The 45,018-nt window shown below is 49.7% G+C and carries 37 protein-coding genes and 1 tRNA gene; 17 read left to right on the top strand and 21 right to left on the bottom strand.

The genetic code is table 11. The annotated features are described in order from the left end of the window. The first annotated feature begins 81 nt into the window (after nt 1–81). On the top strand, nt 82–360 hold the full coding sequence (locus Q0P86_RS09755) for a type II toxin-antitoxin system YafQ family toxin (RefSeq protein WP_295039095.1): 279 nt from the start codon (nt 82–84) through the stop codon (nt 358–360). 412 nt (nt 361–772) lie between these two features. On the opposite strand, the gene Q0P86_RS09750 is transcribed toward Q0P86_RS09755, so the two are convergent. From Q0P86_RS09750 to Q0P86_RS09710, 9 genes are all read right to left on the bottom strand, one after another. Then, the gene (locus tag Q0P86_RS09750) at nt 773–1,189 is read right to left on the bottom strand and encodes a PIN domain-containing protein (protein ID WP_295039092.1); all 417 of its coding nucleotides are present in this window, start codon (nt 1,187–1,189) and stop codon (nt 773–775) included. Further along, entirely contained in the window at nt 1,179–1,397 is a 219-nt protein-coding gene (locus tag Q0P86_RS09745) for a hypothetical protein (RefSeq protein ID WP_073114908.1), read from the bottom strand. Before Q0P86_RS09745 ends, Q0P86_RS09750 begins: the two co-directional genes overlap by 11 nt. 231 nt (nt 1,398–1,628) lie before the next feature. Beyond that, nucleotides 1,629–4,376 (bottom strand): valine--tRNA ligase, encoded by a 2,748-nt coding sequence (locus tag Q0P86_RS09740; protein ID WP_295039090.1) that lies wholly within the window; start codon nt 4,374–4,376, stop codon nt 1,629–1,631. Between the two features lie 176 nt (nt 4,377–4,552). Beyond that, complete coding sequence (locus Q0P86_RS09735) at nt 4,553–4,876, bottom strand: hypothetical protein (RefSeq protein WP_295039088.1); 324 nt, start codon at nt 4,874–4,876, stop codon at nt 4,553–4,555. 216 nt (nt 4,877–5,092) lie between these two features. After that, entirely contained in the window at nt 5,093–5,587 is a 495-nt protein-coding gene (locus Q0P86_RS09730) for a hypothetical protein (protein WP_294112583.1), read from the bottom strand. Continuing rightward, nucleotides 5,568–6,245 (bottom strand): hypothetical protein, encoded by a 678-nt coding sequence (locus tag Q0P86_RS09725; protein WP_295039086.1) that lies wholly within the window; start codon nt 6,243–6,245, stop codon nt 5,568–5,570. Before Q0P86_RS09725 ends, Q0P86_RS09730 begins: the two co-directional genes overlap by 20 nt. Nucleotides 6,246–6,610: 365 nt before the next feature. Then, nucleotides 6,611–6,757 (bottom strand): hypothetical protein, encoded by a 147-nt coding sequence (locus Q0P86_RS09720; protein ID WP_295039084.1) that lies wholly within the window; start codon nt 6,755–6,757, stop codon nt 6,611–6,613. Nucleotides 6,758–6,763: 6 nt separating this feature from the next. Further along, complete coding sequence (locus tag Q0P86_RS09715; protein ID WP_295039080.1) at nt 6,764–7,822, bottom strand: restriction endonuclease subunit S; 1,059 nt, start codon at nt 7,820–7,822, stop codon at nt 6,764–6,766. Next, a complete protein-coding gene (locus tag Q0P86_RS09710) occupies nt 7,815–9,737 on the bottom strand; it encodes an N-6 DNA methylase (protein ID WP_295039078.1) in 1,923 nt (640 codons plus the stop codon). The genes Q0P86_RS09715 and Q0P86_RS09710 overlap by 8 nt, the downstream gene beginning before the upstream one ends. Nucleotides 9,738–10,199: 462 nt before the next feature. Between Q0P86_RS09710 and Q0P86_RS09705 the strand changes: the two genes are divergently transcribed. Next, entirely contained in the window at nt 10,200–11,357 is a 1,158-nt protein-coding gene (locus Q0P86_RS09705) for a PDDEXK nuclease domain-containing protein (RefSeq protein ID WP_295039077.1), read from the top strand. Between the two features lie 246 nt (nt 11,358–11,603). After that, complete coding sequence (locus Q0P86_RS09700) at nt 11,604–11,849, top strand: hypothetical protein (protein ID WP_295039075.1); 246 nt, start codon at nt 11,604–11,606, stop codon at nt 11,847–11,849. A gap of 178 nt (nt 11,850–12,027) precedes the next feature. On the opposite strand, the gene Q0P86_RS09695 is transcribed toward Q0P86_RS09700, so the two are convergent. After that, nucleotides 12,028–13,266 carry a glycoside hydrolase family 18 protein gene (locus Q0P86_RS09695; RefSeq protein WP_295039073.1) on the bottom strand — a complete coding sequence of 413 codons (1,239 nt, stop codon included), beginning with the start codon at nt 13,264–13,266 and terminating at the stop codon, nt 12,028–12,030. A gap of 442 nt (nt 13,267–13,708) precedes the next feature. Between Q0P86_RS09695 and Q0P86_RS09690 the strand changes: the two genes are divergently transcribed. The 4 genes from Q0P86_RS09690 (at nt 13,709) to Q0P86_RS09675 (ending at nt 19,899) form a co-directional block, all read left to right on the top strand. Then, nucleotides 13,709–16,660 (top strand): CotH kinase family protein, encoded by a 2,952-nt coding sequence (locus Q0P86_RS09690; RefSeq protein WP_295039071.1) that lies wholly within the window; start codon nt 13,709–13,711, stop codon nt 16,658–16,660. 101 nt (nt 16,661–16,761) lie between these two features. Next, nucleotides 16,762–18,204, top strand: coding sequence for a ribosome biogenesis GTPase Der (gene der, locus Q0P86_RS09685; protein WP_291025453.1), 1,443 nt, complete (start codon nt 16,762–16,764; stop codon nt 18,202–18,204). Continuing rightward, complete coding sequence (plsY, locus tag Q0P86_RS09680) at nt 18,137–18,763, top strand: glycerol-3-phosphate 1-O-acyltransferase PlsY (RefSeq protein WP_294112590.1); 627 nt, start codon at nt 18,137–18,139, stop codon at nt 18,761–18,763. The genes der and plsY overlap by 68 nt, the downstream gene beginning before the upstream one ends. 104 nt (nt 18,764–18,867) lie before the next feature. Beyond that, nucleotides 18,868–19,899: an NAD(P)H-dependent glycerol-3-phosphate dehydrogenase gene (locus Q0P86_RS09675; RefSeq protein ID WP_290994926.1), complete on the top strand. Its 1,032-nt coding sequence runs from the start codon at nt 18,868–18,870 to the stop codon at nt 19,897–19,899. A gap of 131 nt (nt 19,900–20,030) precedes the next feature. Here Q0P86_RS09675 and Q0P86_RS09670 read toward each other — a convergent pair whose 3' ends face one another. Continuing rightward, nucleotides 20,031–21,413: a hypothetical protein gene (locus tag Q0P86_RS09670; protein WP_295039067.1), complete on the bottom strand. Its 1,383-nt coding sequence runs from the start codon at nt 21,411–21,413 to the stop codon at nt 20,031–20,033. A gap of 62 nt (nt 21,414–21,475) precedes the next feature. Continuing rightward, complete coding sequence (locus Q0P86_RS09665; RefSeq protein ID WP_295039065.1) at nt 21,476–23,335, bottom strand: hypothetical protein; 1,860 nt, start codon at nt 23,333–23,335, stop codon at nt 21,476–21,478. Between the two features lie 96 nt (nt 23,336–23,431). Between Q0P86_RS09665 and Q0P86_RS09660 the strand changes: the two genes are divergently transcribed. From Q0P86_RS09660 to Q0P86_RS09640, 5 genes are read left to right on the top strand one after another with little or no spacing between them, the layout of a single operon-like run. After that, nucleotides 23,432–24,136, top strand: coding sequence for a tetratricopeptide repeat protein (locus tag Q0P86_RS09660; protein ID WP_295039063.1), 705 nt, complete (start codon nt 23,432–23,434; stop codon nt 24,134–24,136). A 15-nt stretch (nt 24,137–24,151) separates the two neighbouring features. Further along, on the top strand, nt 24,152–25,264 hold the full coding sequence (locus Q0P86_RS09655; protein ID WP_295039061.1) for a serine/threonine protein kinase: 1,113 nt from the start codon (nt 24,152–24,154) through the stop codon (nt 25,262–25,264). Continuing rightward, complete coding sequence (locus Q0P86_RS09650) at nt 25,261–26,715, top strand: sigma-54-dependent Fis family transcriptional regulator (RefSeq protein ID WP_295039059.1); 1,455 nt, start codon at nt 25,261–25,263, stop codon at nt 26,713–26,715. The genes Q0P86_RS09655 and Q0P86_RS09650 overlap by 4 nt, the downstream gene beginning before the upstream one ends. Before the next feature lie 58 nt (nt 26,716–26,773). Then, nucleotides 26,774–27,193: a hypothetical protein gene (locus Q0P86_RS09645; RefSeq protein WP_290995543.1), complete on the top strand. Its 420-nt coding sequence runs from the start codon at nt 26,774–26,776 to the stop codon at nt 27,191–27,193. Continuing rightward, complete coding sequence (locus tag Q0P86_RS09640; RefSeq protein WP_294112594.1) at nt 27,194–28,540, top strand: hypothetical protein; 1,347 nt, start codon at nt 27,194–27,196, stop codon at nt 28,538–28,540. A 67-nt stretch (nt 28,541–28,607) separates the two neighbouring features. On the opposite strand, the gene Q0P86_RS09635 is transcribed toward Q0P86_RS09640, so the two are convergent. From Q0P86_RS09635 to Q0P86_RS09605, 7 genes are all read right to left on the bottom strand, one after another. After that, nucleotides 28,608–28,680 (bottom strand) — tRNA-Ala (locus Q0P86_RS09635). 45 nt (nt 28,681–28,725) lie between these two features. Then, on the bottom strand, nt 28,726–29,730 hold the full coding sequence (locus tag Q0P86_RS09630) for a polyprenyl synthetase family protein (RefSeq protein ID WP_290995165.1): 1,005 nt from the start codon (nt 29,728–29,730) through the stop codon (nt 28,726–28,728). A gap of 5 nt (nt 29,731–29,735) precedes the next feature. After that, nucleotides 29,736–31,673: a DNA topoisomerase (ATP-hydrolyzing) subunit B gene (gene gyrB / locus Q0P86_RS09625; RefSeq protein WP_294112595.1), complete on the bottom strand. Its 1,938-nt coding sequence runs from the start codon at nt 31,671–31,673 to the stop codon at nt 29,736–29,738. A gap of 58 nt (nt 31,674–31,731) precedes the next feature. Then, entirely contained in the window at nt 31,732–32,058 is a 327-nt protein-coding gene (locus Q0P86_RS09620; protein WP_291025464.1) for a DUF721 domain-containing protein, read from the bottom strand. Continuing rightward, entirely contained in the window at nt 32,058–32,831 is a 774-nt protein-coding gene (locus Q0P86_RS09615) for an ABC transporter permease (protein WP_254793797.1), read from the bottom strand. Before Q0P86_RS09615 ends, Q0P86_RS09620 begins: the two co-directional genes overlap by 1 nt. A gap of 21 nt (nt 32,832–32,852) precedes the next feature. Next, nucleotides 32,853–34,652: a S41 family peptidase gene (locus Q0P86_RS09610; RefSeq protein WP_294112597.1), complete on the bottom strand. Its 1,800-nt coding sequence runs from the start codon at nt 34,650–34,652 to the stop codon at nt 32,853–32,855. 116 nt (nt 34,653–34,768) lie between these two features. Further along, nucleotides 34,769–35,623 carry a sigma-70 family RNA polymerase sigma factor gene (locus tag Q0P86_RS09605; protein ID WP_295039055.1) on the bottom strand — a complete coding sequence of 285 codons (855 nt, stop codon included), beginning with the start codon at nt 35,621–35,623 and terminating at the stop codon, nt 34,769–34,771. Between the two features lie 285 nt (nt 35,624–35,908). Between Q0P86_RS09605 and Q0P86_RS09600 the strand changes: the two genes are divergently transcribed. The 4 genes from Q0P86_RS09600 to Q0P86_RS09585 all read left to right on the top strand — a co-directional run bounded on the left by Q0P86_RS09600 (nt 35,909) and on the right by Q0P86_RS09585 (nt 42,214). Then, entirely contained in the window at nt 35,909–37,063 is a 1,155-nt protein-coding gene (locus Q0P86_RS09600; protein WP_295039053.1) for a sensor histidine kinase, read from the top strand. 506 nt (nt 37,064–37,569) lie between these two features. Beyond that, nucleotides 37,570–38,823, top strand: coding sequence for a hypothetical protein (locus Q0P86_RS09595; protein WP_290995189.1), 1,254 nt, complete (start codon nt 37,570–37,572; stop codon nt 38,821–38,823). Then, nucleotides 38,823–41,306 (top strand): hypothetical protein, encoded by a 2,484-nt coding sequence (locus Q0P86_RS09590; RefSeq protein ID WP_295039050.1) that lies wholly within the window; start codon nt 38,823–38,825, stop codon nt 41,304–41,306. The genes Q0P86_RS09595 and Q0P86_RS09590 overlap by 1 nt, the downstream gene beginning before the upstream one ends. Before the next feature lie 68 nt (nt 41,307–41,374). Continuing rightward, nucleotides 41,375–42,214: a hypothetical protein gene (locus Q0P86_RS09585; RefSeq protein WP_295039047.1), complete on the top strand. Its 840-nt coding sequence runs from the start codon at nt 41,375–41,377 to the stop codon at nt 42,212–42,214. A gap of 96 nt (nt 42,215–42,310) precedes the next feature. On the opposite strand, the gene Q0P86_RS09580 is transcribed toward Q0P86_RS09585, so the two are convergent. Continuing rightward, nucleotides 42,311–43,885 (bottom strand): biotin attachment protein, encoded by a 1,575-nt coding sequence (locus Q0P86_RS09580; protein ID WP_072976800.1) that lies wholly within the window; start codon nt 43,883–43,885, stop codon nt 42,311–42,313. 217 nt (nt 43,886–44,102) lie between these two features. On the opposite strand from Q0P86_RS09580, the gene Q0P86_RS09575 reads away from it, so the two are divergent. Beyond that, a complete protein-coding gene (locus Q0P86_RS09575; RefSeq protein WP_291025466.1) occupies nt 44,103–44,240 on the top strand; it encodes a hypothetical protein in 138 nt (45 codons plus the stop codon). Nucleotides 44,241–44,253: 13 nt separating this feature from the next. Here the strand turns inward: Q0P86_RS09575 and Q0P86_RS09570 are convergent, their stop codons facing one another. Beyond that, nucleotides 44,254–44,622: a DUF1232 domain-containing protein gene (locus Q0P86_RS09570; protein WP_290995199.1), complete on the bottom strand. Its 369-nt coding sequence runs from the start codon at nt 44,620–44,622 to the stop codon at nt 44,254–44,256. Between the last annotated feature and the right edge of the window lie 396 nt (nt 44,623–45,018).

The raw sequence follows: 45,018 nt of genomic DNA, 5'->3' as shown, positions 1-45,018 counted from the left end.
TTTTTTCAACTAAGGAACCGCGCTTTTACCGTCTAAAAATTTCCGACCGGCTTAGTTGCCTCTATGCTGGAGGAATAGCCTTTGTTCCAAATTAAGTACACAAGCCGTATGAAGCATGATGTCAAGGTCATGAAAAAGCGTGGCAAAGACTTAAACAAACTAATCGCTGTCTTGGATAAGTTGTCGAAAGGAGAACCGCTTCTGCCTCATAACCGTGATCATCAACTGGGTGGGGCTCTGTCGGATTTTAGGGAATGCCATATAGAACCGGACTGGCTTTTGATGTATCAGATATTCAATGACGAGTTGATTCTTTCGGCGACTGCGACTGGTTCACATTCGGATTTATTCGGAAAATAGATTGATGCAAAAAAAGAGGTGCCATGGGGCACCTCTTTCTAATAACGTCATTGCGAGCCCCGAAGGGGCGCGGCAATCCAGACCTGATTTACTTCAGTTCCTTCAGCGCAGCCTCGTTTTTGGCAATAATGTGTACTTTCGCTTTGCGAAAGTACCAAATGTTGGGCTCGGTCATATCCATGCAAGCATGGCTGCGACTCTCGCCCTACGCATTTGCACTTCGTGCAACACCCTTCGGCTCGGATATACGAAAAAATTTTCGTGCATCGCTCGCCTTGCGGGTGTTTGTCCTGTCGAGAAATTATTGCAAGTCCTTAAGGGCTGCTTCATCCTTGGCAATAATTTCTTTCTGCGTAGCGAGCTTGGTGCGTTCGGCGGAGTGACTGTCGCTAACTAAAATCGAGCGTCGGTCTTACTTAAACGGATTCACGACTTTTACGCCGTTAATCGTTTGCCCGTCGTTCAGATCTTCTGAATAAATCGTTGTGCAACCGCATGCCTTTGCGGATGCCAAAATAAGAGAATCCCAAAAGGATAGCTGAGACGCTTCACTAATGTCTATCGCCGCCAACACATCGTTTACGGTGTTGCTATGGACTGGAATGATGTCGGAGAATTGCTTGACAAATGTTCCGGCATCTTTCTTTGATGCAATCAGTTTCTTTGTTGCTGCGTTGTAAAATTCCTGCAAGGTTTGCGTGGAAATAATTGCGTCATCATTTTGGACCAAGGTGGCAATCAAATCTCTGGCGGTGCATTGCTTGGCTTTGTCCTTTTCGTCAACTGAATATACAAGAATGTTTGTATCCAGAAAACAACTAGCGGTCATAAAGCTCCTCGCGTGTCCAGGACTTTCCGGCAGAGTTTAAGTGGAGCTTGTCAGCCAAGTTGAAAATATTGTCCAAAGAGCCGTTTTTCGTAGTTGCGGTTGCAGGTGCTTTCAACTTTTCCAGAAGAATGGAAATGACGAAAATCGTCTCTTCGTTAGAAAGGGACGCTGCTCGTTTTGTGAATTCTGCAACCATGGCTTCGGACATAGGAAACCTCCGTTTATACTACCAATATATATTTTTTGACAACGATAGTCAATAGACCAATGTGGGGGATGAAAAAAGAGGTGCCCGTGCGGGGCACCTCTTTAAAATGGATTGCCACGGCTCCTTGCGGAGCCTCGCAATGACGTGAGCTAGCGCAGTTCCTTCAGCGCAGGAGCTTGCTCATGCATTGGATAACCGACGCTGTCATGGCTCACAGAGCAATGACGTGAGCTAGCGCAGTTCCTTCAGCGCAGCTTCGTTCTTCACGATAATGTCTTGCTGAGTAGCGAGCTTGGTGCGTTCGGCGTTCACGACGGCTTCGGGGGCACCGCTCACGAACTTTTCGTTCGAGAGTTTGCGTTCAATCGAAGCGGCGAATGCCTTGGCCTTTTCGATTTCCTTTTCCAAACGGGCGATTTCTGCAGCCGGGTCGAGGATGCCTTCCAGCGGGATGTAGAGTTCGCCACCGGGTACCACGGCGCTGGCGCTGAACTTCGGTTTCGCGGCCTTCACGGCGACGCTCAGGTCAGAAAGACCCGAAAGTTCGGTGATGATTGCCATGCAGTCCTTCACGCTTGCTTCCGTCGCGGCATCGTCCACACTCACCACGGCGCTCAGCTTGGTGGCGGGGCTCACGTTGTAGCGGCCACGCACGCCACGCACGCTTTCCACCACGGCAAATGCCTGGTCGAATGCGGCTTCGATCTTTGCGTCAATGAGCGATTCGTCAGCCTTGGGCCATGCGCGGCTAATCACCATTTCGCTGCCCTGGAACAAAATGCTGTTGAGTTCTTCCGTAATGAACGGCATTACCGGGTGGAGCAAGTCAAGCACGTTCTTCAGCACGTAGCTGAGAATAGCCATGGCGTTCTTCTTTTCGGCGGTGAGCGTTTCGTTGTTGATCACGGACTTCTTGATTTCCAAGTAGCTGGAGCAGACGTCGTCCCACACGAAGCGGTACAGGAACCCGGCGAGTTCGGCGAAGTGGTATTCTTCGAGCATGCGGGTGGCGTCCTTGATGGTCGTCTGCAGGCGGGAGAGAATCCACTTGTCTTCCAGGGCGAACAAGTTCTTGTCCATCGGGAGCTCGTTGTCAAGCGCACCGGCCTGTTCGAGCTGCGGGTAAAGGAAGCGGCAGGCGTTCCACAGCTTGTTGCTGAAGTTACGGCCGATTTCGAACTTTTCGCTGGTGTTGATCTCGCGGCCGTCCGGCTGCTTTTCCTTCTTCACCGGCAGGCGCACGTCCTGATTGTCGGTGCAAAGGCTTGCCATCACAAAGCGCAGGGCGTCGGTGCCGTACTTCTCTTCGATATCCATCGGGTCCACGCCGTTGCCCTTGGACTTGCTCATGGTCTGGCCATTGCCGTCTAGAATCTTCGGGTGAATATACACCGTGTGGAACGGGACCGTGCCCATGTTCTCTTGGCTAAAGAGCACCATGCGGGCGACCCACAGCGTAATGATGTCGCGGCTCGTCACGAGCACGCTGGTGGGGTAGTAGCGCTTGAGCGTGTCGGTGTTTTCCGGCCAGCCCATGGTAGAATGCGGCCACAAACCGCTGGAGAACCACGTGTCGAGCACGTCTTCTTCCTGCTTGAGTTCGTGACCCGGTACCGCGTCGGGCTTCAGGTCTTCTTCCTGGCTGCACACCAGGTAGCCGCCGTTTTCGGCCTTGTAGAAGAAGATGTCGTCGCGGCCAGCAAATGCGGCCTTCAGTTCGTCTTCGCTAGCGTCGGTATGCCAGATCGGAATGCGGTGGCCCCACCAAAGCTGACGGCTGATGCACCAGTCGCGCTTTTCAGCAAGCCAGTCCAGATACTTGTTGGCGTAGCGTTCTGGGATAATCTTGATCTCACCGGATTTTACGGCGTTCATCGCGTTTTCGGCGAGCACGTCCATTTTCACGAACCACTGGTCGCTGAGGTACGGCTCGATCACAGTCTTGGAACGGTCGGAGTGTCCCACGTCCATTTCGTGGTCTTCCACCTTGATCAAAAGTCCGAGTTCTTCGAGACCTGCCACCACGGCGTCGCGTGCGGCTTGGCCCTTGAGACCTTGGAACTTGCCGGCGTTCTCGTTTAGGCTGCCGTCGTCGTTCATGATGTTGATCATCGGGAGCTTGTGGCGCAGGCCCGTCGCATAGTCGTTGGGGTCGTGTGCGGGCGTCACCTTCACGGAACCCGTACCGAAGTCCTTGTCCACCAAGATAGCATCGGCAATCACCGGGATTTCGCGGTCAACGAACGGCACCTTCAGCATTTTACCGATGAACTGTGCGTAGCGTTCGTCGCTGGGGTGCACAGCAAGAGCGGTATCGCCCATGATGGTTTCCGGACGGGTGGTAGAAACGGGGATAAATCCCGAACCGTCGGCCAGGGGATACTTGAAGGTCCAGAAGTGTCCCTTCACATGTTCGTAATAGATTTCGTCATCGGCAACGGCGGTCTGGAGCTTGGTATCCCAGTTCACCAGGCGCTTGCCGCGGTAAATGAGGCCCTTCTTGAACAAGTTGAAGAAGGCGTGGCGCACGGCCTTTGCGCAGACCGGGTCCAGCGTGAAGCGCTGACGGCTCCAGTCACAGCTGACGCCTAGGCTCTTGAGCTGCTTGGTGATGCGGGCTTCGTATTCGTCTTTCCACTTCCAGATGCGTTCCACCAGCGCGTCGCGGCCGATGTCGTGGCGGGTCTTGTGTTCGTCTTGGAAAAGGCGCTTTTCGACCACGGCCTGCGTGGCAATACCCGCGTGGTCCGTACCCGGAATCCACAGCGTGTCGCGGCCCGTCTTGCGGCGGTAGCGTACCAAAATGTCCTGGAGCGTATCGTTCAAAGCGTGTCCCAAATGGAGCGCGCCGGTAACGTTCGGGGGCGGAATCACGACCGAGAACGGTTCGCCCTTTCCGCTGGGTGCAAAACTGTTTTTTTCAGCCCAGGCGCTGTGCCAACGGGCTTCCACATCTTTAGCGTTATAACGAGTTTCCATAGTGGGCACAAAGATAGAAAAAAAAGTGGACAGTCATCCCCGTGTAGGTAGGGATCTCCTTTATTTTCTCACGAAAAAAGTCCCTCTAACGTCATCTATAGCACTAGTTTTATTGCTAATTGTTAACAGCCGAGCTATATGTCGTTTTTGCTGTTGCCGATACAAGGCGTCACTTCTTAGACAATTCCGAACAATACGGTCTCTATGGGTTTCTCGTTGCCAGGATTCGGGGCTTTATTGCCAATGACCCTGAACATCGCCTGTACGGTATGGTCGATGGTGTCGGCCTTTCCGCACTCGTCATAGGCGGCTTCTAACTGTTCTCGGGTGGCGTTGAAAATCATGTCCTTCGCCCTCGCAAGGAAACAGTCCTTTAGCTCGTTCTTGCGGCCCTTCACGGCGCATACGCGACCGTTGTGTTCCATTCCCATGACGATGCGGTCCAGGTAGCCCACGACCTCAACGGCGTAATCTACGGCCTGTTCCTTCGTAAATTTCATAATAGGCTCCCTCTGATAAGATTTATGGGTATTAATGATTTGCGACACTTACAAATATATATTTAAACGGATGTCAAAATTTGTCAAAGAGTGTTTGATGCCCAAAATGAGTGAATTAGTATATCACTTTTATTATTAAAGTTTTCAATAGAATTGTTTATGAAATGCCCAGACGTTTATCAGATTTTTTTTGAATATAGGTTGTAAAATGCAGAACTAAAAACAGAAGAACGCAAATAGTGAGCCGAGTAAGCTCAATGCGACGGTTAAGGTCAAGCACAGCGTTTCTTTTTTCACATTTGTTTTTCTTGAAAAAAATGCCAACAATGGAAAAATATGGAGTGCGACGATTAAATTGAAAAACATTGCTTCCAAACTGTAATTTTCGTCTGCCAAGTGAATGTTTAAGGATTGCTCTTGTAGACCAAATTTTACAATGAGAACAGTCGCAATCAGCAAAATGACAAAAAAAGCGGCAAATAGTTTTATGTGGATATTCTTCGCAATAAAATCATACAGGATAAACACATAACGAATCGTCCAACCCAAAAGTGCGCTAACAAAAAGCATCGCACCCAAATACTGGTGTAACGAAAATGGCAAATAGGGGAATGAAATTGAATCGATAAGAATAATTGCAATGGGGAAAATAGTCCCCATTGCAAGGATTAGAAATGGGACAAGCCGTTGGCTATTCTTTAACCATTCCATTATCATCGAGACGGAGAATTTGTTGTCGTTTTCTTTCATACTCGTCATAAGTCATCGGTTTCTTGATGATTTCAAAAAAGCCGTCACCTCTTTTTAACACGCTATAAAATCCATCAGTAAAACCAAACCGCAGGATTTCCAGCGCACGTTCTTTTGTTGAAAGATACTTAAATTCGTTGCCAATGCGACGGCCGATTTTATTATTTAACTGGTCTATAGTCCTATCCGCGTCATCAATAGAGGAAAAAAAGGTGCTTCTCGGATAGGTCGGCTGTTCTCGTTCATGACAATTTCCTACTTGTTGGGCAGTATCGTCACCATATCTTGCTGTCATATCTGATTGCCATAAAATATGACGGAAAGCCCCCTTTGCGGAGCCTCGATCTTCTTCTGGCCATCCAAAGACTGCATCAGAAAATGCGTAGGCCTTGTTTGTTATGCTGGAACTTGGACTTAATTTAGGATAACCTATTCCGAGCAGTAATGTATTGAAACTTACGGGAGTATTCCACATGCAAGATGCTTGCTGCACATAATCAGCTAGCTTATGCGTTTTGCCATAAGCATCTTTTGCAAGTCTTGCCAACGGAGTGTCGCTTGGTGAAGAGTGCTTCTCCGACAGGTATTTCTGGACTTCTTTATCAAGCCAATTTGACATTTTTTTCCTTTGGTCCTTTGGACCGGTTTAAGTAATTGAAAAAATCTTTGCATCCACCATTCCCATTCATTGTGAAATCAACTGTGTTGAATTTGTAGTTGCCATACTCCTTTATTTAGTCACCCCTTATGAATAAAAAAGGCGTGGTGTCGAACATACCTGTTGCAACTGAGGCTCGGCAAAGCCAATCTATCAACAAATACGAACGACCCACGCCCTAAACCATGAGCGTGAGCATTTGTCTTGTCCTGATAGATTTTGAAATTTTGCCGATTTCAGTTGCAGATACAAGAGCAAAAACTCTTATCGTGAGTATCGAAATACCCTATGTCAAAAAATTTGAATTTCTTTTTTTGTTAATCTCCTTATTCTTCCATCTTTACGCAATCCTGTGAAATGTATTTTTGCGGGTCTTTCACGGATTTGGGTAAGCCTGGTGGCGTAATTTCTTTGCCCGCCACTTCGCGGTCGTGGTAATCAAGAATGAAGGGAGCACCCGTTTTGATATCCATAGAAAGTTATCTTGCTTTAAAATCCAAATATTCTTTGGCTTTTGTATAGAAAATATTTTTGATGTATTGTTCCATATAAGAATAGTCTGGGGCTCCATTGCCATCAACCGGAAGCATAATACTTTGATTCTTCATTCTTTTTTCATTGAATTTATACGCATACAAAAATTTAGATTTCTGTTGTAAAATAATTCCCTTCATAAATAAGAGAATAAATTTGCCGTCTTTCCAATTTTTTAGATGGAATCGTTTTACGTCATCGGAAAACAAACAATCGTAAGGATGGTAAAAATTTTCAACAACGCTGCCGTTGTAATTTACACCAAGGACATTTCTGTCAAACGATGCGTTTCGATTTGAAATGAAATTTGTTATACCGTTATTTGAATCTGATGCCCCGATAAAAGGTGTATTGCCCATTTTCATGTCCGAAACAGTTAATCTTTTTCCTGGGTTAATTTTGAAAACATCTGTCAACTTAAAGGCGTCCCATTCCTTTTCATCTAATTTCGGAATTTCAACATAACGAATAGACTTTAATTCCTTTTTTAAAAATTCTCGATATTCGATGGTTTTTGCCTTTTTAAGTTCATAGATTGTAGATTCCATATAATCAAAATCTGGCTCTCCATTTTTGTCCACAGGAAGCATTATTTTTAATCGGGCAAGTCTTCCTAATGTAGCGCCATTCCCACCCCAATTAAATTTCACCATCTGTTTACGAATCGTTTCTACAAGAAATAACGCCAACTCTTGTGATAATTCTTTATTTCGAAGGACTTGTATGTTTTGTCCTGTAAAGAAAGAATGCGGCTGGTAAAAAACCGTTTGTGTATCCAATCCAATTGTTATACAATTCCCGGAATCAATTTTATACTTTTGTTTTTGTTTACTCGAAACAAATGACTTTACTCCATTCATTGAATCCGAACGAGAAATATATGGAATCGTTTGAGATTCTCCAGAAATTAACTTATTTCCGTCAATACCGCTAGCTGTGGCTTTTAAATGAAAAATTCCATCTGTTCCGGAAAGCCAAAATTCCTTCCAACATCTATCACTCATTTTTCTCTCCTTCAAACAGATATTTTCTCCCTTGCATTATCATTGCGAATTCAAAGGACAAATAATCCCCAACAACCTTATCAAAACTTTGTTCAGAGGGAATCTCGTCATTGAAGTAGTAGAAACTATGTAGCCATTCATCTTCTGCGGTAATGGTTGATTTGACGCAGAACTTGTTTTCTGCTTCTATTCTGTCAAACCATACATCTAACAAGTGCTGCCGTTTGTCCTTTGCAGATTCGGTTTCTAAAAGTCCAATATGGGGAGAAACCTTGTAACCGTCATCTTCAAAGTTGATGAATTTGCATATCTTTTCTTTTGGATGGGGTTCACCTGCGGTGAAAATTGCTATACAAGGTATAGTTCCCACCCCATAGAAGGTGTCTTTTTGCAGCATAACAACACCTTCAAGCGTATGCTTGCTCAGAATACTTCGCTTTATATCCAATTCTTCCTTTGATTTTCCTGTCATCGAACTTTGGGGAACAATAACTGCACAACGTCCACCAGGCAATAATGAATCTAAAAGATGTTCCGTAAATGCAATTTCATATTGTTCAGGATTATTCTTGCTTCCTTGACTATAAGGAGGATTCATCATACCCACGGTTGCACGAATACTTGATTGCAGTTCCTTTGGATTCTTTTGCAAGAAATCATCGCATTGTAGATTACTTTTACCATCACCGCGCAAAATCATATTTGTTGTTGCTATGGTGAACATATCCGAGCGTTGTTCGATACCATAAAGCTGATTTTTACGAATAGACTTCTTTTCCGCTTCGACATCCGTCTTAGAGAGCATTGTATGAAGTGCCGCTACAAGGAAACCACCTGTTCCGCAACAACTGTCAAATACTCGATCAGTCTTTTTAAGGTCAAGTAGTTCACAGAAAAGTTCGGTAATATGCTTTGGGGTGAGGACAATCCCTAATGTTTGCCCGCTACCACCCGAATAGTGCATAAATTCGCCGTAGAATCTTCCCAAAAAGTCTTCGGTTGATTTGCTGAACTTAATTGATTTGTAAAGTTTCTCATCTAGGAATTTCGTGAAGAACTTTAATGGAGTTTCACCTAAAGACTGATTTACTTCATTTAGTTTTGTACTGTCTTTGATGATACTGAATTGAGAAAGAATCTTGTCAATTTTGGTGACTGGCGAAAGATCTGTTCTTTTGAAGCTAGATTCTATGGCATTGTAAATCTTTTGACCATCTGTAATGGCATGTATACCCGATTCACCTGTAAGCGAATCAATGCTGAAGTTTCTGTTGTCTCGTTCACGCAGGGCGAGAAGAATTCCTGACACAACAAGTGGCTTTTCCTCATCCTTCATGTTGCCGTAATTTCGCAGATGCTCATGTAATTCTTTTGCATCGGCTAGTATTTCGGCAAGTTCTTTTTCTTTGTCCGTATCCTCTTTGAGAACGTCTCGCAGATAAAATTCATCGATATTATTTTCACTGAATGAAATAAATGATTCAACGTCATCTAAATAAAATACATTGCATCGGTCGTCGATAAATATGGGTGTAATCCGATGTTTTTTTGAAGTTCCTGACACTCCAATTGCAAAAACCTTCTTGTATGTCGTGTTCCTTATTAGATGCCTGCCATAAAAGAAAGCTCCGTTCATGGCGTATTTTTTAACGGACTTGACATCCATCGCCAAAAGACCATCGTCGTCATGTTTTTCGTGGTCTTGGATTGAAGCTTTGTCTTCAATGACAATCAAGAAATCCTTTACTACGCCGACATATTCCGGAAAGCCAACATTGCCTGTTCCACTTTTTGAAGCAGTCTTCAAAGCTTTGTCAATTTCGACAATTTCACTTCCCTGGGCGTCGTGGACTATTCCTGCTTCGTTAAGAAGGTCGTGCACCCATAAATCCGTTTTGACTTCTTTTTTTGCCATCGACAAGGTTCCTAAAATAAGTAGATTAATCGTTCTTATCCTAGTCCTTGACTAAAGCCGTTTTGTAGGTAATAAAAAAGGCGTGGAGTCGTAGGCTTACCTTGTCTGCGGGCTACCACACCCTTTTACCTGATAAGCACAAAACGACCCACGCCCAATGTGGGCGTGAGCGTTCGTCTTATCCTCAGGTAAATTGAAAGTGGTAGTTTCAGACAAGAGAATAAGAGACGAATCTCAAAAATTCCGGTCGCTCCGAACCATTCGGTACGGGGCTATGTCAATCGCAATATAGCTTATTTGAATGGTGAAAGATGACACCCGATTTCGTCCAAGCAAAAAATTCGTTTTTTTCAAAAACCTCTTGACATTCTCCCCTAGAAAGTTTATATTTATAGTGCTCAAAAGAGCATTTTGTGACAAAAAGTCCCGCCTTTTTATGCTTGTAGGCGGAAGGAGTGAAAGATGAATAAGCGTGTGTCGCCTATTGGCAAGGCAGACGGAACAACTTTTGAAAACCTTGCAGAACGGGTAAAAAACGTTCATAACGCGACAAGTTCCGTTGCTAAGGGCGCCGTAAACCAGTTGCTGACAATACGAAATTGGGCTATCGGCTGCTATATAGTCGAATATGAGCAAGAGGGGTGCGACCGAGCTAAGTACGGGGCCCGCCTATTGCAGAATTTGGCGGACAAGTTGTCCATCAAGGGACTTGATCGCTCCATGCTTAGTGTTTGTCGGCTATTCTATATTAGATATCCACAGATTTGTGAGACGGCGTCTCACAAATTGGAAATGATTGACAGATCTAAGTATTCTATCAATACCGTGAGCATAAGGAATGTTGAAAAGAAACGCGGAGACGAGATTTGTGATTCAGTGAATCACAAATTCATAACACCGCCAGATATTCTGCTGACCCATTTGTCGTTCTCCCATATTAGGGAAATACTTTCTATCGACGATCCTATGGAACGCTTCTTTTACGAATTGGAATGTATCAAAGGCACGTGGAGCGTGAAGGAACTTCATCGGCAAATCGACACGAAACTCTATTTCAGGAGCGGGATAAGCAAAAAGCCGGAACTACTGTTGCAACGGGTGGAAAAGGGCGGAGCAGATGCTGTCCTGTCGGTTAAAGATGCATATACTCTAGACTTTTTAGATTTGAATGTCAAGGATGAATTCTCCGAAACCGAATTGGAGCAGGCTATTATGAACCATTTGCAGGAGTTCCTGTTGGAGATGGGCAAAGGGTTCTGCTTCGAGGCCAGACAAAAACGCATTATCATAGACGACGAGTATTATTTTATCGATTTGGTGCTTTATAATCGTTTGCTGCACTGCAATGTAATTGTGGAATTGAAGGTCGGCAAGTTTCGCATTGAGCATGCCGCTCAACTGAACGCCTACATCTCTTATTTCAAGGATTGTGAGATGGTGGACGGGGACAATCCCCCGATCGGGATTTTACTCTGTACGGAAAAAGGACCGAAAATGGTCCAATATGTATTAAACGGCATGGACGAGAAACTGTTTGTCTCGACATACAAGCTTCAACTTCCCGACAGGCAACAGTTAGAAAACTTTTTGATTAAAGAAGTGCAGGAGATGGGTTTGTAGCAAATTGTCGATTTTGACTCAGGTTCACAGAAAAGTACACAGGAAAGTACACAGAAAAGTGCACAGAAAAGTACAGTCGATATACTTTGTCAAATAGGCCCTGAAAAGCGCCTTGATTGATGAAAAAAGACAAATGTCCAAGAAAATGACGGTATAAATGCCGGTGTAAACGAATAGAATGGAATTATCACTTTCTGACATCTGTTTGAATCTATATTTATAGGTGACTCTAGAAAGGAGGCTCCTATGCAGACAGATAATGAAAATAGGGACTTGAAATACTGCCGCTATTATCATGGCGAACAGCGGGATCCGTATAGGGATTCGTTCAAGGGACGCGCCTGGATGGCGGAGCAGTTAGCGAGTGAACGCATTTCGGATTCAGCGAAGTATCCGTGGGCAATGGTTATTCCGTTCGTTGCCTTAAGGACTAGGCCCCGCAACGCCGTGCCCCTGCATCGCAAACAATTCGCCAGCCCACACCCCCCTTAATTTATAATAATTTTCGCCAAAAGTCAGTAAAGGGTTTTGGCGAAAATTACGGTAAGTTTTGGCCAAAACTATATAAAATTGTGAGTTTTGGCGAAAAATGTGCTGAAAATTGCTAAAGCAATGCTTTTTTATGTCGATTTCGCAATTTTTGAACCGAAAACTGCGAAATTGAATGACGCTATTTGCCTGTGTCGAGCAGTATTACCTGACGCTTGTTTCGCCCGCGGCTACTGGATTGGTACTTCCCGAGGGCGTCTACCTGCTTGCCCGAGGTGCCTTGCGCCCGGGGCTGTGAGGCGCGGACCTTGCGGGCGTAAGGGATTGCGTCGGTGGAACCGTCGCGCAAAACTACCGCGATGCTGTCCAAAATCGGGTTGCCAGTGCCTTCGATGTAGTCGTGCGAAACTTCCCAGACCATGATGCCCGCGTAGTCGTTATCCTTGACCCAGCGGCTCTTGACGGCAGAGGAATGCGGGTCTTCGAAGGTCACGTATCCGGTACTTGATACGCCGTAAGGTGACACGGAAACGCTGTCGAAAAAGAATTCCCATTCGGAATTCGTGACGATGTCCTTGTACGGGACCTGCTTTGCCGTGCCCTTGGTGAAATCGGTGCCGGGGCCCGTTGCGCCCTTGAATTCAAACCCGAACGAGGGAATTCCGAAGACCATCTTTTCGGTGGGCACGCCACGCTTTTTCCAGTAGTCGCGGGTCTGTTCCCACGACCAAGTGGTGTAACCGCTGTGCGGGTATAGCGGCGAGTCGAACATGGCTTTTTCGTCCCAGTCGCCGGTGATGTCGTAGGTCATGAAGCCGAGCCAGTCGAGGTTTTTCACGAGGACTTCTGGCGTGAAGTATTTTCCGTAATACTGCGAGCAGGGGAGTGCCGCCGAAAGCGTTTTGCCTTCGGGTAAAGCCGCGCGGAGCTCGGTGAGCAGTTTGTTGTAGGCGATGGTATCGGCGTCGGGCACGGGATTGTATTCCCATTCCCAGTCCATGTCAAGCCCGTCCAGGTTGTGGTCGGCGACGAACTTCACGAGGTTCGCGATAAACTTTTGACGGAGCGCGTCGTCCGATGCGACGGGCACGAAGTTTTCGCTCTGTCCGCCACCGCCGAGCGACACGATGACCTTTGTGCCAGCGGCGTGCGCGAGCGTTACCATTTCGTCAAGTGCGCTCGGGTCTTCGGCGGCATCGCCACGCAGGCTTCCATCGGTATCCGGCGTGATAAAGCTCCACAGCACGTGGGTCAGCTTTTCGTACGGCACCTTGTCTACGGTGTAGGCGGGCTTGTGCCATTTTCCCCAGTCGGGGTAGTAGCCGATGAACAGCGGTTCGGCCCACGCCGAGCAAGCGCTTGCGAAGATTAAAAAAGCCGCGAGGGTTTTTGCGAGGGAAAGTGTGCTCAATCGACTCATTTGAAACTCCTTGCTTCTAAATATAAGCTTTTTGTTGTTTAAAGACTTGTTGTGAACAAATTTGTATAAATTTTGAAGAGAAAAAGCGATTGGTGGCATATATTTTTCTAAAATTAAGCTTTTATATGCCTCTTGGGGTGGAAAATTCATCGAAAAAGCTTCAAAATGATGGTTTGAAGGCCGAAAAATGACGGAAACTTCCAAAATTAGCTGAAAAATGACTATAAAAATCGATTTCAGGCATATAAATTGCTAATAAAACGAATTTTATATGCCCAAGGTGCGTTTGTGGGTGTTTAAAATGGGGGAGGGAGGCACCCATGGTGCATTCAAATTTTTTTTTGATGGAACATCCCCAAAAAAATGAAATTTAAACGGGTTTTACACATTTTGTGGTGCCTTAGGGGTGTCATTTGGGGACGAAGCGATGTAATTTTGAAGTATGCGTACCCCAAAACTCAATTTGTGGGATGTATGGTTTCTCTTAGTCTTGGTGTGTGTGGTGGCATGCTCGGACGATTCTTCCGGAACGAAACCGGATGTTTCCGAACCCGATGGATTTTCGTCGGATTCTCAGGTTATCATTGGCGAAGACGGCTCGCACGAAGGCCCTCTCCCTGGCGAAGACCCGGCTATGGTTGCTGTCGACACGACGGTGCCTTTTGTGGGTAACTTTCCGGTCGTTTTCTCCGAAGTTTCGCCGTCGAATGCAAATTTCAAGGATAACGATGGCAATGACCCCGGCTGGCTTGAACTTTATAATACGAGCGATGCTCCGGTGAGTCTCAAGGGCGTTGCATTGAGTAATGACCCAAGGTTTCCGCGCCGTTGGGTCTTTGGCAATGCGACTATTCCTGCCAAGAGCCACATGATTGTGTTCCTTTCGGGCAAGAACTATGCCGACTATATTCCGCCTTCGGATTCGGTCAATATGATCGGTTCCGATTGCAGTTCGGAATCTTCTGCGGGCGGGTTCGGCGCGTTCCCTGGCATGGGTGACTGGGGCGGCGGCATGGGCGATTTCGGTGGCGGATTCCCCGGTGTTGGTGCAGGTGCTGGTGTCGGTGGCGCCGCTGCTACGGGTAACTCCGGAAATGTCGAAAATCTTCCTGGCAAAATCTCGTTGTGCTTCAACGAAAATGGTGTAAACCAAATTGGTGCCGTCATGAAGGTGTCGCAGGGTGGTACCTATTCTCGTGTGGTTGTGAATTCCGGTGCGGCAAAGCTCGGTAACGCAGACCAGCTCGTGATCCGAGGATTTATTACCAAGACGCACAAAATTCGCGTGAATTTTAAGGAAGGTGACAATATTAGCGCATGGACTGGCAAGAATCTCCGCGGTACAGGCGATTCGTCGTCGGTGTATTATGTAAGGCTTGGCGACAACGCCTCCGATATCAAACGTAGCAATGTCTCGGCAACGACGTTTGCTACCGAAACCCAGGGGTCTGAATCGACGACTATCAAGATTACATCGTACATAGCACGTAAACGTGGTCATGAACTGCATACGACCTTTAAGGCAGAGGATCAGGGCGGAACTCTTTACCTCGTGAGCGAAACGGGTATTCTGGATTCCGTGCGCTATTCTGCGGTGCCTACGGGTGCATCCTGGTCCCGCGATGCCGCGGGTAAGTGGGGCTTTGCTTCTCCTTCGCCTTATGGAAATACGGTGGGTGAGGTTTTTGCGGTACAGGCTCAAACTAACGAAGTGAATGTTCCGGCATCCGGTTTCTATTCATCTCCGGTGTCTGTTACGTTCCCGACGGGCACGCGTTGCGAACAGGGCGGAACGGAACCGACGGCAAATTCACCTACGGTGGAGCAGACTTTGACGATTAATGCGACTGCGGTGCTTCGCTGCCGTACCTATGCCGTGGGGTCCTATCCGAGCGAAGAAATTGTACGGACCTATGTGTTCGAAAGACAGCCTTCGATTGCAACTTTATTTGTAACGACGGATCCTTTGTCGATGTTCAGTCCCGATACGGGCCTTTACATGACGGGTAATGGGGCTGCCATGATGGATCCCAAAAAGGGCGCGAACTTCTGGAGTAATCGCGAACTTCCTGTTTATGTGGAATTCTTTGAGCCGAATAAGCCGCAGACCCCTGCATTCGGCGTGATGGGCGATTACAAAATTTCGGGGCAGTACAGTCGCGCCAAAGAAAAGAAATCTTTCTCGATTACCTTGCGCGAGGAATACGGCGATAAACGCCTCAAGTACCCGTTGTTCCCGGATTATCCGGAACTTAAGAAATTCAAGGCGTTCTCGCTTAGGAATTTCGGGAACAACAGTGGAGACGACTATGTGCGCGACCGCATCGGAACTTCGATGACAGAAGAGCTTGGCGTCGATTACCAGCGCGGGCGTTATGTTGTTGTGTATTACAATGGCAAGTATTACGGTGTACACGATTTACGTGAGCGCAACAACGAGTACTATTACGAAACCAAGTATGGCCTTGATGCATCGGATATCGACTTGATTGATGCCCAGAACGAAGCGGGTGCGGGCTCGGCGACCGATTACAAGGCGATGATTGATTGGCTCCAGAGTAACGAACTGACGAACGATGCCAATTACCAGAAAATTGCCGACCAGATTGATGTCGATAACTACATGAACTATATGCAGGCCGAAATGTTCGTGAACAATGGCGACTGGCCGCACAACAATATGAAAAAGTGGCGTGTTGCCAGTCAGAAAAGTAAATGGAAATGGTTCCTGTACGATGTAGACTTTGGCTTCGGCGCAGGTTACAATACGCAGAATGGCAACGTGTTCAGCTACGTGACCAATCCGAACGGTACAAACGGCATGGGGATGGGAATGATGCCTGGTATGGGTGGCGGCCAGCAGAGTGGTGGCTCTATTTCGGAGCATACGATTCTCATGATCCGTTTGCTCGGTAACGAAGGATTCAAGAAGGCTTTCATTAATCGCTTCTGCGTGCTCTTGTCTATGAACTTCTCTGCCGACAGGCTCGTGAAACGTATCGACGAATTGCAATCGCAGGTGCAGGCCGAGGTGGCACGTGATGCGGAATTTTGGAACTACGACGCCGCGTCGATGTCGAGTAATCTTGAAAAGATCAAGTCCTTTGCGCAGGCCCGCCAGCAGACCATTATGAGCGAAATGCAGCAGTACTTTAGCTTGGGAGAAACTGCCGCGGTAACTCTTTCTGCGCAGGGCTCGGGCAAGGTCCTGGTGCATAACCTGCCGCTCGATCAAAGTTCTATGTCGGTGAACTTCTTTAGAGATGTCCCGGTGACCGTAACCGCAATGCCCAATGCAGGAGCCGTATTCGGTGGCTGGAGCGATGGCATCCAAGAAGCGACTCGAACCTTTAATCCCGGCGAAGTAGCAACAGTCACTGCAACATTTAAGTAAGAAATCATACCAATCGCTTCTGGAGCCCGCCAATGGCGGGCTCTCTTCTAACACCCCACATCCCACTTCCCGCTTCCTACTATTTACTACATTTTATCTCGATGAAATTACCTGTCGTATGTATTGTAGGGCGCCCGAACGTGGGCAAGTCCTCGCTCTTCAACCGCATCTTGGGGCGTCGTGCCGCTGTCGTGTCTGACCGCGATGGTGTGACCCGCGATCGCCATTACCAGAATGCGAATTACAAGGGCCATGAATTTACGGTGGTCGATACCGGCGGATTTTTGCCGGACGATTCCATCGACGTGCTCGCCGATAGCGTGCGCACCCAGATTTTTAACGCCGTCGAAGAGGCCGACTTGGTGCTCTTCATGGTCGATGTCCGCGTGGGCATTACCAAGCTCGACGAACAGTTTGCGCGCATGGTCCGCAAACTCGACAAGAAGGTGATTCTTGTCGCAAACAAGAGCGAAAACGGTGCCGACCGTCAAGAAAGCTACGAATTCCTGAAGCTTGGCTTTGGACTTCCGCGAACCATCAGTGCGCTCACGGGCTATGCCTGTCTTTCGCTCATGGACGAAGTCATTGCGGTGCTTCCGACTCCCGTTCGCGGTGAACGCAAGGAAGTTCGCCCGATTCGCTTTGCCATTCTCGGTCGCCCGAACGCCGGCAAGAGCACGCTCTTGAACCGCTTGCTGAACGAAGACCGCGCCGTGGTGTCCGATATTCCGGGTACCACTCGCGACTCCATTGACTGCGACTTTGCGGTCGACGGAGTCAAGTTCGTGGTGACCGATACGGCGGGACTTCGCAAGAAGGCGAAGGTCGAAGACGAAGTCGAAATTTTCAGCAACATGCGTACGCTCGAAAGTATTCGCCGCTCCGACGTGTCGGTGCTCATGGTAGACTGTACCCGCGGTCTCGAAGTCCAGGACTTCCGCATCATTACCGAAATCCGCAAGGCGGGCAAGGGCCTGGTGCTCGTGCTGAACAAATGGGATATTTACCCCGACAAGACCGAAAAGTCCTTTGACCACATGGTCAAGGAAATGCTCGAACGCGAGCCGATGCTTGAATACGTGCCGATCATTTCGGCGAGCGCCAAGGAAGGCCAGCGCGTCAACCGCATTGTGCAGGCTATCCAGACGGTGTATGCCAACTGCCGCCGAGTGCTTGGTCGCGACCGTGTGGCCGAAGCCTTCGCAAGTTTCTTGGAAAAGAATCCGGTGCCGAGCCAGAACGCCCGCGTGGTGCAGCTCACTCGCGCCTGCCAGATTATGGTGGAACCTCCGGTAATTGCTATCGAAACCCGCACGCCGGAACTGGTGGCCGATTCTTACAAGCGTTACCTGCTCAAACAGTTTTACGAAGAATTCCAGCTGCAGGGCGCACCCCTCCGCTTGAACTTCGACCAGAAATTAACCCTTAGAAAGGATGAAGATCTTGAACAGTTTACTGAGTCTTCCAATAGCGTACTTGCTGGGGTCAATCCCGAGCGCGATCTGGATCGCAAAAATCGCAAAGGGAAAGTCGTTCGACATTAGAGATTACGGCTCCAAGAATGCGGGCCTCACCAACACGTTCCGCGTACTCGGTTGGAAACCCGCGCTTCCCGTTGTTTTCCTGGATTTGCTCAAGGGCTTCTTCGGCCCGTGGATTGCCATTAAGTTGTGCGAAGCCCAGGTGGCTGCAGGTGGTGTGGACTACTCACATTGGGTACCGCTTGTCGCTGGCCTCTTGGTGATTCTGGGACACAGCTTTACTTGCTTTGCCGGTTTCCGCGGCGGTAAGGGCGTGCTCGCCGCTTTGGGTGTGTTCTTGGCCCTTTGCCCGATTACGGCACTTAGCGCTTTTGGCGTGTGGATTATCCTTACGGTGGCGACAAAGTATGTGTCGGTCGGAAGCATCGGGGCATGCATCGCCCTTGCGGCTTTTTCGACGATGGGTTACTTGCAGCTGCCTTTCCCGCCCGAAAAATTTAACGAGGGCTTGTGGATTACATGCCTGCTGGTGGCCATTTTCGTGATTGTGAAGCACAAGTCCAACATTAAGCGCCTGATGAACGGCACTGAAAACGGATTTGGCAGCAAACGCAAGAAATAATTCGGAATTCAGAGTCCGGAATTCGGAGTTAAAATGTTTCTGAATTCTGAAATCCGAATTCTGAATTTCTATAATCTAAATAGAAAGTTAACGGAAATAAGTATATGAAGGTTACAGTTTTAGGTACGGGTGGTTGGGGACTTTCTCTTGGCCAGGTGGTCTACGAGAACAAGAATGAAGTGATGTTCTGGACAAATTCCCAGGCCGAAGTGGACCTGCTTTCGACAGAACACCAGTACAAGGACAAACTTCCGGGCGTGATTTTCCCGGCAGACTTTAAGTACACGACTGACATGAACGCTGCCCTCGAAGGTTGTGAAATGGTCTTGATCGTGGTGCCTTCCCAGTTCATGGGTGGTGTCGCCAAGAACCTTGGCAAGTGGACTCCCGCCAAGGGTAAGGAACCGGTGGTGGTTTGCGCTACGAAGGGTATTCTCGAAGGCACGAACCAGCTCATGAGCGAAGTGCTGCTCGAAAACGTTCCTTGGCTCACCGAAGACAAGATGGTCGCCTTTAGCGGTCCATCGCATGCCGAAGAGGTTAGCCGCCATATCCTTACGGCCATTGTGGCTGCCTGCGTGAACGAAGAATCCGCAAAGCTTGTCCAGAAGGTTATGAGTTGCTCGTACCTGCGTGTCTACAGTTCTACGGATATCGTGGGTATTGAGCTCTGCGGTTCCGTGAAGAACGTGATTGCCATTGCTTCTGGAGTACTCTACGGCCTTGAAGCCAGTGGCAAGTACAAGATTGGCGATAATACTCGAGCCGCCCTCTTGACCCGCGGCCAGGCTGAAATGTGCCGCCTGGGTAAGGCGCTTGGTGCAAAGCCCGAAACATTCGCGGGCCTCGCCGGTATGGGCGACCTTATCGTGACCTGCCTTTCGCAGCATAGCCGTAACCGCTACGTGGGTGAACACATCGGTCGTGGCGAAACTATCGAACAGGTGCTTGCTGGCATGAAGATGGTGGCCGAAGGCGTTCCTACGTGCAAGAGCACCAAGGCGCTTGCCGACAAGCTCGGTGTCGAAATGCCTATCGTGGATGCCGTCCATGCCCTCCTCTTTGAAGGCAAGAAAATCGACGATGTCATTCAGGATATGTGGGGCCGTGAGCTAAAGGAAGAAGTCTGGGAGTAGTGTAGAGCTTAGCGCTCAGAGCTCAGAGCTTAGCGCTTAGAACTTAGAGTTTAGAGTTTAGAGTTTAGAGTTTAGAGTTTAGAGTTTAGAGCGTTCTCTTCTCTCTATGTTCTACTAACAGAGTGTCCTGTTTAGATTTTTAAGAATAATCTTAAGTGGGTCGCAAATCCGTTACGGAATGCGGCCCCTTTTTTTGTTTCGAGGTCGCCGGATTTTTTCTGCGAGGCGATATTTGTAGCATCGGACTCGCCTGGATTGCTGATTGTGCCGGTGTCGGGCAGATCGTTTCCGTTGCCACTTTCGTCGGGAAGAAATTCCTTGTAGCTTGAGTATACCGGGATTAACTGTGTAATACCGTATTCCAGTGCAATGGAAATGTCTCCGTCCCGACGGAGTTCTGTCCCGAGCGAGAGAATCCCTCCTGCACTTATTAGTTCCCGTCGATAGGTTTCGTGGTCTTTATGGTAGGTGAGCAAGATGAGCGTTTCGATCTGTTTGTCGATGTCAAGAGCTCCGCTAGCATAATAGCTCTCGATTCCGGCGCTCGGATTGAAGGAATATTTTTTCCCGAAATGCCATTGGTAAGTTGCTCCTCCGAGGAAAGCGCTTGCATCGAGTTCGGCATCTACCCGGAATAGTTTTTGCAGGAAACTGAACGAAAGCGATTTTAGCACCGAGGCGGGAAGTGCCCGGTTGGGGGCGAGTGTTTCGAAGAACCTGTTTTGATCGGCGCTGATTTTTCCTGCCGCGTGAATGTAATTCAGGTTGGCCGACAATCCTTCGTTGTTCCATTCGGCATAAGCCCAGTGCAGTTGCGCTTCTAAGGGAATGTACAAGAAGCGCTTGCGACTCGTTTCCTGATGGAATATTCCGTACAGGGAGGCGTCGGCATTGGTGTAGGTGTAGCCGAGGCTCAGACGGTTCTCTCCGAGAGTAACTCCGTAATCGCCTCGGGCTATCAACACGTTGATAGAATCCCTGATGTAGTACTGTTTGTCGGGATTTCTGGGAGAGGATTGCAGATAGGTTCCCGATACACCCAGGTGATGTCTGCCGGGGTTTAGTTTTGCGGCCACGGTGTGGGACAGCAGATGTGTCTCCCAGTCCACCGAAATTTCGGGAATGACGTTGTAATCGTAGTGCGGAATCCAGCGAATATTGCCGAGTTCAATGGATCCGCGGGCGATACTGGTGCTTAAGCGGAATAACGAATCGGATCGATGGACGGCGAGTGTAGACCTTACAAAAGGAAGGTTGTTGACATCGACTCCGAGGGTGATGTACCTGAATCTGCTTTCGAAACCGACTGTGGCAATGTCGAGTTTGTTTGTTCCCTTGTCGTCCCACTGGTCGGTATAGCGGCCTTGGTAGGCGATGTGTCGGTAGTCGCCGTAAACCTTGAGTCCCTGAACTTCGAGGGTGTCGGAGACCCCGCATTGCTTTATGGAAAACTGCTTGTCGCTCGTGTGCAACAGAAACAGCCCACTGCAATCAGTGAAACCGATGTTACTCAAAGAATGGGCCGCAATATTTGCGACCCCAAGTACAAGAAGAATTAAGCGAGTTTTTTTCAAGACTATCGTAAATCGTCCATGTTAATCGGAGCGACTGGATCTGCGTAGAAAAAATCCTTGTCTTCTTCTTCGTCATCATCTTCCGTAGCGATGATGTTCCAGAACTTTTCTGCGGTCATGCCGGGCAGGACTCCGCCGAAGGTGATGTCCGGGAAGAATATGTAGTTCCCCAGGTTGCGAGCGTTGTATTCTTTCAGCTCGTCGCCTTCAATGTAGCCGTTTTCAAGAGCTTGAATCGACAATGTCTTGTTGCCCTTTGCATCGGTAAAGTAGAACATGTTCTTGACGGCGTTGCGGTAAGCCCTTGCAAAGAGTGTCTGTCCGTTTTCAACCTTGCAGTATGCGGAACCAATCGTTGCCGGAGCCGGTGCTACCGATACGGTCTGGTTGGTTTCTGTATCGTAGGGATTCACGTATTCTTCGAAGGAAACGGTGCAGTTATTGAAAGCCATGCTGTAGCACTTGCGGTCGCGTTGACCGTTAAACTTGTAACGAATGCATGCCTGCCACTCGACTTTGATTCCATAGTTTTCATCCCAGAAATAGTTTTCGAGAATATAGGGGTCGAGGTTTGTGAGTTGCGGGTTCTTTTCGAAATCCTTCTTGATAGCCAAGGCAATGTCGCGTACTGCGTAAATGTTGTAGGCGTCATCAAAACCTGCCGACCAGTAGAATCCGTCCACCGGAGTGTACCATTCGGATTCCTTATTGATGTGATGGTAGGGGAGGTATTCCTGGAAACCGTCTGTGATTTCGAAGAACTTGGCGATGTTGATTGTAACCTTGGAACCATGCGGAAGTGTGACTTCGACGCCGGTACGCAGGGCCTGACGATAGTATTCCAGGGAGTCGATGGCCTTCTGGAAGTCGGCGACACTGACGTCGGCCATTTCGCCTTCGCCCACGACATACGGGTCGTTCTGCTGAGTGGCTAAGCCCGACTGCGATTCTTCGATGCCGTACTGCAGGCCAAGTTCTACATAGGAAATGGCGCTGTCGAGCAGGTTCGGGATGTTCTTGTAGCTGGGTTTCCAACTTTCGTAAACAGTGGTGAAAGAACTCTTCGTGTCAAGGAGTTTTTCTACCTGCTGCATCGTCAAAGTCGGGGAGCCGAACTCTTCGATAGTATCCAATTCGTTCAGCCAGTCGTACTTGCCGTTGTTGGAAAAGTCGATGTTCAAGCTGGCGCCGAAAGTAAGGGTAGCTTTCGCGACAAAGAGTGCTGCAAGTGCCGGTGCGAATTCGCCGCGATCTAGTTCGTAGGTGCGTTCATCGTAAGTGTACTTGCAGGTGAAGTCCTTGTTGCTCACGATGTTGCGCATATAGATGATGGCGGAATCCATGGAAGGAATTGCCTGTGCCATTGCGGACTGGGCGACACTTGTCATAAGCTTTCCGTCGCCGGTTACAAGGATCTTGTTAAAGTCGTGGATGTCCATGTCGACAAGGTCCTTCTTGTTGGCGACCGTGTCGATGAATGCCTTGATTTCAGCATTGTTGATGATGTCAGTCACGATGCTGAGAGCATAGCCGAGCTGAGCTTCGCAGTTGGCGGGGTACTTGTCAAGGACCGCCTTGAAGGTTGCCTTGGTCTGGGCACTGATAGCCTGTGCATTGCTGAAGTTTCCTTCGCCGAGGTATTCCAGGATGTCTGCGATTTTTGCCTTTGCCTCTTCCATCTGGGTGGCGATGGCTGCGTCAGAAATTTCTTCGCAGCTAGAAACACTGAAGGTAGGGGTACTTGGAATGTCTGCCGACGGTGCCGAAGGGCTCTTGTCGGAACTGCTGCTTTTGCTGCCGCAACCCGCCAGGAGAGAACAGGCTCCGATGGCGCAGATGAAAAGTTTCTTGGGCAAAGTCATGAAAAAGCCTCCTTTTGGCACTAAAGGTAGTAAAAGTAACCGCATTACAGGTAAATTATTTTGAAAACAAGAATCTTTTTTATATATATTTAAAGTATGTTTGGGCGTTTTTGTTACATAGTGGCCCTTTGTGCCACCTTATTGCTGATAGCCTGTGTCGAAGACGATGTCAGGCGCGGTAACGATGCCCTTCGCATTGGCGATTATGACAGGGCTATCCAGAATTTTTCCAAGGCCCTTGATGTGGAACCCGCAAATCGGGATGCCCGTTATGGGTTGGCGCTTTCCTATTATGCGGTTGCCGAAGAAGCTGAACACTTGAAGACGCCGACTTTTGATATGTGGAATCGTACGGCCCGTGAGTTTGATATCTTGTCCAAGGTCGACAGTAGCGGACGCATCGATGCGAACTATTCGACATGCCTGTTTTATCTGGCGCGTGCGACCATGGCGCAGAACTCCGCTGCGAATGTGCTTCCGCTCCTGGACCGTTCTATCCAGCTGGATAGCTTGAATTTCTTCAGTTTTAACCTGAAGGGTTTGATTCTCTCGGAGCGCGGCGACAAAGAAAGCGTCGAAAATGCGAAGAAAATCTTTATCCATGTCGTGACTCGCGAACCGCAGTTTATTTCGGCATACGTAAACCTCGGAAACATCTACTGGGACGAAGGCGACATCGAAAGCGCTTGGGATACCTGGTCGGCCGGATTGGAACGCTCCCCCAAGAATCAGTCGCTGATATACTGGACGCAAGTTGCCGAAGATTCTCTCAAGTCCATGGTGCTTTCGGGTAGACTGTAAGGCGGTGGTGATTCGATGGATTCTGTCCCGCATCAGTCCAGTATTTTAGATAAGGTCCGTGAATGTACGCTATTGCATCACGGCGGCGAAGCCGATGTCTATGGAGTGGTCGCCGACGGGAACGAGTATGTTCTAAAGTGGTATGGCTCTGAGAATCGTTTTGACGAATCCGTCATCGAAACGCTTTCCCACTTGAATATTCCGGGGCTTTATCGAATCCGGGAATCGGGCGTGCGCGAAAACACGACGTATCTTCTTTACGACTTTGTTCAAGGCATGAGTTCTGCCGAGGTCCAGCAGATTCCCGTTGCGGTGGCGCTGCTCCTGCTCCGGGAACTTGTCCGTACGCTTGATGCCCTTGCCGGCAAGGATGTTCATCACGGCGATCTGAATCCGTCGAATGTCATTCTTTGCTCGTCAAAGTTTGGCTTGCAGGCGTTCCTGATCGATTGCGGTATTGTGGGGCCGGGGGCGCTTGCCTATGCCGCTCCGGAACGATTTCAGGGGAAGCCCGCTTCTGTCAAGAGCGACTTGTTCAGTACCGGCTTGATGCTTTTCCGCTGGGTGGTGGGGCACGACTTGCTCGAGGCGAACAATTACGATGGTTATGCCGCTCAGGTTGCTTCTATCGACAATATCGATGTGACAGGCATTCTTTATGGAATGGGTTGCTTTTCGACTCTGGAACTTTCCGCCCTTGATCCGCTGTGGAAATCACTTTTGCGATTCGAAGCGGGGGAACGTCCCGAAGATTTTGATGAACTGGACGAACTTTTGGAAATTGCCCTGTCGACTCTTGGGGTTGGCGAGGTGACCGCCCGGACCTCCCTGCAACATTTTTCCGAAAAGTTCTTCGACGAAAAAACGGGGCGAAAATTCCCGCTGTCTGCACTGGATGGTGAAAAAACGGCCCTTCCGTATCGAAAACGCGATGTGCAACCTCAAAAAAAGATCCGAAAATTTGCCATTTTGGGCTTTTTTGGACTTATATTATTATTGGTTGCCCTGTGGCTTGCGTTCGGAACGAAATCTCCCGACATCGATGCCACGGGAAATCTGCTTTTGGAAAAATCCAGGAATCTGGAATCCGTCGATTCGCAAGAAGATATTTTGAGAGGTGCCCCATGAAGTCGGAAACGATGCTTGCTACAGAAAAGATGCTTGATGTAGTAAAGACCTTGCTTGACGAGGTTCAGCCGGAATCCCTTTTTGTAAAGATTCTGGAAGTGGCACGCAGCGTTCTCCATGCCGATGCGGCCGTGTTGGATATCGCAGGCGAAAAGCCGCTTCACTTGAGCAACCCGGAACAGGTATCCATTTCTATTTCTGCGGTCAAACAGGCCAAGGCTGAAAAGAGGGCGGTGGTGTGGAACCAGCTTGACGATAATTCGGCAGACCTTTCTAAGTCAATAGTGCAGAACCAGCTCACAAGTATCATGGTGTCGCCATTCCGTACGCCCGACAGCGAGGCGGGTTACCTTTATTTGCAACGTGCCGCCCGCAGCGATTCCTTTACCGAAGACGATAGCACCCTGTTCGATTCCTTCGTGTCCGTTTGTGAAAAGTTTGCCTTCGCCGCGTTTGACCGCATTCGTGACAAGGAATCTCTCGAAACCTTCAGGAATGTGATCCGCAAGGACGGAATCGTCTATTCTAGCAAGGTCATGACCGACCTGGTAAAATTGGCCGATAAGTTGGCCGTCCTTCCGATGCCGGTGATTATCCGTGGCGAAACGGGAACGGGCAAGGAAGTCATTGCCAAATATATCCATCGTCATAGCCCGCGTGCAGACAAGCCCTTTATTGCGGTGAACTGCGGCGCCATTCCGGAGCACCTGATGGAATCGCTCCTGTTCGGGCATGCCAAGGGGTCCTTTACGGGAGCCATCGAAACTCGCAAGGGTTTTTTCGAAGAAGCCGACGGCGGAACGATTTTCCTCGATGAAATCGGCGAACTCCCGCTGAACATGCAGGTGAAGCTTTTGCGCGTGTTGCAAGAAAAGCATATTACGCGCGTGGGCGACAACCGGGAAATTCCCGTGAACGTGCGCGTCATCAGTGCAACTCATGTGGACCTCGAAGAAGCGGTCAAGGCGAAACGCTTCAGGGAAGACCTTTATTTCAGAATTCAGGTGATGCCCATGATGGTGCCGCCCCTGCGTGAACGCGAACAGGATGTCGTCTTGCTCGCCGAGGAATTCCTGACCCGCTACGGGGCTGAATACGGTCGTGGCAAATACCACCTGAGCCGCAATGCCGAAAAGGCGCTCCTTGGCTACCATTGGCCGGGCAATGTGCGTGAACTCGAAAACAAGATCCAGAAGGCACTCATCCAGGCAGTCCACGGAGTGGTGCAACCGGGCGATCTCGGACTAGACGATGTTCAGGCTCAGGCGAAGGATTCTCCGCGAACCCTTAAGGAAGCCCGTGAAATCGTGGAACGCGAAGTCATCAGCCGCGCCCTCCGCGACAGCAACGCGAACTTGACCTTGGCGTCGACCATCCTCGGAATCGACCGTAAGGTCCTCCGTGAAATCATGGAGCGGCTTGGAATGAAGAAGGAAGATTTCAAGAAGTAATTTCTATATTGATAAACGCCCGAAAGACAGTTGGCACGGATTTTGCAAGAAGATGTGTATGAAAAAGTTGAATCTCATATCGACGATTTTGATGGCTGCGGCACTTGGCTATGCCGCTCCGTCTTCTGCGCGTCCTGAGTCCTCTGTCCCGACCCCCGCCGAAAACGCCGAAATTTCGCGAGAAATGCCGGATTTAGGTGCGAAGGAAAGCGCTGAATGGCAAAGGCTGCGTGCCGAGCGTCGTGCTGCCCGTGAGCAAATTCTTACGGACTTGCGCAACAGTTCCGCTGCAGAAAAGCAAAATATCCGCCAGGAAGTCTCGAAAAAACGAGACGATAAACCTCGCTTCGAGGGGGATTTCCCGAAAAATCAGTCTCGTGAACGACGCCCTTTTTATGAGCGGCCCGAGTCTGCTCCGATGAACCCGATGCATGGTATGCCCGACCGTACATTCGAGGGTAATCGTGATCGCCGATAGATGCGTTCGATTGCAGTAGTCATTCTATTGCTTTCGTCTGTGCTGTTGGCAGAGACCCAGGAAGCCGCTTATTTCCGCGCCCTCAAGGCGGAAGAAGCGGGCGACATCACCTTGGCTTTGGAATCTTTTGAAGAGGCTGCAGCCCTCCCTGGCCCGTACACCGAAGAGATTCGTGAAATCGTCAAGGAATATTACAAGGCTCTAGGAGTATCGGAAGATTCCGCGGATAATCCGTGGTCTTTTCGTTTTTTAGGAAATTTGGGCTTTTACGGACTACGTTACAGTGAGTTTGGTGGTGTCGACGAGGTGACGGAGCATGGGGGAGACTTGTTCTTGTCGCTGACGCCGTTCCTGGATTATACGACGGGGGACTATTTTCATTCGTTCGGCATCGGTTTCAATAGCGACTGGTTCCTGGCCAACGAAAACATGCCGGCGCTTGACACGAATGACTGGAAATTTTCTCTTGGACTTGAGTATTCGCTAGTCGGAAGCTCCGTTCTGCTGAATATCGGCGTAGACCTGAATTTTGCCCAGGGAGAAGATGTCTCGCCTTCCTTTTTTGGGTGGATAGAAAAGGATTTTGTACGGATAGAAAAGAACCGGCTGGGGATGGCTGCTTGGGGGTATTACGATGCCGACGGTCCGCTCGCCTTTGCTCTTTACGGGGCGTGGCGTAGAACGTCTACTTACGGCTGGAATGCGGCTGTTTATGTGGGGGAACGCTTCGAGGCTGATTCCGCGGTAGACTACGTTGGCTACTTGGCGGCGTATGAGGCTGCCTTGCAAGATGCTTTCAATGAAGCCGCCCCTTACGAAAGGGAACCTTTTGAGGGGGGCGGCGCTGAACGCTGGGATAATCGTGGCGCCATGAATCCGATGGATGCCTGCCTCGAAACGTACGGCGAGGAATGTTTTGAATGGGAAATTTCAAAAATTGATTCCATTTACTGGTCGACGCATAGCCGTCCCGATTCAAGTTCGGCGAATTCGCTGGATTCTGCCACTGATGTGTCGGTCGCTGTTCCCATGTATTACGCAACGTGGCTTGGTCCCACACTGCGGTCGAGGCTCTCTTATAAATTCAGGAATGGTCTTTCGCTTGAAGCGCGTTTGAACCTGTTCTATGGTTTTGTCCTTGACGGTCCCGACAGCGATTATGAAAAAATAAGGAAGTTCAGCGGCTCTTGGGGCGGTACGGTTTTCTGGAAACCGAATTCGCTGACCCTGTATTTGGGGCTGGATCAGTTCTACAAACATTACGGCCTTCCCGCATATTACAAGGGAATTTATCCGCAGAACACCCTGCTTTCCGAACTTAAGGCCGGTCTCAAATGGGAATTGTAATGTCATTCCCGCGTATGCGGGAATCTCTACTTATGAAAAAAGACTAGAACAAAGTTCTAGTCTTTTATGGAGATAGTGGGAGTCGAACCCATGACCTACAGATTGCGAACCTGTCGCTCTACCAACTGAGCTATATCCCCAGGTTTGAGGCGAAATATAGAATTAAGCGCCTACGTTGTCAAGTGTCAGTTACCCCGGTTGTCCATCGAAGAAAACATTTGGACGATTTCTTCGGTAAACAGCGAACTCGGAAGCCCCTGAGCGATTTCGAGAGCTTTTTCCAGATGTCCCTGCGCATTAATCTTAGCCTTCTTGAACGCATCCTTTTCGTTCAGCTTTTCGATGATGCTTTCGGGAACACCAGTTTCTCCTGCCCTTGCGATCTGTGCTTCCATTTCAGTGCGCTCCTGCTCGTTGCAACTTTCGAAGTAGTACAACAGCGGAAGTGTGATGAGGCCGTTGCCGAGGTCGGTGAACTTCGCCTTGTCCAGGTTCTTGCTCCCGAAACCGTAATCCAGAAGGTCGTCGATAATCTGGAAGGCGATGCCGAAGTGGCTACCCATCTGGGCGCACTTGTCGATGATTTCCTTGTCGAAACCGGCGAGGATTGCGCCGATGCGGGCTGCAGCCGCAATCAAAGACGCGGTCTTTCCATCGATAATGCGGTCGTATTCCTCAAAGGAAAGTCGCATATTTCCGGACTGGTCCAGTTCCAGGATTTCGCCTTCGATTAGTTTGTCCGCAGCCTTGGAAAGCACCGTCGGAATGTCGCGAGATTCTTCATCGATCACACACTGCATGGACTGTGACAGCACATAGTCTCCGATGAGTACTGCCACCTGGGTGCCCCATTCCTTATGGGCAGTCTTCTGCCCGCGGCGAATGTCGGTTCCGTCGATGATGTCGTCGTGGACTAGGCTTGCGAGGTGCAGCAACTCGATGCCTGCGCATGCGTGTGCGACTCGCAGGCTGTCGGGCTTCTGAGAACCGCTCTGTGCAATCAGGCAAAGCAGGGTCGAACGGATGCGTTTGCCCTTGCGCTGGAACAGGGATTCCAGTCGCTCGTTAATGCCTGCGGGTGCGTTTTTGGCTACACCGAAAATAACCTTTTCGGTAAGTTCCAACTGTTCCTGCACAAGCTTGCGGGCTTGTGCCAGTACAGTCTGAAAGTCTTCTTTACTTGGCACCATCGAAATTAAATATCCAGGTCGTCCAAGACCTTGTAAGCGTTAGATTCAATGAACTTGCGGCGCGGTTCCACGTCTTCGCCCATCAGCATACTGAAAATCTGGTCGGCCGCCACGGCGTCTTCCACATAGCACTGCTTGAGGAATCGCTTGGTGGGGTCCATGGTCGTTTCGGAAAGCTGTTCCGGAGACATTTCGCCAAGACCTTTGAATCGGCTGATGGTCACGTTCTTCTTGTCTTCGAGCTTCGCCATGGCTTCATCCTTGGCGGTTTCGTCGAACAGGTAAGTGTCCTTGGTGCCGACCTTGAGCTTGAACAGGGGCGGCATGGCGAGGAACACGTGGCCTTCGTCGATGAGCGGGCGCATGTAGCGGAAGAAAAAAGTGAGAAGCAGAGTCTGAATATGGGAGCCGTCCACATCAGCATCGGTCATGATGACGATCTTGTTGTAGCGGAGCTTTTCGAGCTTGCATTCGGTGCCGAGACCGCAACCGATGGCGTTCACCAGGTTCTGGATTTCTTCGGTGTCGAGCACGCGGTGGAGGCTTGCCTTTTCCACGTTCAAGATCTTACCGCGCAAGGGGAGAATGGCCTGGAATTCGCGGTTGCGGCCCATCTTTGCAGAACCACCTGCAGAGTCTCCTTCCACGATGAACAGTTCGCATTCCTTGGGGTCACGGCTGGAGCAGTCGGCGAGCTTGCCCGGAAGTCCGCCGCTTTCGAGAACGTTCTTGCGGCGGGCGAGGGTGCGTGCCTTGTGGGCCGCTTCGCGGGCCACGGCGGCATTGTAAACCTTGTCCAAAATCGTCTTGACGGCTGCCGGATTTTCCTGGAAGTATTCTTCGAGCTTCGCACCGAATGCAGAAGCCACATAGCCTGCGATTTCGGAGTTGCCGAGCTTACGCTTGGTTTGGCCTTCGAACTGCGGCTGCGATACCTTGATGGCGATGACTGCGGTCAGGCCTTCGCGGATATCGTCAGAAGTAATGGTGATGTCCTTCTTGCCCTTGGGCATTTCCTGCGCAAACTTGCTGATAACGCGAGTAAGGGCTGTCTTGAAACCCGTCACGTGCGTACCGCCATCGTAGGTGTTCACGTTGTTCACGAAACTGAAGAAGTTTTCCTGGAAGCCGTCGTTGTACCACATAGCCACTTCCAAAGGATACTGGCCGTCGGGGAGCACCAGGTGAATCGGTTCCTGGAACAGCGGGGTGCGGTGCTCGTCCACGAAACGCACGAATTCCGAAACGCCGCCGGGGTAGCAGAAAGTTTCGCTGTGCTTTTCTTCGGTGCGCTCGTCGGTGAGTGTCAGCCGGAGCCCGCTCATAAGGAAGGCGAGTTCGCGGAAACGCGTGGCGAGCGTGTCGTACACGTAGACGGTTTCGCTGAAAATTGTATCGTCGGGGTAGAATTCGACTGAAGTACCGGTCGTTCCGTCGCTTTCGCCGAGGTCCACCTGCGGGCCGCACGGGACGCCACGGGCGAATTCCTGCTGCACCACGCGCCCGTTGCGGCGCACGGTAACAACCAACTTGTTCGAGAGAGCGTTCACGCAGCTCACGCCCACGCCGTGGAGGCCTGCTGAGACCTTGTAGGAGCTGTTGTTGAACTTGCCGCCGGCATGCAACTTGGTCATCACGACCTGGATTGTGCCCACCTTTTCCTTGGGGTGGATGTCGGTCGGAATGCCACGGCCGTTGTCGGTCACGCGGATGCCGTTGCCCGGCAAAATGGAAATTTCAATATGGGAGCAGAATCCGGCGAGCGCTTCGTCCACGGAGTTGTCGACCACTTCCCAAACCAGGTGGTGGAGACCGCGGATGTCGGTCGAGCCGATGTACATGGCCGGGCGCACGCGCACCGCTTCGAGGCCTTCCAAGACGGTAATGCTTTCACCGCTGTAGGCTTCTTCGGCCTTTTTCATTTCTTCAGTTTCTTCTGCCATTTTTTACCTTGTTTTCTTCTTCTAAATTCTTGATGCCAGAAGCCTTTTCGACATGCTTTTAAATGAAAAGAATGTTCTTTACAGAAGGCTTTCCGAGCAACAAATTACACTTGTCAATAATAGCTTTTTTCTGCAAGAAAAGTTCCTGTTTCCACGCGGAACTGTCGCACTTTAGCGTCAAAATATTGCGCTCGAATTTAACGATTTGAACATGCGGTTTTATGAGCGGCCCCACTATGTTTTCGAGGTTGTTTTCTAGCTTTCCGAACGCCATTTCGTCGGAAAGATGAGTCTTGTCTAAAAGCATTTGCAACAACACACTGATGTCTTCAGGGTCTTTCCCGCAGATGGGCTTGCCGCGCCTTTTCCGGTAAGGTGTATCCATTACAGCAACAGGAGCTTCGAAAGAACGAATCCGCCGATAAGGATGCTTGTCATGCCGGCGACAACGGTGGCCTTGGTGTTCTTGCCCACGCCTTCGGCGCCGCTATGGGTCGTGTACCCGAAGAAACATGCGTAGCTGGCGATAAAGTAGCCGTAGAGGGTTGCCTTAATCAGGCCCACGACCAGGTCCCAGTCGCGGTAGAACATACGGACTCCGTAGAAGAACACGGAGAACGAAACATCCTTGTAGAGGTGCGCCACTTCGTAGCCGCCCACAATACCGATAAAGATACTGATAATTGTCAGCGTCGGGAGCATAATGACTGTCGCAATCAGGCGCGGCGCTAGCAAAAACTTATAGGGGCTTAAACCTAATACTTTGTATGCATCGAGCTGCTCGGTCACGGCCATGGTGCCAAGTTCCGAACACATGGATGCCCCGATGCGGCCCGCAAGCACCATCGCGGTAAGGATTGGGCAAAGTTCCACCATCACCGACTTGCCGACCGCCATGCCCACGAACATCAGCGGAATGATATCTGCGAACTGGTATGCCAGCTGCCATGCCATGATGGCGCCGGTCGCCAAGGATGCCGCCACCACTACGGGAATGCTGGTGAGGCCCACGTGCTGCATCTGCTCGACCGTCGTGTGGAAGTTGCTGAATGCACCGGGAATGCTCTTGAACAACATCCACACGAAGTGCAGGTAACTTGCCACCGTACGCAGAAACTTCCGGATAAACTTACCCAGACTTTCTGCGATCCTGTTCATGATGGTAATCAAGGATCAGCCCTACTTCTTCTTGGATTCCTTGGCGCTTTTCTTGGCTCTCTTGTCCGGGGCGCTAATGGCCTTCTTGTAAAGGTTCATGTCGCTCAGGTACTTGATGGCCTCGTTCAGCTGCTTGTCCTGCTTCAGGGAGAACGCCGTACTGACGGAATCGTTGATGAACGCCGTCAGAAGTTCGCGCTTGATGCCGTCCTTGATGTACTGCTTGTTCTCTTCAAACTGGGCGTTGCGATTGTTTTCGAGAGCGCTACGCATGTCGGCAATCCGCTGTGCGAGCGTGGAATCGCTTACGGTCTTCGCGCTGTCGCCCATGTAATTTTGCTCGCGGATGATGCTCTTTTCGAGCTGGTCCACACCGACCAGGGCGTTGCTCTTGACCTTGGTGAAGTTCGTATCCTTCATGCAGAAATCGCGGAACTGCGTGAACAGGCTGTCGGGGACTTCCCAGTTTGCATCGATTTTTGTACCGGACTTTTCGAGGTCGGGGCGAATCTTGACAGCGAACTTGAAGTACATGGCCATACGTTCCTGAACCTGCACCACCCAGGGCATCGGGGCGAGTTCCACTTCTACGTCGGGCGTGATGCCACCGCTGCCGAACATCATGCGGCCGTTGTGCGTGTAGAAGGTGTCAACCTTGGCGGTATCCTTTTTCGTGGAATCGGCCTTTTCGTCGCCTTCTTCTTCGGCGGCGTATTCTTCTTCCAGGAGCTTGAGTCCCTTGATGCCGTTCTCGGGTTTGTTGATGCAGCGGCCGAAAGGCAGATAGTAGAAGGCCGTGGTGAGCTTCAAGGCGTTCCCCTGGTTGTCCAGCGGGAAGATCGTCTGTACGGAACCCTTACCGAAGGACGTCTTGCCGATAATCAAGGCGCGGTCCCAGTCCTGGAGGGCGCCCGAGACAATTTCGGCGGCACTTGCGGAACCCTGGTTCAAAAGGACGACCATGGGCACGTCGGGCTTGACAATGCCGTTCCTGCGGGCGTGGCTTTCGGTCTTCTGGGTGCGGCCGCGGGTGCTTACGATGACGTTCCCCTGTTTCAGGAACAGTTCGCTGATTTCAATAGCCTGGTTCAGGAGTCCGCCCGGGTTGTAGCGCATGTCGAGGATGATTTTCTTCATGCCCTGTTTCTGGAGTTCCCTGAGGGCGTTTTCCACGTCGCTCGTGGTCTTGTCGCTAAAGGTGGCGAGCTTGATGTAACCGATGTCCTTGCTGACCATGCCGTAGTAGGGCACGGCGTGCACGATGATTTCGGCACGGGTGATGGTGAAGTCCATCAGGTCGGGGACGCCTTCGCGTTCGATAGATACGGTCACGTCGGTGCCGATCTTGCCGCGGAGCTTGTTCACGGCTTCGTCTAGGGTGAGCCCCTTGGTGTCCTTGCCGTCGATTTTACGGATGCGGTCACCGGCGCGGATGCCGAGGCGGAAGGCCGGCGTGCCGGACAAGGGCGAAATCACGGTCAGAATATTGTCGCGGAGGCTGATGGTTATGCCTACGCCGCCGAACTTTCCTTCCATCGAGACTTTCAGGCTTTCGTAGTCCTTCGGGGAGAAAACGGTCGTGTGCGGGTCCAGAATGTTGCGGATGCCGTTCAGGGCTGCATCGCTAAGCTCGGTCGGATCAACATCTTCGACATACTTGCGGTTGACTTCGGAAAGCACCTTGTTCAGGCGCGAGACTTCATTGTAGAAGTCGCCCGGGGCGTCCTTCTTGTCTTTAGCCGCGAAAGGGCTCGTCGTAAGGCAGAGGGCCGAAAGACCCGCTACAAAAAGAGTGCGAAAGTTCAGCATATTGAAATTCATGCTCTAAAAATACAATTTGATTTCTTTGTCGGGGCGACCCAAACGGGGAAAAACGGAAAAAACCGGCTCAAAGGCCGGTTTTTAATATTAGGAGAGAGAGAAAAAAAGGTCAAAAGTTAGGCGGCGTCGTTCAGGACGCGGGTCAGCTGCTCGTTGCGGAGCTTTTCAAGGGCGGAATCCTTGAGCTGGCGGGTGCGTTCCTTGGAGAGGCCTACCATCGGGGCGATTTCCTTCAGGTTCAGGTCGGAATCCATCTTGAAGCCGAAATAGAGCTTGATGATTTCTTTTTCCTGTTCAGAAAGGCTGTTATCCATCGCCTTGTCAAAAAGCTTGTTGCGGTTGTGATGCTCGGCGAGCTCGTCGGTGCGGAATTCAGTCGCTGCAATGGTGTCGCCGAGGGTTATATCGCCGTCTTCACCGACGGGAGCGTCGAGCGATGTGGACTTGTTGCCCATCATCAGAATTTTTTCGATGTCGTTCGCCTTATACTTGCTAACGCCTTCGAGGCTCTTCGGGTCAAGCATAAGTCCACCGCCGACGACCTGGTGCATCTGGCCGCCCTTCTTGGCGAAGCGGCGGAGCACGAGTTCCTTTTCGGCGCTGATGCGCACCAGACGGCCGCGTTCTGCGATGGCACGGGTAATGTTCTGACGAACCCACCAGACGGCGTAGCTGATAAACTTGATTTTCTGGGAGTGGTCAAAGCGGCGAGCGGCTTCGATGAGGCCCATATTGCCTTCGTTGATGAGCTCGTTCACGTCAAGGCCCTGGCCCTTATAAAGGTTGGCGATATTCACCACGAATCGGAGATTGCTTTTGACAAGCAGGTCCATGGCTTCGCGGCTGCCTTCGCGAACTTTCGCGAGTACAACCTTTTCTTGTTCCTTGGTAAGCAGCGGATATTTGGAAATATCGTTCAGATACTGGAAATAAACATCCCTGTCATCACGAACGTGCGTATTCTTTGTCATATCTACCTCGTTACTTGTTGTTTTGTTTGCGTTTGTAAATCTACCTCCTTTTCTATTTTGAAGTGTCATAGATTACGCTTTACTTCGCAAAAGTTTTTTGTGAATTTCGTCAAGGAAAACGGCACTTTTGTCACGTTTTTGTCATAAGGAGCTTTTTTTTGCTCAAATAAGGGCTATTTTTGTACCCAGAGAGACACTTTTATGACAAAAGACAACCAAAATTCCCAAGAAAAATGCTGCGCGTCAATACTCGAGCGAGTGAAACTCTTTTTTAGCAATCTGAGAATGTGGCTGGCCGAATTGGAGGAAGCTCAGTTTGATCGTGGCGAACGCGAGATTGTCGCCCTGATCGAGGACGAAAGCATCAAGCTTTATCCGGTGCCATCTTATGCTGTGTCGATTCTGGTCTGGTTTTTTATCCTGATTTTCCCGCTGATTTTGATTCTTGACCCGACGGCTCCCATGGCAAACGAGTTTGACTTGTGGAACATGGTGAGTTTCTATGTGCCGCTCCTTGCGACCATGATTATCTTTTTTGTGAACCTGCGCATCTTGGTTCCGAAACTTTTTGTCCGAAAAAAATACTTGGCTTATTTCTTGTGCAACGCCTTGCTTTTGGTCATTGGCATCGCCTGTAGGGAATTTGTTGTTTTCCTGATGACTAAAAATCCTGCCGAGACATTGTCGGACTTTTTTGCCATATATTGTTTTAGGGCTGTCCGGGGACATTTTTCGATTTGGACTATAGTCAGTTTCGTCTTGATATTGAATTTTGTATGCGTGATTTGCATTGCCATTGTTTTTGCGAGCCGTTCGATCATGAGGGCGTTTGTGATGCGCGAAAAACGCCGTACCGAGATGGCGTACGAACTTACTTTTTTAAAGCAGCAACTGAGTCCGCACTTTTTATTCAATACGCTGAACAACATCACAAGCCTGATTCGCTTTGATCCGGGCCTTGCTGAAAATAGCATGACGAAGCTTTCGCAGTTGCTTCGCATGATGCTTTACCAGACGTCTGATCAGTACATTTCGGTGAAAGAGGATGTGGAAATTCTTGAGAAATATGCGGACTTGGAAAGGTTGCGGTTAGACGAGTCCTTTGATTTGAAGTTCGAGATGAACCTTGAAAATCCGCAGGCGCAGGTGGTGCCGCTGATGATGATGCCCCTGATGGAAAATGCGATGAAACATTGCCTGAATCCGGACGGGATAAGCTTTGCTCATATTTATATCGAACAAAAGAACGGTGAACTTTATTTCAGGGCCGAAAACAGCAACTTCCCGCGGAAGAGTAAATCCAAGTCAAGTGGACTCGGACTTGCCACATTCATGAAGAGGCTGGAGCTTATGTACAAGGACCGCTATACCTATACAACGAAGGTTGAAAACGGCATATATATAAGTGAACTGAAGGTGAAACTAGAAAATGAAAAATGAGTGTAGTGGATTCCCTCCCTTCGGTCGAGAATGACTTCAGTTAAAAGTCGTCTTGGAAGGGATGCAACGAATTAAAGTCATCCTGGAAGGGATGCCGCGAATTAAAGTCGTCTTGGAAGGGATGCCGCGAATTAGAGTCATCCTGGAAGGGATGCAACGAATTAAAGTCGTCTTGGAAGGAATGCAATGAGTTAAAAGTCGTCCTGGAAGGAGTGTGACGACTGACGGCGGACAGCACTTGGTTACTCGTAACCTTAGTGCGCATGGTCCCCGAATGGGGATGATCCAGTGGTGAATTTTTTTTTGAAAAAAATGAGCCGGACCTCTTTACAATAGTTTGTTCTTTAACTATAATTTTGTACGGAGCAAAAATATTTATTAGATACATCCATACGCCATGGGTGTATCTTTTTTTTGTTTTAGGCTCTATTGGTATATGGCTTGGTAGATTTTGCATGGCGGCGGGTGCCGTCGTGTTCTGATAACATTATAAAGTTGGAGGTCCTATGAAAAATAGGATGTCAAGGTGTGCAGCCTTGATGGGGACCGTATTGTCCCTTTCGAGTTTTGCGCAAGTGTGTCAAGAAATCTCGCTGTATAAGAATGGCGAATCGGGTAAGGTGGAAACCGCGGGGACGACGTTCCCGGAAGCGCCGGAATGGAGCGCCAACTGGGGCGAAATGGAGGCGCTTACCCCGCCTTATATCCGCTGGTCCGGTATGAAGGACAAGGCGGGGGACTGGACGGGCGCATTGACGTTTTCCAAGTTGCCTGCGACCGTCCAGGGAGGGAACCTTTCCCTTAAGGTTCGCGTCTCGCAGAAGGCGAAGTTTGGCGTCTGGCTTGCGGGAAACTTTGGGAATAGCGGCGTTTCCTTCTACAATCTCGAACCGAACCGTACTTATTCCCTGACGGCTCCGGTGGAAAATCTCCTTGGTCGGGGCAGTGCCCGCATCGAGAAGGTGGGGGTCGGACTCTTCGACGTGCCGGCGCATCAGTATACGACGGTATTCGTGGATGATATTGCCCTCAGCTGCGGAATTTCGGACAACGAAAACGTTGGTGCTTCGGATACGGAAGATGCTTATCCTTTCAGCGATATTTCTCCGGAACGGAGCGTACGCTCGCCTAAGTTTATGCAGTCTAAGGTCCCGGTAACGACGGCGGCATATTCTTCCGAGGAACGTTCCGCCTTGACGGCGTCGACAAACGCCATGTTCGTCTTGAGCGAAGATGAACATATTCAAATAGGGGCATTTGTGAATAGGGACAGCTTGACCGCTCAGGAATCGCGTAGCGGATGGTTCCGGAGCATGTTCTTTGTCGAAAGAAATCGCTTGAAGGATAGTGTCATAGCGAATCCCAAGGCGCTCTTTTACGAGGCCGAAATTTATGCGGCGGGAACGGATAATCGCGCCATGCCTCTGTTGCTGGGCAATGTGGATTACGCTTACCGAGTTTGCGCGGATACCGCTTGCGAAACAAGTCTGCTGAAGAATTCTCGTGTTCTGCTTGCGGGCCTGCCTTCGGAAAATGTCGGTGGCTCCAGACTGAAACTATTCTACGATCCTTATTTTGTGAGCACGAACAGGAAAACGCCGCCCAAGGTGGAAATATGGTCGGACAACCAGTGGAAGGTTCTTGAACCGAAGAGTGAAATGGAGCTGGAGTTCGAATCGGCTGGTCTCCAGAAGATTCGCCTTAAGCTGACGGAAGGCGGATTGACCGTTAATCAGAATATCTTTGTGGAGGTAAAGTAATGAAGTTTCTGAGCATCCTTATTATGTGCCTGCTGGCATCTACATCTGTTTTTGCAAGAAATTATACTGTCAATTTTGCTAAATCGGCTGACCAGATCTTGTGCGCGAGGGAAACTTCTACTGCAAGGTTCGTCGATGCCTCTGGTGCGATTTGCAACGTTCAGATGACTCAAAACGTTCGAATCCGCGTCTACGAACCGCAAGGGAGTAGTTCTGCCAAGTACGGTTTTGCTTTGGATAGGCCATTCTTTATTTTGGACGGGATTTATCTTAACTTAAGGGGTTTGCGCACCTTGGACGCGTTCGAAAAGGAAGTCAATGGAATCGGCCTCACCAACATTCTTTCGGAATTGGGGTACACGCCGATTTTAGTGCAGTTCCCCGAAACGGTGAGGCGTTCGCTCGAAGAGAATGCGGCAGATTTCTCGAGGCTTCTCCAATTCTTGAATAATAATAGCCTTATTGATTTTGCTAATAAACAGGAGGGCTTCGTCGTGATGGGAATTAGCCAAGGTGGAGTGCTCGGACGCTATGGAGCGTATCTTTACGATACGAAACGAGCGAAAACGGATGCTCCCATTAAGCTTTATGCCTCGCTGGATTCTCCCCATCAGGGGGCTGTGTTGCCACTGTCTCTTTACTATACGATTAATTTCTGGGCGAAAGAAGGCGGGTCTGCTGAAGCGGAGGCTTTCCGGGACTTGATTGATGGACCTGGTGCGAGCGGCTTGCTGCTGTATGACTATGTTGAAAAGGACGGAAGGAGAGAATATTTTAAGAATATATCTTCGGAAAGGTTCCTTTTTGGGCAATACCGCAAGGCGGCAGAATATAAGGGTTTTCCGTCAGTCCTGGTTGCGCAGGGACAGCTGAAGGGTAATCTTGTCGAAGGAAATCTAAATTACTTTAAATTGAACCGCGCGGCATCTAAGGCTTCGGTCGTAATGGGGCGCGCCATTAGCGAAATGGGGTATTCTCCGGATAATTCTGCAAGAATTGCTTATAACAGGGCCTACAAGAAAATGGATTACGATCGTAAACGCCAAGAAAATCAGGCGTCCCTGTACGATTTTGTTCAGGGAAGTACATATCCTTTTGCGGAAACGATGTATAACAGCTTGCTCTCCGGAATGGAAAGTGCGATTCCGCCTAGTATGCAGGTGAGCGTAGGGTTTTTCTCGGTGGGGTTGTCCACAAACTGGGACGAAAAGCAGCTTAATCAGAAAAACAGCACCTTTATTCCTACGGCAAGTGCGATGGATATGAAATGCGATGGAACTCTCGCCATCGACAAACCATGTGCGTTTCATCAAACTTCGGACGGATTCCCGTTTACGAATCCGGGAAACCGTAGCACGGCCAATGCTGCTTACGCGGTCGATCCGACGCATCCGCGCTATAATGAGCCGATGAGTGGTCGTCATGTAGAGCTGCCCGATGGTTCAAATGCAAATGTTGCAGATGGAATGCGCGTTGATTTGTGGCGCCTGCTTTGCGAACTCGCAAATCAGGACTATGATTCAACGTATAGGGCTTTCCGAAACGAAAAATTGGCGGGACACTTCGTTCCTGGCACGAATTGTATGGACCCGTCTAAAATTCCGCATCTCTTGAGTACGCTAGGAAGTGTCCAAAGAACAGCGCCCGGCTATAGTCGATATATGTATGAGCAAACGGCTTCTGAATTAAATGACTTGGTCTCGTTCAGCGTTCCAGCGGGTTGGCACAAGGTGAGTCTGCATGACAACGGGGCGAGCATTCCGTCTGCTTCAGTCATTGAAGTTGAAATCAAGGTAAATCAATCCAAGGGAAATTGGATGAAGGCGGAACTCCTGCTCTACAAGAGCAGGAACGGGGGTGGTCAGCTTCAGCTGAAAGAAATAGATGTTCCTTTGGATGGCAAGTATCATGTATTGCGCTGGAATATGCCCGCGGCACCGGGAGCGCTTGATCGTTACCATTGGTTCGGGGTGGTCTTGAACTCCGATGGAGCCAATGTGACCATGCATGAACCCGAACTATTTGTCTCTACGGCAGGTCTCAATGTTCCTGCGGAAAAGGTACGCTCGCAGGTTTATCCGTCCAATGAATACAAATTTGTCCCTTGGACAGAATCTCAAAGTTCCAGCACTTACTCGGATGCACTGGGAAATGGTGCTGCGTTGAAGTTCGGTCGAGCGGGGGGCGGAATGCACCTTGACCTTGATGGGGAAAAATTCATGGGAGACTATTCGACTCTTAAAATTACTTATTGGCCGGGGACTTGCAGCGGTACGGGAGTCTATTTCGATTCCTTCAAAAAAGGCCGCAAAATGATAGGTTCTGGCCGAATGGATGGCAATTTTATGGTCTCTGAGATTCCTTTGGCCGAAATTGTAAATACGCTTTATACTCCGGAACAGAAACTGGTTGCCTCTAGGCTTGTCTTTGAAAATGTCGTTACTAACGAAGAATGCCTGATTCATGACATTGTCTTGAAGTAACTTGTTGTGGATATGTTATTTTTACTTGAGAGTGTTTGGAAAGTGAATCCTAATTTTATGGAGATAAAATGAAAAAAATATACATGCAAATGGCGGTGACAGCCTCGTTGTCGTTGTTTGTCTCTGGATGTTTGGAGCCCACTTCCCGTTCTATGGGGGCGACCCTTATGCCGGCCCCGTTGATGCACCGTGCCTCTGCGGATAGTTCCTCGTCGGAAATGTCCGTGACCGCTTCTGGTTTCTGGGGGCACACGGGTGACGACTACAACGTGAAGGACCTGAATGCGGGAGGTGGAAATGTAGGCTTTACCTACCGCATGGGCGGAGCGTTGTCGCCGTTCTTCGTAAACATCGCGGCGGGCGGTTTCGGCGGTTCGCTGAAGTTCGGTTGCGACGAAGGGAGTAAGTGCAATCCGTCGTCGCTTACGAAAACAGAGAATACGGTACCGCTGGATGGTGACGCGAAGTACGCGGCGTGGCTTAGGAGCGATGCTGGCAAGGAAAGCTACAGTTTCTGGAATATCCAGGAACGTATCTTGGCCGGTATCGACTTCAACCTGGGGGCGTACGTCATTCTTGGCTTTGCCGGTGGTGCCCAGTTGTTCCAAGGCGCGTCCGATTATGACGATGCCCGTGAAAAACTGGACGATCTGCGGATTGTCGACGATGTGGACGGAAAATCGGGGGCCGCTTTCGCGACCGCCTACTGGTTGGGTTTGCATCTTGGCCGACACGGACAGTATGGCAACCTGGTCGCGGAGTATGACTTCCTGCATAGGGGGAGTCCCGACAACTGGACATCTTCGCTCAAGTTTACCTATGCGCATCCGACAGGGTTTTTCGCAGGTCTCGCGAACAATAATCTGATGTCTGTGACCGTGTATGCGGGTAAGCAGTTCGTGTTCTAAAAAGATTCCTTGAAAAGAGAAAAGACAAAAAGAGCCCCGGCGATTTGCCGGAGGCTCTTTTTAATTTGTTTATGAAGCGGCGGTTGCCGCAACAAATTACTTGAGGGTCTGAACCTGCACGTCCCAGCTCTGGTTGCCAAGAGCGATGCGGTAGGTGCTTGCGGCGCCGGCCTTCATGTTCTTGGTGTCCACGGCCGGAGCAGCGTTCGGGTCCTTCTTGGGAACGCCAATGTGGCGGTTGCCCTTGAGGAATTCGATACCCTTGTTGCCAGCCTTCGTCTGGAGGCAGCCCGTGATGAAGATGGTTTCGTCGGTAACCGGCAGACCATTTTCTTCGAGGAGAGCCTTGGCCTTCGGAATGCCCGGTTCGAGAATTTCTTCTGCGCACTGGACGCCCGGATAGGCTTCCTTGAACGGCTTCATGTTGAACTGGTCGGCAGCGATCTTCACGAGTTCCGGATCCGGTTCGCACGGGGTCTTGCCCTGGTAGCCGAGGAGCATCTTGCCGTAGCCTTCGGTCATCTTGAACCAAGTACCGCGACCGGCAGCCTGGTTCAGGGTGTTCATGTAAGCCTGCTGGAAGTAGAACTGGGAAACCGGCGTCACGGAAGAAGCAAAGCCACCGCGACGGACGCATTCACTCATGTTCTCGATCACCTTCGGGAACAGGTGGAAGGTCTTGGTTTCACGCATCATGAGGGTGTTGGCGGTAAGAGCGCCACCCGGCATGGGGCTGAAGATCACGTCGGTGGTAATCTGGCGTGCTTCAGGCGGGAAGTTGTAGTCCTTGAGGCATTCAACGGCGACGTTGTTCGCTTCCATGAGTTCCGGAATATGGTCATCGACGATGCTGTCTTCACCGAGGGCGAGCTTGTATTCCGTACCCTTGAGGGCGTGGAACATGGAGAACAGGTCGGGCTGAGCCGTACCGCCGGAAAGCGGCTTGCGACCGAGGTCGACACCATCGGCGCCACCTTCGATAGCGGCCTTGTACTGGGCCACACCGGTACCGCAGGTGTCATGGCTGTGGATGCGGAGTTCCACCTTGTCACCGAGGAGCTTGCGGGCGCGCTTGAAGGTTTCGTAAACCTTGGTCGGGTTCGTGGTACCGGAAGCGTCCTTGAAGCAGACGGAAGCGAACGGAACACCTGCGTCCAAGATGTTGCGGAGGATGCGTTCGTAGAATTCCGGGTTGTGGGCGGCGTTGAGGTCGCATCCCGGAGGAAGTTCCATCATGGTCACGACGACTTCGTGTTCCAGACCGGCATCGGTAATGCACTTGCCGGAGTAGATGAGGTTGTTCACGTCGTTCAAAGCGTCGAAGTTACGAATACGGGTCATGCCGTGCTTCTTGAACATGTCGGCATGGAGCTTGATCATGTCGCGCGGCTGCGGGGCGAGGGCCACCACGTTGATACCGCGGGCAAGTGTCTGCAGGCGGATGTTCGGGCCGACTACGCGGCGGAATTCGTCCATCATGTCGAATGCGTCTTCGCCGCAGTTCTGGTACAGGGCCTGGAAACGGGCGCCGCCACCAGCTTCAAAGTGGGTGATGCCAGCCTTCACGGCTGCTTCGACCGCGGGCATAAAGTCCTTGGCGAACACACGGGCACCGAAAATAGATTGGAAACCATCGCGGAACGAGGTGTCCTGGAACTTGATCTTTTTCATTTGTGTCTTCCTATGGGATAAATCCCTGGTTTTTACTGTACAATAAAATACGGATGGAAAGATAGAAAAAGTAGTGGTTGGTGATTGGTGATTAGTGGTTAGAGGATAGCTGAAAAAAGGCTTTTAGGCAAAAAGCGAGAAAACGATGTTTTTTTGAGGATTCGCTAATTATTGTATTTATAATAATCATATTTAGACGCTCCGCTTCGCCTTCAAATTGGATCCTAGTACGGGAGATCCGTCGTTTGAACTTGGGCTTGGCGAAATAAAGAGTCCGCAAAAGACCTTGGACGAAATCATTGACTACCTTGAATCTGAAAAGATTCCTTGCATTGATTCTGCAATGGAACAGTAAAGGATTGTTTGATTTATCCGGCAATCAAATTGACGATTAGGGCGATTAAACCGCCTAGCAGCAAAACGGCTATGGCGACCATCGAGACGAAGGTCCACTTGGCGTATTTCAGGAGCTTAACCAGGCTTGCGTTCTGGTTTCCGACAAATTGTTGAATCAGGTTGATGCCTGCTGCGAGCGTAAGGCCAGCATCGTCAATCCAGCCTATGATGGGAACGTCTGGAATCAAGTCTATCGGAGAAGCGTCATAAGCCAAGGCGGCAAGCATCAGCAACACCGCCAAAGCCTTTTTTATGTTCGAAGAATTATCTTCCACAGGAACTTCTTCCCGGTGAATTTCGTGAACTTCAACTTCTTCGATTTCGTCTTCATCTTTTGCCATGGCATTTAATATAATAAATTTCCTCAATGGCGCATGCGAGTTCGTTTTTCTTCTGTTTGAACAGTCAAGTATTCCTTGACAGTTGGTTTGTGTTGAAGTACGCTTTTTTTTAACCAGCAATTATATTGCAGGCTTTAGGGAGTCTTTTGTATTGACAATGTCAATACGCTCTAATTTTAGATTGATTGTTGGCTTATACTTGGAGAAAGTAATATGTAAAATTTGCATATTACTTTCTTTGGGGATTTCGCCTACTTAAATTAGCGAATTAATTGAATTTTCCGAATTTTTTAGTGATTCGTTCAATTTCTGAATATCCGTCAATTGTTGGAACATAGACATTTGGCAACCTCTAAAAATTACCCCAAAACGACTATTTACAAATAAACTAACATT

The organism is uncultured Fibrobacter sp. (assembly GCF_946062555.1).
GTDB lineage: Bacteria > Fibrobacterota > Fibrobacteria > Fibrobacterales > Fibrobacteraceae > Fibrobacter.
The sequence above is the reverse complement of the archived record's forward strand: the minus strand, read 5'-3'. Positions and strand labels throughout refer to the sequence as shown.

What these genes read in the sequence shown, in the direction of transcription:
- Q0P86_RS09750 (WP_295039092.1), bottom strand. Translation starts at nt 1,189, where the DNA reads ATGACCGCTAGTTGTTTTCTGGATACAAACATTCTTGTATATTCAGTT.
- Q0P86_RS09745 (WP_073114908.1), bottom strand. Translation starts at nt 1,397, where the DNA reads ATGTCCGAAGCCATGGTTGCAGAATTCACAAAACGAGCAGCGTCCCTT.
- Q0P86_RS09740 (WP_295039090.1), bottom strand. Translation starts at nt 4,376, where the DNA reads ATGGAAACTCGTTATAACGCTAAAGATGTGGAAGCCCGTTGGCACAGC.
- Q0P86_RS09735 (WP_295039088.1), bottom strand. Translation starts at nt 4,876, where the DNA reads ATGAAATTTACGAAGGAACAGGCCGTAGATTACGCCGTTGAGGTCGTG.
- Q0P86_RS09730 (WP_294112583.1), bottom strand. Translation starts at nt 5,587, where the DNA reads ATGGAATGGTTAAAGAATAGCCAACGGCTTGTCCCATTTCTAATCCTT.
- Q0P86_RS09725 (WP_295039086.1), bottom strand. Translation starts at nt 6,245, where the DNA reads ATGTCAAATTGGCTTGATAAAGAAGTCCAGAAATACCTGTCGGAGAAG.
- Q0P86_RS09720 (WP_295039084.1), bottom strand. Translation starts at nt 6,757, where the DNA reads ATGGATATCAAAACGGGTGCTCCCTTCATTCTTGATTACCACGACCGC.
- Q0P86_RS09715 (WP_295039080.1), bottom strand. Translation starts at nt 7,822, where the DNA reads ATGAGTGATAGATGTTGGAAGGAATTTTGGCTTTCCGGAACAGATGGA.
- Q0P86_RS09710 (WP_295039078.1), bottom strand. Translation starts at nt 9,737, where the DNA reads ATGGCAAAAAAAGAAGTCAAAACGGATTTATGGGTGCACGACCTTCTT.
- Q0P86_RS09705 (WP_295039077.1), top strand. Translation starts at nt 10,200, where the DNA reads ATGAATAAGCGTGTGTCGCCTATTGGCAAGGCAGACGGAACAACTTTT.
- Q0P86_RS09700 (WP_295039075.1), top strand. Translation starts at nt 11,604, where the DNA reads ATGCAGACAGATAATGAAAATAGGGACTTGAAATACTGCCGCTATTAT.
- Q0P86_RS09695 (WP_295039073.1), bottom strand. Translation starts at nt 13,266, where the DNA reads ATGAGTCGATTGAGCACACTTTCCCTCGCAAAAACCCTCGCGGCTTTT.
- Q0P86_RS09690 (WP_295039071.1), top strand. Translation starts at nt 13,709, where the DNA reads ATGCGTACCCCAAAACTCAATTTGTGGGATGTATGGTTTCTCTTAGTC.
- der (WP_291025453.1), top strand. Translation starts at nt 16,762, where the DNA reads ATGAAATTACCTGTCGTATGTATTGTAGGGCGCCCGAACGTGGGCAAG.
- Q0P86_RS09675 (WP_290994926.1), top strand. Translation starts at nt 18,868, where the DNA reads ATGAAGGTTACAGTTTTAGGTACGGGTGGTTGGGGACTTTCTCTTGGC.
- Q0P86_RS09665 (WP_295039065.1), bottom strand. Translation starts at nt 23,335, where the DNA reads ATGACTTTGCCCAAGAAACTTTTCATCTGCGCCATCGGAGCCTGTTCT.
- Q0P86_RS09660 (WP_295039063.1), top strand. Translation starts at nt 23,432, where the DNA reads ATGTTTGGGCGTTTTTGTTACATAGTGGCCCTTTGTGCCACCTTATTG.
- Q0P86_RS09655 (WP_295039061.1), top strand. Translation starts at nt 24,152, where the DNA reads ATGGATTCTGTCCCGCATCAGTCCAGTATTTTAGATAAGGTCCGTGAA.
- Q0P86_RS09650 (WP_295039059.1), top strand. Translation starts at nt 25,261, where the DNA reads ATGAAGTCGGAAACGATGCTTGCTACAGAAAAGATGCTTGATGTAGTA.
- Q0P86_RS09645 (WP_290995543.1), top strand. Translation starts at nt 26,774, where the DNA reads ATGAAAAAGTTGAATCTCATATCGACGATTTTGATGGCTGCGGCACTT.
- Q0P86_RS09640 (WP_294112594.1), top strand. Translation starts at nt 27,194, where the DNA reads ATGCGTTCGATTGCAGTAGTCATTCTATTGCTTTCGTCTGTGCTGTTG.
- Q0P86_RS09630 (WP_290995165.1), bottom strand. Translation starts at nt 29,730, where the DNA reads ATGGTGCCAAGTAAAGAAGACTTTCAGACTGTACTGGCACAAGCCCGC.
- gyrB (WP_294112595.1), bottom strand. Translation starts at nt 31,673, where the DNA reads ATGGCAGAAGAAACTGAAGAAATGAAAAAGGCCGAAGAAGCCTACAGC.
- Q0P86_RS09620 (WP_291025464.1), bottom strand. Translation starts at nt 32,058, where the DNA reads ATGGATACACCTTACCGGAAAAGGCGCGGCAAGCCCATCTGCGGGAAA.
- Q0P86_RS09615 (WP_254793797.1), bottom strand. Translation starts at nt 32,831, where the DNA reads ATGAACAGGATCGCAGAAAGTCTGGGTAAGTTTATCCGGAAGTTTCTG.
- Q0P86_RS09610 (WP_294112597.1), bottom strand. Translation starts at nt 34,652, where the DNA reads ATGAATTTCAATATGCTGAACTTTCGCACTCTTTTTGTAGCGGGTCTT.
- Q0P86_RS09605 (WP_295039055.1), bottom strand. Translation starts at nt 35,623, where the DNA reads ATGACAAAGAATACGCACGTTCGTGATGACAGGGATGTTTATTTCCAG.
- Q0P86_RS09600 (WP_295039053.1), top strand. Translation starts at nt 35,909, where the DNA reads ATGTGGCTGGCCGAATTGGAGGAAGCTCAGTTTGATCGTGGCGAACGC.
- Q0P86_RS09595 (WP_290995189.1), top strand. Translation starts at nt 37,570, where the DNA reads ATGAAAAATAGGATGTCAAGGTGTGCAGCCTTGATGGGGACCGTATTG.
- Q0P86_RS09590 (WP_295039050.1), top strand. Translation starts at nt 38,823, where the DNA reads ATGAAGTTTCTGAGCATCCTTATTATGTGCCTGCTGGCATCTACATCT.
- Q0P86_RS09585 (WP_295039047.1), top strand. Translation starts at nt 41,375, where the DNA reads ATGAAAAAAATATACATGCAAATGGCGGTGACAGCCTCGTTGTCGTTG.
- Q0P86_RS09580 (WP_072976800.1), bottom strand. Translation starts at nt 43,885, where the DNA reads ATGAAAAAGATCAAGTTCCAGGACACCTCGTTCCGCGATGGTTTCCAA.
- Q0P86_RS09570 (WP_290995199.1), bottom strand. Translation starts at nt 44,622, where the DNA reads ATGGCAAAAGATGAAGACGAAATCGAAGAAGTTGAAGTTCACGAAATT.